Here is a 57,671-nt window from a genome sequence, read left to right on the forward strand (position 1 = left end):
GGGGCAATCCTCGTGAGGTGACCCCTGCAGGTTAGAAACTGTTACCCATGTGCCTGAACAAAACTGTCACCTATGTGGGTGAGTCGTACCGGGGCAAGACCTTTGCTCACTTTGGGTCGTTTGCCAAAGTGGGTCGCCCGAGGGGGCGAAACCCAATATATCCGCGCACGCCGAGGCGGCGCAGCACTACCCAAGCCAAAGCAACATTCCCAAATTAACGGAGCCAGGGCATACGCCGGCCCTGCCGACGAATCGCGGGCATGGCCCGCTCCTGCAGTCGGTGTAGCGCCGGCTTACCAATGGGCGGCGAGGAACTCCGCCACACGCCGGTAATACCCCTCCACCTCCGGCACCAGGTTGCCCATGCGCAGGAAGTCGTGGGTCATCCCGCAGCAGCGCTCCGCCTCCACTTCCACGCCCTGCTCCACCAGGGCATGGGCGTAGGCCAGGCCTTCGTCCAGCAAGGGATCGAACTGCGCCGCAAACAGCAACGCCGGCGCACTCCCCTGCAAGGCTGAACCCGCATGGACCGGCGAGCAGCGCCAATCACCGCGCTGCGCAACGTCAGGCACGTACTTCTGGTAGAACCAGTCCAGGCTGGCCGTTTCCAGCAGATAGCCCTCGGCGAACAGCTCCTGGGACTCGCTGCGCACACTGGCATCCGCCGCCGGATAGAACAGCAGCTGGGCGCTCGGCTGCCCGGCGCCCTCGCCCGCCAGCTCGGCGCAGAGCACGGTAGCCAGCGTGGCACCGGCACTGTCGCCGCCAACAGCAAGGCGGCATGGATTCAGGCCGAGGCTGACGGCGGATTCCTGCAACCAGCTCCAGGCGTCACGGGCGTCATGGGTCGCGGCCGGGAACGGCGCTTCCGGCGCCAACCGGTAACCCACCGAAATCACCGCGCAATCGCAGTGTTGGGCCAGCCACCGGCACAGCCCGTCATGGGAATCCAGGCTGCCGACCGTGTAGCCGCCGCCGTGGAAATACAGGATCGCCCCATCGCCAGAACCTACCGGCCGGTACAGGCGAACCGGTAGCTGCCGCCCCTCACGCGCCGGGATCATCAGCGCTTCCACCGGCATCGACGGCGCCCCAGCCTTGAGCGACGCCGAGGAAGCCTCGAAATCCTGCCGCGCCTGCTCCAGCGGCAGTTCGTGCAGCGCCGGGCGGCCGCTGCGGCGGCCGTCATCGACCATGTCCAGGAAGGCGGAAATCTCCGGATGCAGCATGTCGACCTCTTTCATCAATGCGTTCATACCGTGGCTTGCTCCTTGCGCGCGCCGCTTTCCACCTTGGCGCAGCAATGGCCGATCACCCCGTCCAGTTCCGTGCGCAGCTGGGCCATCAGCGCCTCGATACGCGACGGGCGGAATACGCGACGGCTGAACATGCAGCGCAGGGTCAGCTCGCCGTCGTAGACCTGGCCGACGATCTCCAGCCAGTTGTTCATCGGCGTGCTGGCGGCGTAGGTGTCGCCGGGCTTCTCCTGCAGCGGCACGAACAGCGCCTTGGCGTCGAAGCTCTGGTCGAACTGGCCGAGGTAGTTGAAGGTGACCCGCGGCTCGGCGCGGGCGGCGAGCTGGCGACGCAGCGCGCTGTCGCCCAGGTAGCGCAGGGCGCCGTAGCCGATGCCCTTGTCCGGGACCGCGCGCAGTTGCTGGCGGATCGCCGGGATGGCCTGGGCGTAGTCGCCCGGTCCCGGTGTCAGGCGCAGCGGGAACAGGCTGGTGAACCAGCCCAGGGTGCGGCTGTGGTCGACTTCGTCGAGGATGTCCTCGCGGCCGTGGCCTTCCAGGCCGATCAGCACCGATTCGCTGTCGCACCAGTTGCACAGGGTGCGGCCGAGGGCGGTCAACAGCAGGTCGTTGATCTGCGTGCGGTAGGCCTCCGGCGCCACCTTCAGCAGGCGCTGAGTCTGCTGACGGTCCAGGCGCAGGAACAGCTGCTCCAGGTGTGCCATGCGCTCGGCGCCGCGCGGGTTGTCGCGCTGCGGCTCGCCGAGGCCGGTGCTGTCGGTCTGCTCCAGCCAGTACGGCAGGTCGGCCTGGGCCAGTTGGCTGTCGGCGTAGTCGCGCAGGCCTTCGGCCCAGGCGCGGTAGGCACTGGTGCGCTCGAAGCGCGGCGCCGCCTCGCCAGAGACCTGCGCTGCGTAACGCTGCTGCAGCTCTTCCAGCAGGATTCGCCAGGACACGCCGTCCACGCCCAGGTGGTGGATTACCAGCAACAGACGCTGGGTACCATCAGCCATATCGGTGAGCACACCGCGCATCAGCCGGCCCTCGCCCAGGTCCAGGCTGCGCTGCGCCTGGTTGGCGATCAGAAGTGCCTCCTCGGCGTTGGCCGCCTGCCGCTGCCAGAGCAGCGCGCCGGTGATCTCGCTGGCCTCGCGATAGCGCTGGCGCCAGAGGCCGTCGGCCCCACGGGCGAACGACAGGCGCAGGCTGCCGTGCTCGGCCAGCAGGCCTTGCAGCGCCGCTTCCAGCGACTCGGCATCGAGACGCTGGCGGCACTCCAGCAGGACTGCCTGGTTGAAGTGGTTCGGCTCCTCCAGCTGCTGCTCGAACATCCATTGCTGGATCGGCACCAGGTCGAAGGATTCGCCGTCATCGGCCACTGCCACGGTCGCTGTCGGCGCCGCCTCGGCCACGCTTTCGGCACGCTCCAGCAGTCCGGCGATGGTCTGGTACTGCAGCAGGTCGCGCAGGCGGATTTCCACGCCTTCGCCCAGCGCCTGACGGGCGCGGGAAACGATCTGCAGGCTGAGGATGGAGTCGCCGCCCAGGTCGAAGAAGTTGTCGCGGATGCCGACGCGGTCTACCTGCAGGACGTCCTGCCAGATGGCCGCCAAGGCACGCTCGCGCTCGTTGCGCGGCGCCTCGTAGGCCTCGCCCTGCCAGGTTGGCTCGGGTAGCGCCTTGCGGTCGATCTTGCCGTTGGGCGACAGCGGGAAGCGCTCCAGCCGGAGTATCTGCGCCGGCACCATGTAGTCCGGCACCTGCTCGCGGAGGAAGTTGCGCAATGCATCGCCTTCCGCTTCACCGACCACGTAGCCGACCAGCTGCTTGCCGCTGATGCCGTCGCGGGCCACCACCAGCGCCTCGCTGACCTGCGGGTGATCCTGCAGGCGCGCTTCGATCTCGCCCAGTTCGATGCGGAAGCCGCGAATCTTCACCTGATGGTCGATGCGTCCGACGTAGTCGATCACGCCGTCGGCGCGGCCGCGTACCAGGTCGCCGCTGCGGTACAGGCGGCCGCCTTGCGCCTCGAACGGATCGGCGACAAAGCGCTCGGCCGTCAGCCCGGCGCGCTCGTGATAACCCCGCGCCAGGCCATCGCCGCCGATGTACAGCTCGCCGGCCACTCCCAGCGGCACCTGGCGCAGGTGCTCATCGAGGATGTACAGCTTGCGCGCGCCGACGCCCTTGCCGATGGGCGCATAGGCAGCATCGCAGGAGGTGGCGCGGTCGGCCTTCCACAGCAGCGGCGTGACCACGGTTTCCGTGGGGCCGTAGCCGTTGATCAGGTGCTCGGCACGCAGCGCGCGCTTGGCCAGTTCGAAGCTGGCGTTGGGCACCGCATCGCCACCGAAGCAATAGATACGCACGGGCGGCGGGTTGCCGTCGCGCAGGGCGTGCTCGGCCAGTTGTTGCAGGTACACCGGCGGGAAGGCCGCGACGCTCACCTGCTTGTCGTGCAGGACGCGGTAGGTCTGCTCGGGCGTCCACAGCTCATCGCCGCGCAGCACCAGGCTGCCGCCATGCACCAACGTGGTCAGCCAGCGCTCGTGGGCGCCGTCGAAGGCAAAGGACATGAAGTGCAGCTCACGGGTCGCCGCGTCCATCCGGTACAGCTCGCCGATGGCCGCACAGTGCATGGCCAGCGGGCCATGGCTGACCGCCACGCCCTTGGGCTTGCCGGTGGAGCCGGAGGTGTAGATCAGGTAGGCGAGGTTTTCCGGCTCCAGCGCCACCACCGGCAGGTCGCTGTCTTCGCCGGTGAGATCGAGACCGTCCAGCTCCAGGCAGGTCACGCCCGCCGGCAGCGGCAGGCGCTCGCGCAGGCGGCTGTCGGTGATCAGCAGCGCGATGCCGGCGTCGGCCATCTGGAATTCCAGGCGCTCGCGCGGATACTCGGCGTCCAGCGGCACATAGGCCCCGCCAGCCTTGAGCACTGCCAGCAGTGCCAGGGGAATACGCACGCTGCGCGGCAAGGCCACGCCGACCCGGACTTCCGGGCCGACACCCAGCGCCATCAGGCGATGGGCCAGGCGATTGGAATCGCGTTCCAGCGCCGCATAGTCGACTTCCTCGTCGCCGCAGAGCAACGCTACTTCGTTGCCGCGCAGCGAAGCCTGGCGGGCGATGGCCAGCTGCACCGGCTCGACCGTCGGCTGCGACTGCTGCGGGCCACGGCAGGCCGCCAGCGCCGCGCGGTCACTGGCGGACAGGCATTGCAGTTCGCCGACGCGCTTGCCGGCGCCGTGCAGCAGGCTCTCCAGCACCTGTTCCAGGTTGCCGCGCAGGCGTGCCACGGCAGGAGCGCTGAAGTGCGCACGCAGATACTGGTACTCGATCTCCAGGCGCTCGCCGACGCGCACGGCGAGGTCCATGGGAATGCTGGTCTCGTCCTTCGACTTCAGCTCGCCGAAGCGCGGACCCCGGGCGCTGCGCAGCACCTCGTCGACCGGGTAGTTCTCGAACACGATGATGCTGTCGAACAGCGCCTGCCCGGCCTGGCCGGCCCAGCGCTGGATGTCGTACAGCGGCGTGTGCTCGAACTCGCGCACATCCAGGTTGTAGGCCTGCAGCTCGCGCAGCCAGTCGCCGAGATCGGCTTGCTCGGCCGGCGCCTGGACGATGGGCAGCGTGTTGATGAACAGGCCGAGCAGGCTGTCGGCGCCCGCCAATTGCGCAGGACGCCCGGCCACGGTGGCGCCGAAGGCCACGCGCTGCTGCCCGGTGTAGCGTTGCAGCAGGAGAATCCACGCGGCCTGCACCAGGGTGTTCAGCGTGACCCGCTGGCTGCGGGCGAAGGCCTTCAGGCGCTCGGTGGCCGTGGCGTCGTAGCGGCTGTATTCCAGGCCGTGACCGCTGCCCTCGGCCGGGCGCGCCAGGCTGTCGGCGAGCACGGTGGGCTGGGCGAAACCCTCCAGCCGCGCGCTCCAGAAATCCTGGGCCTGCTGCTGGTCCTGCACCTGCAGCCAGTGGATGTAGTCGCGGTAGCGGCCCTGCTCGGCGATGCTCTCGCCGTTGTAGCGGCGCAGGGCCTCGGCAAACAACTGGGCGTTGCTCCAGCCGTCGAGCAGGATGTGATGATGGGTGTAGACCAGCTGGTGGCTGGCCTCGGCGCTGCGCACCAGTACCAGGCGCAGCAGCGGCGGGCGCTCCAGGTCGAAGCTGCGGCTGCGCTCGGCGGCGGCCAGTTCGTCCAGCGCCGCGTCCATGTCCTCGCGGCCACGCCAGTCGAGGACTTCCAGCGGCAGCTCGACCTGCTTGTGCACGGCCTGCACCGGCTGATCGAGGCCCTGCCAATGCACGCCGGCCCGCAGGTTGTCGTGGGCATCCAGCGCGGCCTGCCAGGCGCCGCGGAAGCGCTCCACGTCGAGGTCGTGAACTTCCACCCGCAGCTGGTTGACGTAGACACCGCCCTCGCTGCCGTCCACGCCGTGGAACAGCATGCCCTGCTGCATCGGCGACAGCGGATAGAGGTCTTCGATCTGCTCGGGATTCAGGCCGAGTGCGGCCAGCTGTGCGGCGTCCGGCGCCTCCATGGAGGCGACGGCAACCGGTGCATCGGTCGCTACGAAATCACCGGCCACGCGGGCCAGAGCGTGCAGCGTCTGGTGCTGGAACAGGTCCTTCGGGCTCAGTTGCAGGCCGGCGGCACGGGCGCGGCTGACCACCTGGATGGAGACGATGGAGTCGCCGCCCAGCTCGAAGAAGTTGTCGTCCAGCCCCACCCGCTCAAGGCCGAGCACGGCGCACCAGATGGCCGCGAGGGTCTGTTCGCGCTCGCTCTCGGGCGCGCGGTAGGTCTTCTGCAACAGGCTGAAGTCCGGCTCCGGCAGAGCCTTGCGGTCGAGCTTGCCGTTGGGCGTCAGCGGCATGCGCTCGAGCAGGACGATCTGCGCGGGGACCATGTAGTCCGGCAGCTCATCCAGCAAAGCAGCACGCAGGTCTGAATCGATCTGGCCGGTCACGTAGCCCACCAGTTGCTTCACCTGCCCCGCGTCGCGGGCGATCACCACCGCCTCGCGCACGCCAGGCTGGCCGAGCAGGCGCGACTCGATCTCGCCCAGTTCGATACGGAAGCCGCGGATCTTCACCTGGTGGTCGATGCGCCCGAGGTATTCCAGCACGCCGTCTGCACGCCAGCGCGCGAGGTCGCCGGTGCGGTACATGCGCGCGTCGCGCTCCGGGCTGAACGGGTCGGCGACGAAGCGCTCGCTGGTCAGCTCCGGACGCCCGTGATAGCCGCGCGCCAGGCCGTCACCGGCGATGTACAGCTCGCCCGCCACGCCAATCGGCGCGGGTTGCAGCTCGCCATCGAGGATGTACAACTGGGTATTGGCGATGGGCTTGCCGAGCAGCGCGCGGGCGCCCTTGGCGATCTTCCAGGCCGCCGACCAGATGGTGGTTTCGGTGGGGCCGTAGAGGTTCCACAGCGCTTCTGTTTGTGCGGTGAGCTTGTCCGCCAGCTCGGCAGACAACGCTTCGCCGCCGCAGAAGAAACGGCAGCCGGTCAGGCGCGGGAAGTCCTCGTGGCCGCTGAGCAGCGTCCAGGTGCTGGGAGTCGCCTGGATCACCGTCACGCCCTGCTCCAGCGCCACGCCGAGCAGGCGCGACGGGTCGCGGGCGACGTCGCGGTCAACCAGCACCACACGGCCGCCGACCAGCAGCGGCAGGTACAGCTCCAATGCGGAAATGTCGAAGGACAGCGAGGTCAGCGCGAGCACGCGGTCCTGCGCGCCAAGGCCCGGCTCGCGGGCCATGCTGAGCATGAAGTTGACCACCCCGCCATGGCGCACCGCGACGCCCTTGGGCTTGCCGGTGGAGCCGGAGGTGTAGATGACGTAGGCGAGATCATCCGGCTTGGCGAGGTTCGTCAGGTCACTGTCGGCGTAGCCATCCAGCTGGGCCCAGTCGCGGTCCAGGCAGAAGGCATGGGCGCCCGTCTGCGGCAACTCGCCGAGCAGGTGCTGCTGGGTCAGCAGCAGGCGCACGCCGCCGTCTTCGAGCATGTGCGCCAGGCGTTCGGCGGGAAATTCCGGGTCCAGCGGCACGTAGGCGCCACCCGCCTTGAGCACCGCCAGCAACGCTACCGGCAGCTCCACCGAGCGTTCCAGGGCGACGCCGACACGGCTGTCCGGGCCGACGTCCTGCGCGCGCAGCCAGTGCGCGAGGCGGTTGGCGCGGCTATTCAGTTCGGCGTAGCTGAAGCTGCGCTGGCCGTCGGTAAGCGCCACCTCAGCGGGCGAGCGCTGCACCTGCTGTTCGATCAGCTGGTGCAGGCAGGCTTCGCGCGGGTAGTCCATCGCGGTGGCGTTCCAGCCGTAGAGCAGTTGCTCGCGCTCGCTGCCATCGAGCAGCGGCAGGCGCGCCACCGGGCATTGCGGGTCGCGCACCACGGCCTGCAGCAGGTTGAGGAAGTGCCCGCCCAGGCGTTGGATGGTCGCCGCGTCGAACTGGTCGGTGGCGTACATGAACTGCCCGCGCACCTGGCCGTCGCGACTCTCCTCGGTGTTCAGGGTCAGGTCGAACTTGGCGATGCCGCTGTCCAGCTCCAGGCTTTCCAGCTGCAGGCCGCCGGGCAGCTCGCGAAGGGCGTCGCGGCGGCTCGGCTGATGGTTGCAGGCCACCTGGAACAGCGGGTTGTAGCTCAGGCTTCGCTCGGGTTGCAGTGCGTCCACCAGTTGTTCGAACGGCAGGTCCGGGTTGGCCTGGGCGCCCAGCACCGCCTCGCGGGTGCGGACGAGGAAAGCGTTGAAGGATTCGTCGCCATCGATGCGCGCCGACAGCACCTGGGTATTCACGAAGAAGCCGATCAGCCTTTCGCTCTCGGCGCAGCCACGGCCGGCGATGGGTACCCCCACACGCAGTTCGCGCTGGCCGCTGTAGCGCGACAGCAGCAACTGGTAGGCCGCAAGAATCAGCATGAACAGCGTGGCGCCCTGCCCCCGCGCCAGTTCGCGCAGGACGTCGCTGAGCGCGCGGGGCAGCTCGAAGTCCAGCGTCGCGCCGCGATAGCTCTGTACCAGCGGGCGCGGCCGGTCGCCCGGCAGGGTCAGCAGCAGGGACTCCTCGCCCAGCTGCTCCTTCCAGTAGGCCAGCTGTCGCTCGCCCTCACCGGCCGCCAGCCACAGGCGCTGCCAGCGGGCGATGTCGCTGTACTGGATCGGCAAGGCTTCCAGCGCGGCCTGGGTGCCTTGCACCTCGGCGCTGTACAAAGCGGCGAACTCATCGATCAGCACGCCGATGGACCAACCGTCGGCAATGATGTGGTGCAGGTTCACCAGCAGCAGCGCTTCGCCCGGCAGGCGCGCCAGGTGCAGGCGCAGCAGCGGGCCTTCGGCGAGATCGAAGGAGCGCTGGGCGCACTCGTTGAGCCATTGCCGCGCCTCGGCTTCGCCGCCGAAATCCTTCGCCTCCAGATGCGCCGGGGCCGGCGGCAGGATGCACTGCAGCACCTCGCCATCCGGCTCCTGTAGGGCGCATAACGCGCCAGCGTTATCCGCCACCGCACTCTGCCCAGCCTGCGGCGGATGACGCTGCGCGTCATTCGCCCTACCAGAGCGGTCCTCTGCAGTGCGGAACACCGTCCGCAGGCTTTCATGGCGCGCGATCAGCGCGGCGAAGGCCCGCTCCAGCGCGCCCTCGTCCAGCGCGCCGCGCAGGCGCACGGCGGCGGGAATGTTGTAGGCGGCGCTGTGCGGCTCCATCTGCCAGAGGAACCACAGGCGCGCCTGGGCCGCCGAGAGCGGCGCGTGCTCGCGCCCCTCGCGGAGGATCGGCAGGCGCGACAGGCTCACGCCTTTTTCGCGCAGCTGACGCAGGAAGATGATCTGCTTGTCCTCGGGCAGCGCGCCAAGGCGCTCCGCGACCTGTTTCAGCTGGGCGTCCATCGGGTGTGTCATTACAGATTCTCCAGCTCGCCGAGCAGTTCATCCATCAGGTCCAGTTCCTCTTCCGCGCTGGCGGAGCCTGCGCGCTGGGCTTCGATCCAGGCGGCCAGCGCTTCGATGTTGCTCAGCTCGAACAGGCGGTGCAGCGGCAGTTCCAGGCCCAGGCGCTGACGCAGGGTCAGGCCGACCTGGGTGAGCAGCAACGAATGGCCGCCCAGTTCGAAGAAGTCGTCGTGCAGGCCGACGCGGTCCACCTGCAGCACGTGCTGCCATATGCCGGCCAGCTCGACTTCCAGGTCGCTGCGCGGCGCCACGTACTCGCGCAGGCTGTCGCCCAGCTGCGGGTCCGGCAGGGCCTTGCGGTCCAGCTTGCCGTTGGGCGACAGCGGCATGGCGTCAAGGGCGATGATCCGCGACGGCACCATGTAGTCCGGCAGCTCGCCTTGCAGCGCCTGGCGCAGGGTTTCCGGTTCGACGCTGGCGACCACGTAGGCCAGCAGCACGCCGTCCCTGGCCACCACCACGGCTTCGCTGACCTGCGGGTGGGCCTGCAGGCGCGCCTCGATTTCGCCCAGTTCGATACGCAGGCCGCGAATCTTCACCTGGTGGTCGAGGCGGCCGAGGTATTCGATGGCGCCGTCTTCGCGCTGGCGCGCCAGGTCGCCGGTGCGGTAGAGGCGCTCACCACTGCCGAAGGGGTCAGCCACGAAGCGCTCGGCAGTCAGGCCGGGACGAGCGTGGTAACCGCGCGCCAGGCCGACTCCGCCGATGTACAACTCACCGGCCACGCCTTGCGGCACCGGCTCCAGGCGCTCGTCCAGCAGCATCAGGCGCAGGTTGTCGATGGGCCGGCCGATGGGCACGACCTGCCGCGCGTTGTCCTCGTCGCAGGCCCAGAAGCTGACGTCGATCGCCGCCTCGGTCGGGCCGTAGAGGTTGTGCAGCCTGGCACTGCTGCGCTGGCGGAACTGCTGTTGCAGCTCATAGGGCAGCGCCTCGCCGGAGCACATCACCTGCAGCAACGACGGGCAGCGCTCCAGCTCACCGGAGGCGACGAAGGCCTGCAGCATCGACGGCACGAAGTGCAGCGTGGTGACCTGCCCCGCCTCGATCACCTGGCGCAGTGCTGCCGGATCGCGGTGCGCGCCGGGCGCGGCAACCACCAGGGCGGCGCCGGTCAGCAGCGGCCAGAAGAATTCCCACACCGACACGTCGAAGCTGAACGGGGTCTTCTGCAGCACGCGGTCGGAGGCATCCAGCGCGTAGGCCTTCTGCATCCAGTTCAGGCGATTGACCAGTGCACGATGGCTGTTGCCGGCGCCCTTGGGCTTGCCGGTGGAGCCGGAGGTGTAGATCAGGTACGCCAGGTTCTGCGGGCTGCCGGCGATGGCCGGGTTCTGCTCGGAAGCCGTGACGATCTCGCTCCACTGGCTGTCCAGGCAGATCAGCTCAGCGTTGCTCGCGGGCAGGCGCTCCAGCAGATGCTGCTGGGTCAGCAGCAGGCTCACGCCGCTATCGCTCAGCATGTGCTGCAGGCGCTCCTGCGGGTAGTCCGGGTCCATGGGCACGTAGGCACCGCCGGCCTTGACGATGCCCAGCAGGGCCACCACCAGCTCCACCGAGCGCTCGGCGCAGACGCCGACCAGCACGTCCGGGCCGACGCCCTGGCCACGCAGCCAATGTGCGAGCTGGTTGGCGCGAGCGTTGAGCTGGGCGTAGCTCAGGCGCTCGTCGCCGAACTGGAGAGCCAGCGCGTCCGGGGTCGCGGCGACCTGGCGCTCGATCAGCTCCTGCAGTTGCACGTCGGCGGGGAACTTCGCCTCGGAGTCGTTGAAGCGTTGCAGCAGTTCGTTGCGCTCGGCATGGGCCAATTGGCTGACCCGGCCCAGCGGGCGCTCGGCATCCTCTACCAGGGCCAGCAGCAGGTGCTCGAAGTGCCCGCGCAGCTGTTCGATCTGGCTCGCGCTGAGGCGGTCGGCGCGGTAGGTGTAGCGCACGTCCAGCTGTTCGCCAGCGCTGGCCACCAGGGCCAGGGCGTAGTTGGTGCCGTCCACCGGGTGGTGGCCGAGGATGCGCAGCTCGTCCTCGCCGGACGACGCCAGCGCCGCCTCCATGGGGAAGTTCTCGAACACGATGATGCTGTCGAACAGCGCCTGGCCGCCGCGACCGGCCCAGCGCTGGATGTCGTACAGCGGCGTGTGCTCGAACTCGCGTACGTCGAGGTTGAAGGCCTGCAGCTCGCGCAGCCAGTCGCCGACGCGCTGGGCGTCATCCGGTGCCTGCACAATCGGCAGGGTGTTGATGAACAGGCCGAGGCTCTCCTCCGCCCCCGGCAGCGTGGCCGGGCGCCCCGCCACGGTGGCGCCGAAGGTCACGCTGCGCTGGCCGCAGTAGCGTTGCAGCAGCAGCGCCCAGGCACCCTGGACCAGGGTGTTGAGGGTGATGCGCTGGGCCTGGGCAAAGCGTTGCAGCGGTGCGCTGTCGAGGCGGCTGTGCAGCTCGCGCAGCGGTTCCTCGTGGAAGCCGGCGTTGCAAGCGGTGGCCAACAGGGTCGGCTCGTCGAAGCCCTTCAGGCGCTCGCGCCAGAAGCTCTCGCCGGCCGCGCCGTCCTGGGCGTGCAGCCAGCCGATGTAGTCGCCGTACTGCGCTGCCGGCGCCGGCAACGCCTCGCCACGGTAGAGGGCGAGCACTTCGCCGATCAGCCGCGCGCTGCTCCAGCCGTCCAGCAGCAGGTGGTGGCAGGTCCAGATCAGGTGGTAGCGACGCTCGCCCACGCGCACCAGGGCCAGGCGTTGCAGCGGTGGCTTAGCCAGGTCGAAGCAGAGGTTGCGTTGCGCGTCAGCGACGTTTTCAAGCTGTTGCTCACTCACCTGCTGGCCGCGCCAGTCGAAGGACTGCACCGGCAACTGCACGTCGCGCAGGACGAACTGCAGCGGCGCGGCGTCGGCGCTGGCGAGGAAGCCGGTGCGCAGGTTGGCGTGGCGGGCAATGACTGCACGCCACGCATCGAGGAAGCGCACTTCGTCGAGGCCATCCAGGTCGACGCGCAGCTGGTTGACGTAGAGCGAGGAGCCCGGCACGTCGAGGGCGTGGAACAGCATGCCCTGCTGCATCGGCGACAGCGGATAGAGGTCTTCCACCCCGGCCGGCAGCGGCAGTGCGTCGAGTTGTTGCTGGTCGAGACCGAGCAGCGGCAGGTCATTTGCGCCGAGCTTGTAGGGATGGCTCAGGCAGTATGCGACCAGCGCTTGCAACTCGGCGCGCAACAGCGCCTGCAGCTCATCGATGTCCGCGGCGTCGAACAGGGCGCTGCTGTAGGTGACTTCCAGGCTCAGCTCGCCGCCCAGTACGCGGCCGGCATAGACCAGTGCGTTACCCAGTGCAGCGTTCAGCGGCTGACTGCGGCCCACGCCTTCGAAGGCCGGCAGGAAGTCGGCGTCGGCGAAGGCCTGGTCGAGCTGACCGAGGTAGTTGAAGGTCACCTGCGGCGCCGGCAGGTCACGCAGGCTGGCGGCGTGCTGGCTGAGATAGCGCAGCTGGCCATAGCCGATGCCGGCGCGCGGCAGGTTGCGCAGGTGTTCGCGGGTGGCGCGCAGGTCCGCACCCGGCTCGCCGCCGGCTTGCAGGCGCACGGGGTAAAGCGCGGTGAACCAGCCCACGGAGCGGCTCAGGTCCAGCGCTGCTTCGCCGTCGAAGGCGTCGCGACCGTGGCCTTCCATCTCCACCAGTGCGGAGGTTTCGCCGGTCCAGGCGCACAGGGCACGGGCCAGCGCGGTCAGCAGCAGGTCGTTGATCTGCACGCGCTGCGCTTTCAATGCCGGGCCGAGCAGTTGCCGGGTGGTCTCGGCGTCGAGGCTGAAGCGCGCGTTGGCAGCGTCCTTCCAGGTGGCCGGGGCTTCGCTGCGAGCGCGGTTCAGGCGCGGTGCATCGCGCAGTTCGGCTTGCCAGTAGTCCAGCTCAGCGGCGGCGCCATTGGCAGCCGCCTGCTGGCGGGCGCTCCAGGCCTGATAGCTGTCGCTGCGCGGCAGTGCAGCGGGTGTGCGGCTGGCGCGCAGTTCGCGGCAGGCGTACTGCAGGTCTTCCAGCAGGATGCGCCACGACACCCCGTCCACCGCCAGGTGATGGATCACCAGCAGCAGGCGCTCGCTGCCATCTTCCAGGCCGACCTGCATGGCGCGCAGCAGCGGGCCGTTGGCGATATCCAGGCTGGCCTGGGCGTCGTCGCACAGGCGTTCCAGGGTTTGCGCGTCGGCGGCGCGGCGGCGCCAGAGCAGCGTCATATCCAGCGGGCCCTGCTCGGCGTAATGCTGGCGGCTGCCGTCGAAGCGCAGACGCAGCGCGTCGTGCTGGCCGACCAGCCAGTGCAGCGCGCGGGCGAGAACATCGCCGTCCAGCGCTTCACGCGGTTGCAGCAGCAATGCCTGGTTCCAGTGGTGACGCTGGGCGCTCGGCACGCGCTCGAAGAAGCGCGCCTGTACCGGCGACAGGGCCACCTCACCGCTGACCGCAGTCACCGGCGCGGGTGTTGCCTGGGCAGCCGGAGCGCGGCTTTCCAGCCACTGCGCCAGTTGGCGGACGCTCTGCCGCTCGAACAGCTGTTTGGGGCTGAGCTTGTAACCGAGTTTGCGGATGCGCGCGATGATCTGCAGGCTGAGGATGGAGTCGCCGCCCAGCTCGAAGAAGTTGTCTTCGGCGCCAACGCACTCGACTTTCAGCACCGCCTGCCAGATATCGGCGATACGCTGCTCCAGCTCGCTCAGCGGCGCGCTGTCCACGGCCTTGGCGACCGCCTCGGCGCGCGGCAGCGCCTTGCGGTCGACCTTGCCGTTGGCGTTCAGCGGCAGGCGCTCCAGCAGCATCAGCTGGGCCGGCAGCAGGTATTCCGGGACAGCGGCGGCCAGGGCTTCGCGCAGGCTTTCCACGCTCTGTCCCTCGGCCACGGCCCAGGCCAGCAGCTTCATCGGGCCGTCGTTGTCACGCTCGGCCAATGCCACGGCATCGCGCACGCCGGGCAGACTCTTGAGCGCTTGCGCCAGTTCACCCGGCTCGACGCGGTAGCCACGGATTTTCACCTGGTCATCCACGCGTCCGAGGAATTCCACGAGGCCGCGACGGCTCAGGCGCACACGGTCGCCACTGCGGTACAGGCGCTCGCCTTCGATCTCTACGAAGCGCTCGGCGGTCATCTCCGGCAGGCCGAGGTAACCCAGCGCCAGGCCGGCGCCGCCGAGATACAGCTCACCGGGCACGCCGGGCAACAGGTCTCGGCCGTTCTCGTCGAGCACGCGGATGGCGGTGTTGGCCAGCGGCGTACCGATGGGCAGGCTGCCTTGCGGCAGGTCATCCAGCAGCGACCATTCATAGGTCAGCACACCGACGGTGGATTCGCTGGGGCCGTAGTGGTTGACGATGCGCAGCTTGGGCGACAGCTCGCGGATCGGCTGCAGCAGCGCGCGGTCGCAGGCTTCACCACCCACCACCAGCAGACGACGTGGCAGCACGGCGGCGGCGTTGGGCGCGGCGGCCAGCAGGCCGGCGAGATGACTGGGGACGATCTTCAGCACGTCCACGTCCTGCATGAACGCAGCGAAGCGCTCGGCATCGGCCACGGCCTGGGCGTCCGCCAGGTGCAGGCGACCACCGCCGCACAGTGCGCCGAACAGCGTGGTGTGGCCGAGGTCGGCAGCCACCGAGGAGACCATCGCCAGGCCCAGGCCCCGGGCGCGGCCCTGGTCCAGCTGCAGGCGTTCGAGCACGGCCTGCACATAGTTGGCCAACGCCCCGTGGCTGACGCGCACGCCCTTGGGCTGGCCGGTGGAGCCGGAGGTGAAGATCACATAGGCGGCCTGCTGCGGGTCGATGCTCCGCGCAGGTGCGGCAGCGCTGCCCTGCTCCGGGCCACCGGCCTGGATCAGCGTGGCGGCACCGAAGGTTTCCAGCAGCGCCGCCTCGCTCACCAGCACGCGGCCGATGCCGTTGTCGGCGAGCAACTGGCGCAGCCGCTCGGCGGGTTGCGCCGGGTCCAGCGGCACGTAGGTGGCGCCGGCCTTGAGCACGCCCAGCAGCAGGAGCACCCACTGCGCACTGCGCTCCTGGCAGAGGGCGACGCACTCGCCCTGCTCCACGCCGCTGGCGATCAGCGCGTTGGCCAGGCGGTTGCTGCGCTGGTCCAACTCGGCATAGCTGTAGCGGATGCTGTCGTCCTGCACGGCGATGGCGTCTGGCTGCTCGGCCACCTGCGCGGCGAACAGGCCAAGCACATCCTGCTGCGGCCACTGGCGGGCTTCGCCACGACGGCGCGAGGCGACCGGGCGCGGCAATTCGCCGAGGGCGCGCTGCGGCTCGGCACACAGCTGGCGCAGCAGCGCTTCGAACTGGCCGGCGATGGCGGCGACGCTGTCCTCGTCGAACAGGTCGCGGGCATAGACGAAGCTGCCGCGCAGCTCATCGCCCGGCTGGCCGCTGGCGTCCAGCGCCTCGGCCATGTCCAGGGCGAGGTCGAAGCGCGCGCCGTACTGTTCTTCGCTGAACAATTCCAGCTTCAGCGCACCGGCATCGGGCAGGCGGCTGACATCGAAGCCGAAGTTGAACTTCACCTGCACCAGCGGGTTGTAGGCCAGGCTGCGCTCGGGCTGCAGGGCTTCCACCAGCTGTTCGAACGGCAGGTCCTGGTGCGCCTGGGCGCCCAGGGCCAGCGGCTTGAGGCGTGCCAGCAGCGCGGCGAAGGATTCGTCGTCGGCCAGCGCGCAGGGCATGACCTGGGTGTTGACGAAGAAGCCGATCAGCCCCTCGGTTTCCAGCTGCTGGCGGTTGGCGATGGGCACCGCGACGCGCAGGTCGCGCTGGCCGCTGTAGCGTTGCATCAGCACGGCGTAGGCGCCGAGCAGCAGCATGAACAGGGTGACGTCCTGTTCACGGGCCAGTTGCTTGAGTCGACTGCCGAGGCCGGCGTCCAGGCTGAAGCCGAGGCTGCCGCCACGGTAGCTCTGGACCGCCGGGCGCGGGCGGTCGGCGGCCAGTTCCAGCACGGGCGTCTCGACGCTCAGTTGCTCGGTCCACCAGGCCAGCTGACGCTGGCCCTCCTCGCCTGCCAGCAGCTCGCGCTGCCACTGGGCGTAGTCGGCGTACTGCACCGGCAATGCCGGCAGTTGCAGGTCCTCGCCCGCGGCGAAGGCGCCGTAGAGGCGGCTGAACTCGTCCACCAGCACGCGGATCGACCAGCCATCGGAGACGATGTGGTGCAGCGTCAGCAGCAGCACATGGTCGGCGTCGGCCAGCTTGAGCAGGGTCAGGCGCAGCAGCGGGCCGTTGCGCAGGTCGAACGGACGCTGTGCTTCCTCCTCGGCCAGATGGCGCGCGGCGCTTTCGGCCTCTTTTTCAGCGGACAGGTCGACCCGCGCGAGGTCCAGGGGCTGCGCCGGCTGGATGCGCTGGAAGGCCTGGCCGTCCACTTCATCGAAGGTGGTACGCAGGGTTTCGTGGCGCGCCACCAGGGCGTCGAAGGCACGGCGCAGCGCGGACTCGTCCAGCTGGCCGCGCAGGCGCAGCGCGCCCGGCACGTTGTAGGCGGCGCTGGCCGGTTCCATCTGCCAGAAGAACCACAGACGGCTCTGGGCGGCGGACAGCGGCAGGTCGCCGTCGCGGGCCACGGCGCGCAACGCCGGGCGCGCGCTGGGCGCAAGAACCGTCAGCCGTGCAGCGAATTCGTCCAGGCGGCTGGCTTCGAACAGGTCACGCAGCGGCACTTCGCAGCCCAGGTCGCGGCGCAGGCGGGAGACGACTTGCGTGGCCAGCAGCGAGTGGCCGCCCAGTTCGAAGAAGTCATCCTCGCGGCCCACGGCGGGTACGCCAAGCACTTCGGACCAGACGGCGGCGACGCGGCTCTCCAGGCCATCACGCGGCGCCTCGCTGGTACCGACAGGTTCCTGCGGTTCGGGCAGCGCCTTGCGGTCGATCTTGCCGTTGGCGTTGAGCGGCATCTGCTCCAGCACCAGGAGGCGCGAAGGCACCATGTACTCCGGCAGCTCCGAACGCAGCGCGGCCTTGAGGGCATCTTCCGACAGCGCTTCGCCGACGACATAGCCCAGCAGGCGCTTGCCGCGCTCGCTATCGCGGGCGATCACGGCTGCCTCGCGCACGCCGGGCAACGCGCGCAGGCGCGCTTCGATCTCGCCCGGCTCGATACGGAAGCCACGAATCTTGACTTGCTGGTCGACGCGGCCGAGGTAGTCCAGCGCGCCGTCTTCACGCCAGCGCACGCGGTCACCGCTGCGGTACAGGCGTAGGCCATCGGCATAAGGGTCGGCGACGAAGCGTTCGGCAGTCATGCCGGCGCGCTGGTGGTAACCACGGGCCAGGCCGTGGCCGCCGATGTACAGTTCCCCCGCCACGCCGCGCGGCAGCGGCTGCAGGCGGTCGTCGAGGATGTACAGGCTGCGCTCGCCAACCACTTCGCCGATGGGGGCGTAGGCCGCGCCGCAGGTGGTGCGGGCATCAGCCTTCCAGAGCATCGGGGTGACCACGGTTTCGGTCGGGCCGTAGCCGTTGATCAGGTGCTGCGGTTTCAGCGCCTGGTGGGCCAGGTGATAGGCCGCTTCCGGCACCGCATCGCCGCCGAAGCAGTAGATGCGCATGCTCGGCGCGTGACCGGTGATCAAGGCCTGTTCCGCCAGTTGCTGCAGGTAGGCCGGCGGGAAGGCGGCGACCGTCACGGCGTGGCGTCGCAGCTGTTCCAGGGTCTGCTCGGCAGTCCACAGCCCGTCATTGCGGATCAGCAGGCTGCCGCCGTGGGACAGCGCGGTGAGCCAGCGCTCGTGGGCGCCGTCGAAGGCGAAGGACATGAAGATCAGCTCGCGGTCGGCTTCGCTCATGGCGTAGCGCTGGCCGATGGCGCGGCAGTGTGCGGCGATCTCGCCGTGGGCCACGGCAACGCCCTTGGGCTGGCCGGTGGAGCCGGAGGTGTAGATCAGGTAGGCGAGATTCTGCGCCTGGATGCGCACCAGCGGGCGCACGGCCAGGGCGTTGCCGAGGTCGGCCTCTTCCAGCACCAGGCGCTCGACGCCTTCGGGCAGCGGCAGGCGCTCGGCCAGCTCGGCGTTGGTCAGCAGCAGGTCGACGCCGGCATCCTGCATCAGCCAGGCCAGGCGCTCCTTGGGGTAGTCGACGTCCAGCGGCAGGTACGCGCCGCCGGCTTTCATGACGGCCAGCAGGGCCAGCGGGATGTCCACGCCGCGCGGAAAGGCCACGGCAACCCGGCGCTCGGCGCCAATGCCGCGCTGGATCAGGCGTTGCGCCAGGCGGTTGGAACGATCCTCCAGGTCGGCGAAGTTCACCTCGCGCTGCTCGTCGATCAACGCGACCTTGGCCGGATGGCGGCGGGCCTGGGCGGCGATGGTTTCGCTCAGCGCCTCGAAGGCCGGCACATCACCGGCCACGGCAATGCTCCAGTCGCCGGCGGGCAGCCAGTCGCGGGCGTCCAGCACGGCGTCGGCATTGAGCTGCGGCAAGGCGCGCAGCAGGTCGAGGAAGTGCCCGACCAGGCGCTGCATGCCGGCAGCGGCGTAACGCTCGCGGGCATAGCAGAAGCTGAGGCGCAGGGACTGTTCGCCTTCGCGCACGCGCAGCACCAGGTCGAAGGGAGTTTCCAGGTCGAGCTGCTCCAGCGCTTCCACGCTGACGCCGGGCAGGCCGTTGCCGGCGCGCGGCTGCCACTGGTGATCGAAGGCGACCTGGCACAGCGGGTGGCGGCCGTGGCCGCGTTCGGGTTGCAGCGCCTCTACCAACTGTTCGAACGGCAGGCCCTGGTGCGCCTGGGCCTGCAGCAGGTCATCGCGCAGCTGGCGGAGCACGCCGCGCAGGCTGGCGCCTTCGGGCAGCTCGCTGCGCAGCACCAGCAGGTTGACGAAGAAGCCGACCAGTCGCTCGCTATCGAGCTGCTCGCGGCCGGCCTGGGTCAGGCCGATACGCAGGTCGTGCTGGCCGCTGTAGCGCTGCAACAGCAGGTTGTAGGCACTGAGCAGGAGCATCGGCAAGGTCACGCCGTGGGCCTGGGCGAGACTGCGCAGCTTGCCGGTCAGTTCAGCGTCCACTTCGCGTTCGATGAGCTCGGCGCTCTGGCCTTTTTCGCCGGTCGTGAATGGCAGCTCCAGCGGCGAATGCTGGTTGCCCAGGCGCTCGCTCCACCAGTCCAGCAGGCGGGCGCCCTCGCCCGCTTCCAGCCTGTTCTGCTGGGCGGCGGCAAGGTCGAGGTACTGGCGCGGTAGTGCCGGCAGCACAGGCTCGCGTTGTTCGACGATGGCGCGGTAGCACTCGGCGAACTCGTCCAGCAGCAGGTTCAGCGACCAGCCGTCGGCGATGATGTGGTGCACGCAGAGCAGCAGCGCCTGGCGGCCGCCGCCGAGGTTTTGCAGACGCAGGCGCAGCAGCGGGCCGCTGGCGAGGTCGAAGGGCTGCGCGGCGAAGGCCTCGGCGTCCTCGCGGGCGGCGATGTCGCGGCGGGCGTTGCCCAGGGAGCTGAAGTCGCTTTCGCTGAGTTCCACTTGAGTGACGTCGGACAGGCGCAGCGATACCTCGCCATCGGCCTGTTCGAGGAAGCGGCTGCGCAGGGTTTCATGGCGGCCCAGCAGCACGGCGAACGCCTGCTCCACCGCCGGGCGGCGCAGTTCGCCGCGCAGGTTCATGCGCCCGGCGATGTGGTAGACGGCGCTTTCCGGCTCCAGCTTCCAGAGGAACCACAGGCGGCGCTGGGCCGGCGACAGCGGCAGCAGGCCGTCACGCGGGACCTGCGGCACGCTTTCGACTGCAGCAGTCGGCAAGGCTGCCAGGGCGGCGGCGAAGGCGCCCAGCTCCGGCGCCTCGAACAGCAGGCGCAATTCCACGGCGCGGCCAAGACGTTCGCGCAGGCGCGCCATCAGCTGGGTGGCCTTGATCGAGTTGCCGCCGAGGGCGAAGAAGTTGTCGTCGCGGCGGATCGCCGGCAGCTCCAGCACTTCGCTCCACAGTGCGGCGATGGCTTGCTCCTCGGCCGAGAGTGGCGCAACCGGCTTGGCGCTGGCGCCGTCGCTGATCGGCTCGCCAGCGCGCTGGATGGCGTAGGCCTGCAGGCTGCCGTCGAGCAGCTGGGTTCGGCAGGCCGAGCGTTGCAGCTTGCCGCTGGAGGTCTTGGGCAGTGCGCCCGGCTCCAGCAGTGCCACCACCAGCGGCGATTCCTGGAAGGTTTCCGCCACGGCGGCGGAGATAGCCCTGGCCAGTGCCTCGGCGGAGATCAGCTTGCGCACGCTGCGCCCGACTTCGGCGGCAATGCCGATGCCTTCGCGGCCCTGGTGCTCGATGGCAAAGGCGGAGACGCGGCCCTTGCGCACCAGATCCACCTCTTCCTCGACGCAGCGTTCCAGGTCCTGCGGGTAGAGGTTCTGGCCGCGGACGATGAGCATGTCCTTGAGGCGGCCGGTGACGAAGAGTTCGTCGTTGTGCAGGAAGCCCAGGTCGCCGGTGCGCAGCCAGGTCCGGCCGTCCTTCTCGACGAAGGTGCGCGCGCTGGCTTCCGGGTTGCGCCAGTAGCCGAGGGCGACGCTGGGGCCGCTGCTCCAGATCTCGCCGACGCGGTCCGGGCCGAGGCTTTCGCCGCTCACCGGATCGACCAGCTGGATTTCATGGTCGGGCTGGGCGCGGCCGCAATTGATCAGCGAGGAGCCACGGCCCGGACGGGCAATGTTCTCGCCCAGGGCGTCGAGGTCCACTTCCAGCTGGCCGATGCCGTCACCGCGCACGCCGCCGGTGACGAATAGGGTCGCTTCGGCGAGGCCGTAGCAGGCGTAGAAGGACGAGGCGTCGAACTGCGCCGGGGCGAACCAGGCGGCAAAGCGCTCCAGGGTATCCGGGCGGATCGGCTCGGAGCCGGAGAAGGCCACGCGCCATTTGCTCAGGTCGAGGCCTTCCATGGCAGCCTCGTTGACCCGCTCGCAGCACAGGCGGTAGGCGAAGTCCGGCCCGCCGCTGACGGTGCCGCCGAAGCGGGCGATGGCTTCCAGCCAGCGGCGCGGGCGCTCGAGGAAGTAGCGCGGCGACATCAGCACGCATTCGATGCCGCTGTAGATCGGTTGCAGCAGGCCGCCGATCAGGCCCATGTCGTGGAACAGCGGCAGCCAGCTGACGATCACGTCGTCGTCACCGATGCCGAAGCCGTGGCGGATCAGGCGCTCGTTGGCCACCAGGTTGCCGTGGCTGACCTGCACGCCCTTGGGCGTCGAGGTGGAGCCGGAGGTGTACTGCAGGAAGGCGATGTCGTCGTCGGCCAGCTCGGGCATCTGCCACTCGACGGCCAGCGCCGGGTCAGTCTGGTCCACCGCCAGCAGCAGCGGGCTGTCACCGTCCTCGCGCTCACAGGCCGGGCGCAGGGCTTCGATCAGCGTGGAGTCGGTGAGCACCAGGCTCGGTTCGGCATCGTCGAGGATGGAGCGCAGGCGCGCCAGGTGCTGCGGGCGCACCGACTCCGGCGGATAGGCCGGCACGGCGATGATCCCCGAGTAGAGGCAGGCGAAGAACGCGGTGACGTACTCCGGGCCGCTGGGCAGCAGCAACACGGCGCGGTCGCCGTGCTGGCCGTGGCGCAGCATCCAGGCGGCCATGGCGCGGGCGCGCTCGTCCAGTTCGCGGAAGCTGATGGGCTGTTCGACATTCTCGGCGATGAATCGCAGGGCAGTCTTGCGCGGCATTTCGCAGGCGCGTTGCAGCAGGGCCTCGACCAGGTTTCCTGCGGCTTCGTAACGGTCGTTCATGACATCACCTGTTCTGTCGGCGGGCGCGTGGGGCCCGCCGGAGGGAAATTCGTGGGGAGTACCGGGGCATGGCCGTCGCAGGCGCTTCCCGGGTACTCCGAGCTGTTCCCTCTCTCTTCAGGGAGAGGGTTAGGGAGAGGGTGTTCCCGGCCGCTCCGGCGCTGGGTGTTGCCCTCTCCCCCCGCCCTCTCCCTGAAGGGAGAGGGGGCTATCCGTGCCGGCCTCAGGCGTCAGCGCCATGCCCTTGCGCCATCGCCACCACCACCTTGCGCGGCCCGCTGAACGGCGAGCGCGCGTGGGCAGCGAGCATGTTGTCGAGCATCAGGACGTCGCCGCTGTACCAGGGGAAGCTCACCTTGGCCTCCTCCAGCACGCCGCGGACTTCGTCGAGCACCGAGGGCTCGATGGGGCTGCCGTTGCCGTAGTAGACGTTGCGCGGCAGGTCTTCCTCGTCGACGATTTCCAGCAGGCTTTCGCGCACTTCCGGCGGCAGGTTGGAGACGTGGAACAGGTGCGCCTGGTTGAACCAGACCCAGTCGCGGGTGACCGGGTGCTGCGCCACGGCCTGGCAGACCTGGCGGGTGCGCAGCTCGCCGTCTTCCTTCCATTCCCAGCCAATGTTGTGAGCCTTGCAGTAGGCCTCGACCACGGCCGGATCGTCGCTGTTGAACACCTGCTCCCAGGCCACATCGAGGCCGTTGCCGAAGTTGCGGGTGTACATCAGCCCGCGTTCGCTGAAGCGCCGGCGGATGCCTTCGTCGACCCGACGGTAGATCTCGCGGCTGTCGGCAATCGGCGTCTCGCCGCCGCTCTGCGCGGCCTGCACGCAGTAGAACCAGATCTTCATCGGCCACTCGCGGGTGTAGGCCTGCTCGTTGTGCAGCGGGATGTGCTGGTGCGGCGGGTATTCGGTGGAGGTGTAGACGCCGCTGGTGACGTTACTGCGCGGGGTGGAGCCGAACTCGTAGTTGAGCAGCGGATGGCCGAAGCCGGCGGCGAACTCGCGGAAGCGCTCCGGCGCACCGACCTGGAAGCCACGGAAGAGGATGCCGGCGCACACCGGCAGGCGTTCATCCACCAGAGGGCGCAGCTCGGCCAGGGCGTCGAGCAGGTCGATGCCGTCGCCGCGGGCCTGCACCAGCAGCGGCAGACCACCGCGCGCTTCGGCCAGGGGAGCAATGTCGAACAGAGTGGAGCTGGGCATCTGGGTCTCCGCTTGAATCGATCAGGCCAGCGCTGCGCTGGTCGACTGGCCGGGCCGGCGCAGGTGGCCGAGCAGCAGCTCGAGCAGGCGCGCTTCGCCGGCATTGAGGAAGAAGTGGCCGCCGTCGAGCATCTCCAGGGAGAAGCCGGCGCTGGTCTCGTCCTGCCACGCGGACAGGGACTCCACCGAAAGCCGGTCGGCCTTGCCGCCGAACACGTGGATCGGGCAGGCCAGCGGCGCGCGGCGGTGGTAGTCGTAGAGGCCGCAGAGGAGGAAGTCGGCGCGCATCACCGGCAGGGTCAGGCGCAGCATTTCCTCGTCGGCGAACACGGCTTCGGAGGTGCCGCGGAGGCGGCGCATGCGGTCGATCAACTGGGCATCGCTCTGCTCCTCCGCCAGCTCGCGATGGCTGTCGCGCCGCGCCGGCGCGGAGGCTGCCGAGGCGAACAGCGCCTGCGGCATCGGCAGGCCGCGCTCACGCAGGGCGTGGGCCAGCTCGAAGGCCAGCAGGCCGCCGAGGCTGTGGCCGAAGAGGGCGTAGGGCAGGTCCAGGCGCGCAGCGATTTCATCGGCCAGCTGGCTGGCCAGGGCGCGCAGGTCGGTCTGCAGGCTTTCGGCGAAGCGCCGGCCACGGCCGGGCAGCTCCACCGGGCAGACTTCGATCCAGCCCGGCAGCTGGCGCTTCCAGCACGCGTAGAGCATGGCGCTGGCGCCGGAGTAAGGCAGGCAGAACAGACGCAGCATGGGTTACTGCCCCTCGGCCATCTTCTGCCGCAGGCTGAGCGGGCGCATGTCCGTCCAGTTGGCTTCGACGAAGGCCAGGCACTCGACCTTGCTCCCCTGCTTGCCCGCTTCACGCCAGCCGGCCGGGACTTCCTTGTACTGCGGCCACAGCGAGTACTGCTCTTCACCGTTGACCAGCACCTTGTAAACCGCGTCTTCGCGATCGAACGCCATCGCCCTTCTCCTTCCGCTGTATGGGATGCCGGCCACCGGCCATTACCGATGTTTTCCAGCTCTGCCATGAAGACGAGGGAGACGATGAAATAGTTAGTGTTCTCGGATGCGATTAATTCTCATAAGATATGCGCCGGCGAAATTTCCTGGCTTGCCCTTCACCAATGTGCGGAGAGATCTGACGAATGGATGCGAATGAAAAATCTTCACACTTGTGTGGGAACCCTGTCGCAGAGCGATAGTCCGAGTCTCTCGAATAAATTGATAATAATTATCATTTGATCTAGATTGGCCGCCTCAACCCATGTGGACGTCCCCGCCTCCGCCGCCGCATAGGAAACCTTGCATGTCCAAGCCAATGCCCGCCGAGTCGCGCCCTGCTCTCCACGAGCTGTTCGCTACCCACCGGCAGACCTTCATCAATGCGGCCGCACGCATCCTCGGCTGCCGCAGCCATGCCGAAGACGTGGTCCATGATGCCTATATCAAGCTCAATGCGAGCGACCTCACTCCCGGCATCCAGTCGCAGAGCGGCTATCTGATGCGCGTGGTGCGCAACCTGGCCATCGACCTCTATCGCCGCCAGGCGCTGGAGAAGCGCTACTCGGGTAGCGAGGAAGAAGGCATGCACATCGCGACGCCGTCCGCGTCACCGGAGATCGAGCACGAGGACCGGCAGACCCTGGAGGCTATTTCCAGCGCATTGCAGAGCCTGCCCGAGCGCACCCGCTACGCTTTCGAGATGTACCGCCTGCACGGCCGCACGCAGAAGGAGATCGCCGAGGAACTGGGCGTGTCCCCGACCCTGGTGAACTTCATGGTGCGCGACGCGCTGATCCACTGCCGCAAGACCCTGAAGGGGCTGGAAGACGGCAAGCCGTGAGAGCCTGTCCATAATCTGCCTGCGCTGGTCCGGGCGGCGTTGGAATCCGATAAAAAAATGCTCATTTAGAGCAGCTAAACTCCGCTTTTTTTACCTGATTCCGCCTAGCCCGGACTGCGCTCGGCGAGATTCTGAACAGGCTCCGCGTCTCAGCCTTCCGCCAGGGCGCGGAAGGTCGAGCGATACTGCTCCGGCGTGGTGCCCGACAGCCGCCGGAACATCGCGATGAACGCCGAAGGGCTGCTGTAGCCCAGGTTGAAGGCGATCTGCTGCACCCCTTCCCCCGATGCCAGTGCCTCGATGGCGGCAAGAAACCGCAGGCGCTGGCGCCATTCGCCAAAAGACATCCCCAGTTCCCGCTGACAGGCCCGCGCCAGGGTGCGCTCGGTGCTGTGCACGCGCTCGGCCCATTGCGCGAGGGTGCGGTTGTCGCCGGGCTCGGCCTGCAGCGCGGCCAGCACTTCGCCGAGCGCGCCGCCACTGGCGTACGGCAGGTAGTCGTCGTGGGGCTGCGCGGCCTGCAGCTGGTCGATCACCACTTCGGCCAGGCGCTGGTCGGCGGCGCTCTGCGGGATGTTCACCCGCCGCGCGGCGAAGTCGGAGAGGATCGCCTTGAGAATGTCGCTGATGGCCAGGGTGCAGGGGTTCTGCGGCAGCTTGCGCGCCACTTCGGCGGACACGTAGAGCGAGCGGTAGATGATCGCCTGGCGGTTGTAGCAACTGTGCTCGCGCCCCGGCGGCACCCACACGGCGTACTGCGGCGGCGAGAGGAAGCGCTGGCCGTCCACTTCCAGCTCCATTACCCCGTGGGACGCGTAGTTGAGCTGGCCCCAGGCATGGCGATGGCTGGGCGAATGGGTGCCGGCGTCGAACTCGTCGTAGCGGAAGTACAGCTCGGCGGGCAACTGGTCGATGTCGGGCAGCGGGAGCGGCAGGATGCGGGTCATGTCCGAAAGCCGGGGTGGATTGTCCGGTTTTCATTATACGTCTGGTTTCGGACGGGGTGAAAATGGGTGCCACCTGTGGAGCACCCTCTCCCCAGCCCTGGCTGCGCGCCCCGCTCCGAAGGGAGAGGGAGCCGTTCGGCGGCCAGCGCAATAGCGGAGTCAGCCGGCTAACACTGGATTTTCCGGCAACTCCAGACAGTCCCCTCTCCCTTCAGGGAGAGGGTTAGGGAGAGGGAAAAGCTCCAACTCCAAAGCCTCACCGGAATTCGAAAGCCCCATGAACTACCTGTTCCCCCTGCTGGCCGTGGTCATCTGGTCCGGCAATACCGTCGTCAACAAGCTCGCCGTGGGGCAGATCGCACCGGCGGAGATCGGCTTCTACCGCTGGCTGCTGGCCGGCGCGCTGCTGACGCCCTTCCTGCTGCGCGCGACCCTCGCCCACTGGCCGGTGATCCGCGCCAACCTGGGCAGGATCATCACCCTCGGCCTGCTCGGCATGGCTGTCTACCAATGCCTGGCCTACTACGCCGCCGCGCTCACCTCGGCGACCAACATGGGCATCATCCTCTCGCTGATGCCGCTGATGTCCCTCGGCCTGGCGTCGGTGCTGCTGCGCCACAAGCTGAGCGTCGCTGCCGTGCTGGGTGCACTGGTCTCGCTGGGCGGCGTGCTGCTGGTGATTACCCAGGGCAACCCGCAGCAACTGATCAGCCACGGCGTGAACCTGGGCGACGGCATGATGATCGTCGCCACCCTTGCCTATGGCATTTACGGCGTGCTGCTGAAGAAGTGGAACCTGCCCCTGCCGCCGCTGCTGATGCTGTACCTGCAGGTGCTGGTGGCGATCGTTGCGTTGGCGCCGCTGTACCTCGCCTCGCCGCACCATGGCCTGAACGCCGCCAACCTGCCGCTGGTGCTGTATGCGGGACTGCTGGCATCCATCGTCGGCGCGCTGGCATGGATGCAGGGCGTGCAGCGCATGGGGCCGAGCCGCATGTCGCTGTTCTTCAACCTGCTGCCGGTGCTGACCGCCGCCATCGCCGCCGTGGTGCTGGGCGAGCAGCTGACCAGCTACCACCTGGTGGGCGGCGCGCTGACCCTGGCCGGGGTGCTGCTCGCCGAGCTGTGGCGGCCGCGGGAGAAGCCGGCCGCCGCCGTCAGCGCGCGCTGACTCATTCGCACCTGCAGGAGCGGGCCATGCCCGCGATCGCGCCCATGGGGCGCTCCTACAGGTTTGTGCCGGTGCCAAACTCCTGCATCAGTGTTTCCACCAGCTGCGCCGCCGGCATCTCCCGCGACAGCGGCGCGCCCTGCCCGGCCCATTGCACGGCGAAGTCGGTGTTGCCCTTGGCGGTCGCTGCAGCGGTGAGCGCCTTGGCGGCGTCGTAGGTGATCGGGTAGTCCGGCAGCGCCGGCGCTCTTGCGCTGCCGACGTCGGTGAACAGCCGGTTGACCATGCCCCGCGCGGCACGGCCGGAAATCGCTGCCGTCACCTCGGTGCGCTCGCCACGCTCGCCTCGCAGCGCCGCCTTGAACGCGGCGTTGGCCGAGGACTCGTCAGCGGAGATGAACGCCGTGCCCATCTGCACCGCCTGCGCGCCCAGTTCGAACACTGCGCGCATGCCCTGCCCGTCCATGATCCCGCCCGCCGCGATGACCGGCAGGCCGGTGCCCTGCACCAGCGTGCGAACCAGCGCAAAGGTGCCGATGCGCGCATCCGTCTCAGGCTCGAACACGCCGCGGTGGCCGCCAGCCTCATAGCCTTGCGCGACGATGGCGTCGATGCCCGCCGCCTCGATGGCGCGGCCTTCCGCCAGGCAAGTGGCGGTGGCCAGCAGGCGGATGCCGGCGGCCTTCAGACGGTCGATCCACTCCTGCGGCGGCAGGCCGAAGTGGAAGCTGACCACGGCCGGGCGCGCTTGAATGAGGAACTCCAGCATCTCGGGGTCAGCCAGGAAGCTGCGGTAGATCTCGGTGATCTGCGCTGGCGGCTGCGCCTCGAACTCGGCGAACAGCGGGCGCAGATGCTCCAGCCACGCGGCCTCGCGGGCCGGGTCCGCCACCGCCGGGCGGTGGCAGAACAGGTTGAGGTTGAGCGGCTTGTCGGTCAACGCGCGGGTCTGCTCCAGCAGCGCGCGAGCCTGGGCCGCATTGCTCGCCCCCAGGCCGATGGAACCCAGGCCGCCGGCATTGGACACCGCCGCGGCCAGCGCCGGGGTGGACACGCCGACCATGGGCGCCTGGATGATGGGGTGCTGGATGCCGAGCAGTTCGGTGATGGGCATGACGGGGTCCTCGGGGGCGGGCCGGCGATAGGGCCGACTGGCTGATTGGCACTTGACCAACAATCTCACAAAGAGAATATTAACGGCAACTTGTTCTCTAATGAAGATCAATCATGGATCTCTCCAGCCTGGAAATCTTCCGTTGCGTGGCCGAGGAACAGAGCGTCACCCGTGCTGCCGCTCGCCTGCAACGCGTCCAATCGAACGTCACCACGCGCATTCGCCAGCTCGAGGAAGACCTCGGCGCGGCGCTGTTCCTGCGTGACGGCAAGCGCATGACGCTGACCGACCAGGGCCGCGAATTCCTCCGTTACGCCGAGCAATTGCTGGCCCTGGCCAGCGAGGCGCGACAGTCGCTGCACCCGAACAGCGCCACCGGCAGCCTGCGCCTGGGCAGCATGGAAGCCGCCGCGGCCAGCCGTCTGCCGGAAATCCTCGCGCGCTTTCACCGCGCTTATCCCGAAGTGGAGCTGCACGTCAGCACGGGGCATAGCCAGAAGCTGATCAATGAGGTGCTGGAGCGCCGGCTGGACTGCGCATTGATCTCCCACCCGGACATCCTCCACGCCGGGCCCGGCTTCGAATCGCTGCTGGAGCGCGGCCTTCGCGCCGAGCCGGTATTCCGCGAAGAACTGCTGCTGGTGCTGCCTGGCAACCATCCGCCGGTGCGCAAGCCCGAGGACGTGCAGATCCGCACCCTGGTCGGCTTTACCCGCGGCTGCACCTACCGCCAGTTGGCGGAGAACTGGCTGAAGGGCGAGCCGCTGGCGGTGCAGGAAGTCGGCTCGTACCACGGCATCCTCGCCTGCGTGAACGCAGGCTCCTGCATTGGCGTGCTGCCGCGCTCGGTGCTGGAACTGCAGCGGGACAGGCCCGATCTGCAGGTGGTGCCGCTGATGGAAGTGGACACCCTGCTGATCTGGCGCGACGGCTACGCCACCGGCGCCTTCCAGCGCTGGCGGGAAACCCTGGAGGCACGCCCATGAGCCACACTCGTCGCCTGCCCGCCGCGCTATCGGCGGCGCTGATCCTCGCCGTGGGCATGGGCTTCGGCCGCTTCGCCTTCACTGGGCTCTACCCGCTGATGGTGCGGGACGGCGTGCTCAGCGTCACCGGCGGTTCCCTGGCGGCCTCGGCCAACTACGCCGGATACCTGCTGGGCGCGCTGCTGCTGGCGCGCAGCCACGAACGGCATGCCGCGCGTATCTGCTTGATGGCGCTGATCGGCACGCTGGCCACCCTTGCCGCCATGGCGATTCCGGCGCCGGTCTGGTTCGCCATCGGCGTGCGCCTGCTGGCCGGGGTGCTCAGCGCCATGGCCCTGGTCAGTGCCGCGCAATGGCTGTTGCAGAGCATGGGCGAAAGCCACGGCGCGCCGACGATGTTCGCTGGCGTGGGGATCGGCATTCTGGTCTCGGCGGAACTGATCGCTGCCGGCAACGCCTTCGGCCTGGGCAGCGCGGCGATCTGGTGTGTGCTGGCACTGGCCGGGCTGGTGCTGTCGCTGCTGGCTGCGCCTGGGCTGGGTCGCGCGGCCCCGACCACGCAGCCGCAAGCTGCGAACGGCGCGGGGCCGGCGCCGGAGCTGTCCGCGCCGATCATTCTGCTGGTCTACGGGCTGGCCGGCTTCGGCTACATCATCACCGCCACCTACCTGCCGTTGCTGATGAAGAGTGGCCTGGGCGCCATCGACCCATTGCAGGTCTGGGCCGCCTTCGGCCTCGGCGCTGCGCCATCGTGCTTCCTCTGGCACCGCCTGCACCTGAGACTGGGCGGCCGGCGGGCACTGTCGCTGAACCTGCTGGTGCAGGCGGTGGGCGTGATGCTGCCGGCACTGGGCGACTCCGCCTTCCTTTATCTGGGCAGCGCGGTGCTGGTGGGCGGCAGCTTCATGGGCACCGTGACCATCGCCATGCCGGCAGCTCGCGCAGTGGCCGCGCAGGTGCGCTTCAACATGCTCGCGGCGATGACTGCGCTGTACGGCGTCGGCCAGATCGTCGGTCCGCTGGCCGCCAGCGCCCTGCGCGGGCTGACCGGGAGCTTCATCCCGGCCCTGGGAGCGGCGGCCAGCGCGTTGCTGATTGGGGCGCTGTGCTGCCTCCCTCTGCGCCGAACTCGCACCTACATTGAAAACTCCGTGTGAGCACCAGCGCCCTCTCCCCCCGCCCTGGCGGCGCGCCCCGCTCCGAAGGGAGAGGGAGCCGTACGGTGCTCGGTGACAAGTCAGGATCAGCCGGCAAGCTCGGTACTATCTGAATGCTGCGGACAGTCCCCTCTCCCTTCAGGGAGAGGGTTAGGGAGAGGGCAATCCGGAGCGTTGAAGTCTCAAGCGCGGGATTGCTTCCTAAAGAGCATCACGCCGGCGGCTGCTGACGGAAAGACACGCCCAATCGATTCCACACGTTGATCGCGCCGATGGCCACGGTGAGGTCCACCAGTTCGCGTTCGCTGAACTGCTCGCGGGCCTGCTGGAATACCTCCAGCGGCACTTTCGATTCGGACAGCAGCGTCACCGACTCGCACCAGGCCAGTGCCGCCCGTTCGCGCTCGGTGAAGAAAGGCGACTCGCGCCACACGCTGACGGCAAACAGGCGCCGCTCGGTCTCGCCGTTGCGGCGCGCTTCCATCGCATGCATGTCGGCGCAGAAGGCGCAGTTGTTCACCTGCGACACGCGCAGGCGCACCAGTTCCAGCAGCGCTTTCTCGAGGGACAACTCGAAGATCGCGGCTTCCAGCGCCAGTACCGCCTTCAGCGCTTCCGGCGAGGCGGTGTAGTAATCCAGACGCGGCTCCATGACGGTACTCCAGGAATTGACCGGGCCATTGTGCGCCGAGCCGTGCCGGCCACAGGTGACCAATCCACGGAATTTCGACCGCGCAACTTCACCGCGCCCCACGCCGGCGCTACGCTTGCGCCACTGCCCAGAAGCTGCGGAGTTCGCCCTTGGAGCTGCACCTGATCATCCACGGCCAGAAGGATCTCGCCGGGCAACTCTATCGCCAGCTGCGCGAAGCCATCGACTCCGGCCGTCTCGCCGCCGGTACCCGCCTGCCACCCAGCCGCCTACTGGCCGAACAGCTGGGCATCTCGCGCAAGACCATCTCCGACACCTACGCCCAGCTCACCTACGAAGGCGTGCTGGTGGGCAAGATCGGCAGCGGCACCTTCGTCAACACCCACCTGCCGCGTCATGACCGGCGCCAGGAAAGCGTGCGCTTCGCCAGCCAGGAAAACATCGAGCGCTGGGCCAACCTCGACACACGCCTGCGCCACCCCGGCGCAGGCACAGCCAAGGCCGACTTCATCGGCGGCGCCACCACCCAACTGCAGTTCCCCCAGGAGGAATGGCGCCGCTGCGTGAACCATGCCATGCGCCAGATGACCGGCCTGCGCGGGCACTACAGCGCTCCCGAAGGCATCGCCCCGTTGCGCGACGGCATCGCCCGGCACATCTCCTATGCCCGTGGAGTGAACTGCCAGCTGGACGACGTGATGGTCTGCAACGGCGCGCAGCAGGCGCTGGACCTGCTCGCCCGCGTCATGCTCCGCCCCGGTGACAGGGTCGCCATGGAAGACCCCGGCTACACCCCGGCGCGGCTGATCTTCCAGACCCTCGGCGCCGAGGTGGCCAGCGTGCCGGTGGACGCCGAGGGCATCCGCGTGGACCTGATCCCCGACGGTACGCGAATGATCTACACCACGCCCTCGCACCAGTTCCCGCTGGGCATGCCGATGAGCCCGGCACGCCGCGAGGCGCTGCTGGCGCGGGCGCTGGAACTGGGCGCGCTGGTGATCGAGGACGACTACGACAGCGAATTCCGCTACGAAGGCCGGCCCACCGATGCATTGCAGAGCCTCGACCGCCACGGTGTGGTGGCCTACATCGGCACCTTCTCCAAGGTGCTGCTGCCGGAGTTGCGCCTGGGTTACCTGATCCCGCCGCCCGGCCTGTTCCCGGCGCTGCAGCGGGCGCGGCAGATTTCCGACTGGCACAGTTCGACGCTGCCGCAGTGGGCGCTGGCCAAGTTCATCAGCGAGGGCTACCTGCTCAAGCACATCCGCCGCTGTCACGGCATCTATGCCGGGCGCCGCGAGCGCATCCTCGCGCGGCTGGCGGGCGACCTGTCGCCCTGGCTGGAGGCGGTGCCTTCGGTGGCCGGCTTCCACCTCACCGCCTTGCTGCGCCAGCCGGTCAACGTGGCGCTGCTCTGCGAGCTGGCGCGCAAGGTCGAGGTCGGCCTCTACGGACTGGCGCCCTTCCACCACCAGGTGCCGGTGCGCGACGGCCTGCTGCTGGGCTTCGGCGCCATCGACACGCTGGACATCGACCCGGCGCTGGACAAGGTTCGCGACCTGTTGCAGCAGCTGGCCTGAGCCTCGTCCCCCCTGTAGGAGCGGGCCATGCCCGCGATCCGTGAGCAGGGCTCACGGTGTCGATGCGTACCGGGATGCGCGGACTACGTCCGCGGTTCGCGGGCATGGCCCGCTCCTACACGTTTGTCCCCCTGCCAAACCTTACCCCTGGCGCGCCAGCGCCCCATGGATAGCACCCACCGCAGGATTGGCCCGGCGGTTTTCCCGGGAATTGGCGGTTCAGCCGGGGGCGCTGCGCCCGTAACCTTTCAGCATCGGTTTTGAAAGCCGGTTCCGGCCTTTACCGGACACTGGTGCCAGCGCCCAATGGCCACTCAGCACAAAGGAGCCTCGCCATGTCCCCGTCCGCCATCGCCATCGTTCGCGTCCAGGCATTCCCCGGCCAGGCTGCCGCGCTGGGCGAGCATCTCACTCGATTGGTCACCCAGGTCCGCCAGCAACCCGGCTGTCAGGGCAGCGAGTTGCAGGAATTGGCCGCCGACCGCTGGCAGGTGCTCACCCGCTGGGCCAGCCAGGCCGAGCTGGAGGCGCACCTGGCCGGCCCGACAGCGCAACAATGGCTCGCCCAGCTCAGCTGCGGCGACCTGGCGCTGGGGCTGGAGTTCGAAAGCCGCAGCGCCGAGTGACTCAGAACGCCGTCCGCACCAACCCGCCGTCCACCCGCAGCGCTGCGCCATTGGTGGCCGAAGACAGCTCCGAACAGACATAGATCACCAGGTTGGCAATCTCTTCCGGTCGCGCGAAACGCTGGAGCAGCGACCCCGGCCGCGCGGTACGGAAGAACTCCGCCTCGAATTCCTCGAACGGCTGCCCGCCGGAGAGCTTGTCGACGAAGTCGCCCACCCCCTCGGAGGCGGTCGGCCCCGGCAGCACCGAGTTCACCGTCACCCCGGTGCCCGCGCAGCTTTCCGCCAGCCCGCGGGAGAGGCCGAGCTGAGCGGTCTTGGTGACGCCGTAGTGGATCATTTCCAGGGGAATCTGGATGGCGCTCTCGCTGCTGATGAACACCACCCGCCCCCAGTTCTTCTGCTTCATGCCCGGCAGGTACGCGCGCGACAGGCGCACGCCGGACAGCAGGTTGACGTCGAGGAACCGTACCCACTCCTCGTCCGGGATCTCCTCGAAGGGCTTGGGATCGAAGATGCCGAGGTTGTTCACCAGCACATCCACTGCTGGGTAGCGTTTCACCAGCGCGGCGATTTGCTGTGGATCGGAGAGATCACCGGCGAAACCCTCCACCTTGGCGTCGGCCTGCCCGTCGCGAATGCGCGCCAGGGCATCGTCCACCGAGGCCTGGCTGCGGCCATTGAGGATCACCCTCGCCCCTTCGCGGGCCAGGCCCTGGGCGATGGCGAAACCGATGCCCTTGGTGGAGCCGCTGACCAGGGCGAGCTTGTCTGACAGGTGCAGGTTCATGGATGCGTCTCCGGCGATGACACGGTGGTGGGTCCCGACGCGACGGTGCGGGACCGTGGACCGATGAGCATAGATGAATCGCCGGAACCGGCTGCCTCAGTTCCCGGCCGGGTCTTCGGGCTTGGCCGGTGCCGCGTGCCACTGCTCCCGGGGTACCCACTTGGGTTCCTGCGGGTCGCCCAGATAGTGCGGCGACATGATCTGCACGCCGTACTCGTTGAACACGTCCTGGATGTTGGCGTGCAGCATGCTCAGCAACTGGGCGCGCGGGCGGGGCTCGCTGGGAATCGCCTGGGCCACCAGGCGGTACTCGGGATAGAAGTCCGACAGCGCGGTCTGGAACACCTGCGGCACGGGGGTCTGCAGGATGCCATCGGTGCGCCGCGCGGCCTCGATGAGCATCGCCTCCACCTGCCGCCAGGGCGTGTCGTAGCCGATGGTGACCACGGTATCCACCACGTAGCCGGGCCCCTGCACGATGCGCGAGTAGTTCTTGGTCACGGAGCCGGTGATCATCGAGTTGGGCAGCGTCAGTACTTCGCCCAGGCCGGTGCGGATGGTGGTGTTGAACATGCCGACCTCGGTCACCGTGCCCTCGTGGTCGCCGATGCGCACGAACTCGCCGGCACGCAGGGTGCGCGAATAGGTGAGGATCAGGCCGGACGCCGCCTGGCCGATGACACTGGATGCGCCGAGGGAGATCATCAGGCCCACCAGCACCGACAGCCCCTTGAACGCTTCGGTGCCGGAACCGGGCAGGTACGGGTAGGCCATGACAATGGCGAACAGCCAGATCGCCAGCGAGGTCAGCCGGGTGGTCGGCTGCAGGGTCTCGGAGGTCAGCCAGCGCAGGTTTCCCGGCCGCGCCAGGCGCTGCAGCAGGCTGCGGCTGAAGCCGCTGAAGGCCCGCGCGATGAGCAGGATGCACAGCGCCACGACCAGCCCCGGCAACGCGTCGAGGATACCGTTGACCAGATAATGGGCGAGGTTCAGCAGATGGACGTTGAGGCTCTCGCCCCAGGGCCGCGTGTAGGGGAACTGCGACAGCACGAAGCTCAGCCACTGGTAGCTCAGCAGCGCCACCAACAGCCAGTAGACCACCCAGATCAGGCGCCCCAGCAGGTAGTAGAGGTACTGGGTATCGAACACCGGAGTGCGGCCCAGGCGCAGCAGATGGGTGTGGCGCTGCATCAAGCCCGGCAGGATGCCCAGCGACTTGCGCCGCAGGTAGCCGACCCCGCGCAGCAGCAGCGCGTAGAGCACGGTGGCCAGCGCGGCGAAGCCGGCGGCCCTGAGCAGGAAGTGCAGGTTGCGCGCCTCGCCGTTCTCGGCCACCACCAGACGCAGGTTGGCGGCGGCTTTTTCCGCCGCCTCGCGCACCGAGGTGCCGGGCTGGTCGACGTCCTGCGGCGAGACGATGAAGGCGCGGCTGTAACCCAGCAGCACCAGGTAGCTGTTCTGGATCGGGTCGATGCTGACCTTGAGCGAATCACCGCCCTGCAGCGCATCCTCGATGGCCGCATTGGCCCGGCGCGCGCGCATGGTCGGCGACTCGCCCAGCAGCGTGCCGCGGAAGACCATGACGCTGCGGTTCTCGATCTTCAGCTCGACCGGCAATTCCTCGTTGGCGTGGGCCGCCGGGTCGGCGGCGGGGTCCACAGCGCCAGCGGCGAAAGACCAGGTCATCAGTAACACCAGCATCAGGCCTCGATAGAGCCCAACGACCGCATTCTTCATTCCCTTCCCCCAGTGCGCCTGAGCCCTGCAACCACGGTAATTTCGGACTGTTCGCTCAAGCGTAGCCAAAGTCCGACTGGCCGCCGGTCTGTCAGATTTATCCCGTGCATTCTGCAATGGGGTTCTCGTTCCTCCCGCACACGAATTTCCTGACACTTCCCCGCGCTTCATTGGAAAGCCGCGCGGGTAAAGGCTTGCAGCCATCATCCTGTAAGAATTCCGATACTTTCCGACTACACGGCGTATCGCGTTTTGTCGTTTATGTCCCTGTTCTTCTGGCGAAAATTCCAATCCCGACTAGCGTCAATTCCGTAAGCAGATATGCGTAGGACTGCTTTTCTCTGGGGAAATACCAGCCGGAATTAGGGAAATGCAGGCCAAATATCGCTCGAAGCTCTTTCAGCCAGTCGCCCACGCCCTCGCGCTCGAACAACGCATCCTGTTCGACGGCGCCGCCGCCGCGGCCGTCGATCAGCAGCACCACGATAGCACCGCCGCCGAGGCCAAGGACACCGCCAAGCCGGCCACCGCTGTCGAGGCACGCGCCCAGGCAGCGGCGCCCGCACAGGCGGCGCCGCGCAACCTGGTGGTGATCGATGCCCGACTGGAGAATCGCGACCAGCTCGCCGCCAACCTGCCGGTGGGCACCACCGCGCTGGTGGTGGATGCCGGGCAGGACGCCATCGCGGCCATCAGCAACGCGCTGACGCAACTGGGCAAGGTCGACTCGATCCAGATCTTCTCCCACGGCGCCACCGGCCAGTTCACCCTGGGCAACCAGACCTTCACCAGCCAGAGCGTCGACCAGCTCGGCGAACGCCTGAGCGCCTGGCGCGGCGAGTTGAACGCCGGTGCGGATATCCAGCTGTACGGCTGCGACACGGGCTCGGGCGCCGCCGGACAGGCGCTGGTCAATGAACTGGCACGCTGGACCGGCGCGGACGTCGGCGCCTCCAGCAACGCCACCGGATCCACCAGCGCCGGCGGCGACTGGAACCTGGAAGTGCGCGCGGGCGACGTGGACAAGTCCATCGCCCTGAGCGCCGACACCCTGGTGAGCTTCCAGGGCCTGCTGGCCGATGCCAGCCCCACGGTGGCCCTGGGCAGCGGCGGCTCGACGGTGCGCCTGGGCGATACCTTCACCTTCGACGTCATCTTCAGCAACCCGTCCACCCAGGTCGGCTACGCGCCCTATATCGACCTGTTCATGCCGGCCACCGGCCGCGACGGCAATGACGGCGCCACCTTCGTTTCCGCCACCTACCTGGGCCAGGCGGTGAACCAGTACGTACTCACCTTCGACGTCAACGGCAACGCCACTCACCCGCTGGCCAAGGACGCCAATGGCAATGCCCTGGTGATCAATGCCGCCAGCGTCGGCATGAAGCCCGGCGACCAGATGGTCGTGCTGCAACTGCCCTACGCCAGCGTCACCAGCGGTCAGCCGGCCATCGACATCCAGATCACCGCGCAACTGAGCAACCTGGCCGACACCAGCTATTCCGACGGTGCGCCCAACCTCACCATCAATGCCCGTGGCGGTTTCGAGTACGGCAATGATTCGCTGAACAACCCGGCACAGGACCCGACCCTGGTGGAGGCCGCGCTGCACAGCTTCGTGGTCACCCCGACCCTGCTCTCGGTGACCCAGACGGTGAACATGCCCGAGGGCGAGACGGTCACCGGCCCGAACTTCACCCGCACCGAAACGGTGACTGTGACCCCGGCTACCGGCCAGACCCTGAACAACGTGACCGTTACCCAGACGGTGCCCGACCAGGTCCACGTCAGCTCCATCACCCCGGGCGCCGGCGGCACCCTGGCATCGATCACCCTGCACGATGGCACCGTGCTGACCAACCCGACGCTGATCGCCGCGGCGCTGAACAACCCCAACGCCTTCGTCGCCAGCTACACCATCCACTACGACACCCTGACCGGCCCCAGCACCACCCAGGTCGGTTTCTACGTGCCGGAGATCGACGCGGCCGGGCGGCCGGTGCTCGACCCTGCCACGGGCAACCCGCGCACCATCACCTTCGGCACCGCCACGGTGAGCGGCGACTGGAACCCGCTGGACCCGCGCGACCGCCCCACCGACCCGGACGGTTACCCCTTCACCGTGACCGGCGACGGCGCGGGCATCACCTTCGTCGCCAAATCGATCACCCTGCTCAAGACGGTGAACCTGCAGACCGACGTCGGTACCCCCGGCATCACCCCAGGCGATACCCTGCGCTACACCATGGAGGTGGACATCTCCGACTTCTACGCCTTCGGCAAGAACATCCTCGGCCAGGGCACCTTTACCGTCACCGACCAGCTCAGCGACGGCCAGACCTTCTCCGCCGCCAATGCACCGAGCATCGTCATCCAGCAACACGGCGCATCGCAGGTCATCCCGGTGATCTACACCGCCACGGTGAATGCCGACGGCAGCACCACGCTGGTCTTCGACATCGGCGCGTCCATCGCTGCAGCCGTCCAGGGGCCCGGCCTCTATGCGCTGTTCGGCGACCTCTGGGATGACGATGTGCAGGAAGGCGCCACGCGGATGTCGATCGTCTACGACGCGACCATCGACACCACCTACACCTCCGACCACCCGCCCCATGACCAGCTCAACGAAGGCGACAGCGTCAGCAACAACGCGGTGGTGGATGCCACCGTGCTGCGCGACGCTGTGAACATCGGCGGCGAGCAGACCGACGGCTCCGGCACCACCAGCACCATCGACACCTCCAACATCGATATCACCCTGACCCAGGTGAACGGCGGCAATCCGCCGGCCAACGGCGAGCTGCGTCCCGGCGACGTGGTGACCTTCACCATCACCTACGACCTGCTGGTGGCGGACTACGAGAACTTCAAGCTCACCGCCTACCTGCCGCTGCCGCTGCTCAACGCGACGGGCATCAACTGGAGCATCGGCAACGGTGTCGGCCAGTGGAGCTTCGGCCCCGGCAACAGCATCCTCGACGTGCCCGACAGCGTGACCACCGGGGCGGGCAACTCGATCATCTTCGACTTCGGCAACTATGTGTCCGGCGGCCTCAACGGCGGCACGGTGCAGGTGCGCTTCACCATGGTGGTCGGCGACCAGCCCTACGCCGACCAGCGCGAACTCGACGTGCTGGCGCAGTCCAGCCAGACCACCACCATCGACAAGACGCCGCTGATCTCCTCGGATGTCGCGGTCATCGAATCGGTTGCCGAACCGGTGCTGGACATCAAGCACGGCGTGGTTTCCACCACCAACGGCACGGTCACCGGCACCACCGGCACCTGGGCCCAGCCGGGCACCACCGGCACGCCCTTCAGCGGCAGCGTGACCAGCCTGGCGGCGGTGGATGGCAACGTCAGCGGCATCGACGGCGCCGACACCCTGCGCCTGGCTACCGCCATCAAGAACAGCGGCGGTGGCAATGCCTTTGACGTCGCCACCAGCATCACCCTGCCGGCGGGCCTGGCCTTCGTCGGCGGCAGCCTGGCGGGAGCCAACCTGCAGATCTACCGCGGCGACGGCGCTCTGCTGCAGTCCGGCGTGGACTACACGGTCAGCGGCAACAGCATCACCTTCATCGACCGCAACGGCCAGGGAGCTCTCCTTGCCGGCCGCGCCGGTGCCCCTGACGGCAACGATGCCGCCGGGCGCAATGTGGTGGTGATCACCTACGACGTCACCGTGAGCAACGCCATCCTCGCCTCCAGCACCCTGCAAAGCAGCTCGGCGCTGACCAACTACGCCAGCGTCGAGGGCGGCCAGGATTTCACTCCGGTAGACATCGTCGAGGTCGCCAACCAGCAGGTGGCCGCGCCGACCATCAGCAAGACCTACAAGGACGGCAGCCTCAGCAGCGACGACTCCAGCGCCACCCACACCAGCGGCAGCAACCTGGCGATCGGCGAGACGATGACCTACGACATCGTCATCACCCTGCCCGAAGGCTCTACCGCCAACCTGCGCCTGGATGACCTGATCCCGCCGGGCCTGCGCCTGGACCTCTCGGCCTTCGGCGGTGCGGGCTACCAGATCATCTACAACGCCGTGAACAACGGCAGCGATCCGTTCAGTGGCGCGCTCGCGCAGAATTTCTCCGGCACCATCACGGTCGCAAGCTTCAGCGCCGACGGCAGCGATGGCGGCGACGTGCGCCTGGTGTTCAGCGCTGCCAACCCGGCGGCGGACAACAACACCGGCAACAATGCCTTCGTCATCCGCCTGGTGCTGGTGGCCAACAACATCGGCTCCAACCAGCAGGGCGTCACCCTGAACAACGGCGCGCAGCTCACCTACAGCGACCCCGACGGCGATACGCCCAACGGCACAGTGGCAGTGGATCGCAGCCTCGCCAGCAGCCAGCAGCCCGGCGTGACCATCGTCGAGCCGACCCTGTCGGTCACCCAGAAGCTCACCACCGACCCGTTGTTCGGCGGCTTCGGCGAGAACGCCCCGATCACCTGGGACATCACCATCAGCAACAGCAGCGGTACCGACGCCTTCGACCTGAGCTTCCTCGACAATCTGCCCGTGCAGATCAGCGGGATGACCATCACCAACATCAGCGGTGCCGCCGCTGGCAGTTTCGTCATCGTCAATGGCGTGCTGCAGACCAGCGGCAAGGTGGACCTGGCCAACGGCGGCAGCATCGTCATCAGTCTTTCCGGGGTGGTCAACGACCAGGTCGGCACGGTGCCGGTGATGACCAACAAGGCCAGCGTGCAGTGGACCAGCCTGGACGGTATCGACAGCGGCGAGCGCAACGGCACCGATGGCATCCTCGCAAGCGGCGTGCTCAACGACTACAGCATCGACAACACCCTGCTGATCCCGGTCTCCAACCAGATCCAGATTTCCCGTGTCGGCGGCATGCAGGACACGCCGCCGCCCACCAACGCCAGCGGCGTGGTCGACACCTCGGCGCCGGTCGAACAGGTGGCGGTCGGCGAAGTGATCCGCTACCGCGTTGCCGTGCAGATCGCCTCCAGTGCCACTGGCAACACCAACTACCAGATCGTCATCGACCTCGCTCCGGGTCTGGAATTTCTCGCCGCCGACCTCAACAAGATCCTCATCGCCTTCGTTTCCAGCACCCAGGGCGGGCTCAACAGCAGCAACCCGCTGCTCGATGCCAACAGCGTGGCCGGCCTCTGGGTACAGGGCAACCAGCTCAGCGACATCGCCCGCCCGATCGACCCCAACGTGCCCGTCGACCCGTCCAACCCCGGCAGCTGGCCCGGCCCGACGGTGGTGCTGGACCCTTCCCTCTTCAGCATCGCTCCGACCAGCAGCCCGACCGGTGGCCAGCGGGTCACCATCAACCTCGGCACCCTGACCAATACCGAGCAGTTGCCCGCCGATACCGATATCGAGGGCGTGGTCATCGACTTCAACGTCCGCGTCCGCAACATCCTCTCCAACCAGGCCGGCAGCCAGCTGGGCATGCAGGTCAGCGAATACGTCGACAACAACAGCAACCCGCGCGGGCAGAGCGGGACCGTCTACGAGACCGTGGTCGAACCGGGCTTCAGCGACCCCAGCAAGTCGGTAATCGACCTATCGCTGAATCCCGGTAACAGCACCGACGCCACCCTGGAGGTGAGCTTCCAGCAGAACGGCAACGTGCCCGCTTATGACGTCCACCTGCAGGACAAGCTGCCCAACGGCAGCAATTACCAGTTCGTCAGCGTGACCATCAGCGCTGCCAACGGCACCAGCGCCACCTACACCGCGGCCGACTTCGCACCCGGCGGCGCCGCGACCCTGGCCGGCCTGACCCTGAACATCGATGCGAACCCCGCCAACGGCATCGGCCTGGATATCGCCAGGCTGAACGTCGGCGACAAGGTCAGCTTCCGCTACAGCGTCACCGTGCCCGACAGCCCCATCGCCAACAACGCCGCCAGCTCCGCGGTGCTGACCTGGACCAGCCTGCCGCAGAGCTTCACCAGCTGGGGCGGCTCGGCGGTGGGCAGCGCCAGCAGCGCGACCGGCGAGCGTACCGGGGACGACGGCCCCGGCGCCGACAACAGCGTACTGAACAACTACGTGAAGAGCGTCGGCATCGCCTTCGGCATGGTCCGTGGCACCCTGTGGAACGACACGGCGTCGGCCACCGGCAGCGCCACGCCCGATGGCCCCGGCCTTGCCGGGCAGACCGTGACGCTGACCTGGGCCGGCGCCAACGGCATCTTCGGCGACGCCGATGACGAGGTGTTGGGCAGCACCACCACCGATGCCAACGGCGAGTACGTGTTCGGCATCCTCCCGGCGGGTGCCGGCAACCTCTACCGCATCGAAGCGCTGGCCAACATCAGCGACGTCAACGGCACCAGCGGCAATCAGCTACGGGTACGCATCGACAGCGACGGCAGCGCCAACGGCAACGCCCGCGTCGAACTGAGCCTGGACGCCAGCAGCAGCTCGCCGCAGGGCGAGGCCGACTTTGGCTACGTGCACATCAACGAAGCGCCGATCAACACCGTTTCCGACCAGAGCGGCGCGGAAGACACCGTGCTGCACATCGGCGGCCTGGCGGTCAGCGACGTCGACGCCGGCAATGGCCAGCTGACCATCACTCTTTCGGTGCTCCACGGCGTTCTCTGGATCAGCGCCACAGCACCGGCCGCCGACGCCACGCCACCGACTGGCGCCAGCACCCAGCTGGTGCTGACCGGGACCCTCGCCCAGCTCAACGTGCTGCTCAGCCAGCTCTATTACAAGGGCAACCAGGACTTCAACACCTTCCGCGATCCCGAAACCCTGACCATGGTCACCAACGACCAGGGCAACTTCGGCGACTCACCCGGTACCGGCGACGGCATCCCCGGGCAGAACCCCACGGACGCCCTGAGCGATACCGATGAGATGAATATCGTCATCGCTCCGGTCAACGACGCCCCCATCGCCCACCCGGACATCGGCATCGCCGTCGAGGCCGGCGGCCTTAACAACGCCGACCCCGGGGTGAACCCGACGGGCAACGTGCTGGACAACGACAGCGACGTGGACATCGACACCAACAACGATGTGATCCGGGTTGTACGCCTGGAGAACGCCGACGGCGGTTTCGTCCTGGTGCCTGCCGTCGGCGTCGTCAGTCTGGCCGGCCGCTACGGCACGCTGTACATCACTGCCACCGGTGGTTACCAGTACGAAGTCGACAACAACAACACAGAGGTGCAGGCGTTGCGCAGCGCCGGCGATGTGCTGCGCGAGTCGTTCGGCTACTTCATCGAGGACATCGCCGGACTGGGCAGCTCGACGTCCCTGACCATCGACATCCACGGTGCCAACGATACCCCCGTCGCGCAGAACGACACCGGCGCCGCCATCGAGGCCGGCGGCACCAACAACGGCACTCCCGGCAGCGATGCCACCGGCAACGTCCTGGACAACGACAGTGACGTGGACGCAATAGTCTACGGCGAGACCAAGGCCGTCAGCCTGGTGCGCTTCGACGGCACCGGCGGTGGCGCCATCCTGCCGGTCGCCCCCGGCTCACCGACCACTGTTGCGGGCCTCTACGGAAGCCTGACGATCAACTCCGACGGCACCTATCGCTACGTGGTGGACAACAACAATCCCGTGGTCCAGGCGCGGTCCCCCAGCGACCCTCTCCTCTCCGAGCAGTTCACCTACCAGGTGACCGACAAGGGCGGCCTGAGCGCCATCGCCACCCTCACCATCACCATCCAGGGCGCCAACGACGCGCCGGTGGCAGTGGACGACCACGGCAGCGCCACGGCCGGCGCCAGCGACGGCAGCCCGGCACCGGTCAACGCCAGCGGCAACGTGATCACCGGTAACGCCGGGGTGGGCACCGACACCGATGTCGACACTGTCGACCGGCCCAACGCTGACAAGCTCAAGGTCGACGGCGTGCGCTCCGGCCTGGAAAGCGCCGGCGGCACGCTGACCGGCGTCACCAGCGGCATCACCACGAACATCACCGGCACGGTCGCCCGGCTGGCCAACGGCACCCTCATCAGCGGCAACTTCGGCCAGCTCAGCCTGGGCGACGACGGCACCTACACCTTCGTCGTCAACAGCGCCGATCCGGCCATCCAGGCACTCACGGCAAACCAGAGCCTGGACGTGATCTTCACCTACCGCATCCACGACACCGGCGGGCTGACCGACCAGGCGCAGCTGGTGATCACCGTGACCGGGGTCAACGACCCGCCGGTGGTCAACCCGGTCAGCGTCGATGCCATCGAGGCCGGCGGTCTGCTCAACAATGTGCCGGGGCTGGACCCCAGCGGCAGCATCCGCTCCTCCTACAGCGACCCGGACGGCGACCCGGTGACCATCTCCGGCTACGTCAACTTCAACGGCACCGCCGGTACCCTCGGCCAGAGCCTGGCCGGTCGCTACGGCAGCCTGGTACTCGACGCCCAGGGCAACTACCGCTACGTGGTGGACAACAACAATGCGCTGGTACAGGCGTTGCGCACCAACCAGCAGACCCTCAGCGACGTATTCCAGTACACCGTCACCGATGGCAACGGCAAGTTCGTCACTGCCTCTTTCAGCGTGGTCATCCATGGCCGTAACGACACCCCGATCGCCGTCGACGACACCGGCGACGCCATCGAGGCGGGCGGCACCAACAACGCCACGCCGGGTGCGCCGGCCACCGGCAACGTGATGACCAACGACGTCGACGTCGACGGCAACATCTACGGTGAGTCCCGCACCCTGGACGCCCTGCGCACCGGGACGAGGAGCGACAACGGGGTGTTCCTCAGCCTGGTCAACGGTACCCGTACCCTGGCCGGCAGCTATGGCAGCCTGACCCTCAACGCCGACGGCACCTACACCTACGTGGTCAACGACAGCCTGGCCGCCGTGCAGGCGCTCAAGACCGGTGACAGCCTGACGGAAGTCTTCACCTACCGCATGCACGACACCGATGGCGCCAACTCCATCGCCCAGCTGACCATCACCATCGCGGGCCGTTACGACGCCCCGGTGGCCAATGACGACATCAACTACGCGGTGGCCAACCTCGACGGAAGCGGCGGGCGCAATCCCACCGGCAACGTCATTACCGGCATCGGCCTGCTTGGCGGCGTATTCGGCGCCGACACCGATGTCGATGCCGGCGACCACATGCGTGTCACCACCATCGCGGTCGGCCCGGAAGGTGCGCAGGTAAGCACCGTGACGGTGACACCCGGCAGCCCGCAGACCATCGCCGGCGCGTTCGGCACCCTGGTGATCAATGCCGACGGCAGCTACCAGTACTTCGTCGACAATACCAACGCAGACATCATCGCCCTCGGCCCGCTGGCGTTCGCCCTGGAATCCTTCACCTACCAGGTCACCGACGATGGCGGCCTGCACGACCAGGCCACGCTGATCATCCTGGTCCGCGGCCAGAACCAGCCACCGGACACCGCGCCGGACTTCGGCACGGCGGTCGAAGACGGCGGCCTGCACAACAACGTGCCGGGCAGCAATCCATCCGGCAACGTGCTGGCCAACGACACCGACCCGGACACCATCACCACCATCCCGCAGGACGTGATGCACGTGGCCTCCTACTGGGCCGGCGACGGCCCGCCGCCGGCCAATGCCGCGGCCCCCGGTCAGAGCCTGCGTGGCCAGTACGGAACCCTGACGATCAACGACGACGGCAGCTGGAGCTACGAACTGGACAACTCCCTGGCGGAAGTGGAAGCCCTGCGCGCCAGCGGCCAGACCCTGCAGGACAAGTTCACCTACCTGGGCGCGGACATCTGGGGCGGCGCCACTCCCGGCCTGCTGACCATCACCATCGACGGGCGCAACGACACGCCGATCGCCAGCGACGACAACGCGCTGGCCGTGGAAGCCGGCGGCGTCAACAACGGCACACCCGGCGTCGACCCGCGCGGCAACGTGCTGGACAACGACACCGATGTCGACGGCGTGCAGTACGGCGAAACCAAGACAGTCGTCTACTTCACCAACCAGAACGGTGCCACGACCAACGCCGGCAACGTGCTGCAGGGCCTCTACGGCAAACTGACGATCAACGCCGACGGTAGCTACGAGTACCGCGTCGACAACGACAACCCCACCGTGCAGGCCATGCGCAGCGCCAACGAAAAGCTGCAGGAAGTCTTCACCTACCGCATGCGCGACACCGCCGGCGCCTCCTCGGACGCACGCCTGACCGTGGTCATCGACGGCGCCAACGACAACCCGGTGGCCCGCGACGACAGCAACAGCGCCACCGACCAGACGCCGGCCCCGCAGGCCAGCGGCAACGTCCTGCCCAACGACAGCGACGTGGATGGCGGCGACTCGCTGAGCGTCACCGGCATCCGCACCGGGCAGGAAACCGACAGCGGCACCCGCGGAGTGGTAGGTCAGCCGATTGCCGGGCGCTACGGCACGCTCGTCCTCAACGCCGACGGCAGCTACACCTACAGCATCGACCTGAGCAATCGCGAAGTACTCGCCGCGGCAGGCCTGGGGCAGGTCCTCAAGGACTATTTCACTTACACCATCAGCGACCTGGCCGGCGCCACCGACGATGCCGTGCTGACCATCACTCTGGACATTGCCACGCCGTACATCCCGCCGGGCCCGCACTTCGACCGCTTCGGCGACGACGGCCGGCCGTATCAGCGGATCCCCGACGTGAGCCCGGCGATCTTCGTGCAGCCGGTGGTGGAGCGCATCGACGAGCGCCTGTCGCTTTCCAACTGGGGTGCCGACGGCAGCAACATCCGCTTCTTCGCCACCGCGGAAACCGACAGTCCCTCCCTGGGGGCCCAGCTGGGTGAAGTCAGGGGCCAGTTCGTCGCCCGCGCCGTGGCCGAGAGTCGCCGCGCCGCGGCCCTGGACCAGGCCTGGGTAGAAGGTCGACACGGCGTCATCAGCCTCACCGCCGACGGCCTGCTGCCTGACCCGTCGGTGTGGGCGCCGTTCCCCGCCGACATGCTCGGCAAGACCGAAAAAGCACAGACCGCGCCGGGCTTCCGCGCCCAGTTGCGGGATGCCGCCCAGCGCCGGAGCGGCCAATGAGGAACCTGCGACTTTCTAGGATCGATCAAGGACAGACTATGCCTGCCTACGCCCTGAAATGCCTGAGCGCCACCATCACCGTCAGCATTCTCCTCAGCGCCTGTTCGGCGTTCGAGCCCAAGCCCTACACTGAGGAGGAAATGCGCCAGCGGGTGATCGACGACCAGGCGCGGATGTACAAGGAGCAGGAGCCGGTCAACGGGCCGATCACCTTCTACGAGGCCTCGGCGCGCGCGCTGAAGTACAACCTCGACTACCGCCTGAAGCTGCTGGAAAGCGCGCTGGCCTCCGACCTGCGCGATGTCACCAGCCACGAGATGCTGCCGCGGGTGGTCGCCTCCGCCGGCTACGCCGGGCGCAACAACGACTCCGGCGGCACCTCCATCGGCATCGAGGACCGCCAGGTCAGCCTGCGTCCGTCCACCTCGGAAGAGCGCTATCGCCAGCTCTACAGCCTCGGGTTGTCCTGGAGCCTGCTGGACTTCGGCGTGGCCTACTTCCGCACCCAGCAGAAGAACGACCAGATGCTGATGGCCGAAGAGCGCCGCGAGAAGGTCGCGCAGAACGTCCTGCAGGACGTGCGCAACGCCTACTGGCGCGCCCTGGGCGCCCAGCGCCTGCTGCCGGAAGTGGACGGCCTGCTGATGCGCACCCACCGCGCCCTGACCTCCGCCCGCGAGGCCGAAGGCAAGGGCCTGCTGCCGCGCCAGGACATCCTCGCCTACCAGCGCGCCCTGCTCGACTCGGTGTACATGCTCACCGTGCGCCGCCAGGACCTCGAGTTCGCCCGCGCCGAACTGGCCGCGCTGATGTCGTTGCCGCCGAACACCAAAATGGTCCTGGCCGACATCGGCGAGCAGCCGCTGCCGCTGGTGACCAACAACGTCGAGCAGCTCGAGCGCCTGTCCCTGGAGCGCCGCCCGGAAATCATGGAGGAGTGGTACCGCAAACGCGTCGACATGAACGACCTGAAGATCGCCAAGGCCCAGCTGTGGCCCAACGTGAGCTTCAACTACGGCTACGAGTACGACTCCAACAAGTACCTGTACAACAACGACTGGAACCAGACCGGCATCAACGTTTCGATGAACCTGTTGCGCCTGGCCCAGTACCCGGACATCAAGGCCGCCGAAGCCAGCCAGGAAAAGACCGACGACATGCGCCGTACCGCGCTGTCCATGGCGATCCTCACCCAGGTCCGCGTCGGCCTGCTGCGCTACCAGCTGGCCAGGCAGGAAGTGGAGTTCGCCGACGAGAGCCTGCGCGTCGACCAGAGCCTGCTCAGCTACGCCCAGTCCGCCCGTGGCGCCGCCCTGGGCAGCGAGCTGGAGCTGATCCGCGCCGAGGGCCGCTTCCTGCTCTCGCGCTACCAGCGCGAGGCCGCCTACTCCGACGCCCAGGCCGCCTGGGGCCGGCTGTACAACTCGGTGGGCTTCGAGGTGATGCCCAAGGAGATCGAGAACCACGACGTGAAGACCCTGGCGCGGGAAATCCAGCGCACCCTGGAGCAGCAGACCAGCACCAACCTGCTGGCCAGCAGCGGCACCACGACCGTACAACCGACCGCAGGGCAAGCCTCCGCAGGGCAGAAGGAAACCGCCAATGCCGCGCAGTAAGCCGTACCTGCTCCTCCCGCTGTGCCTGATGCTGCTCCAGCCGGCGCAGGCCGATGATGCCACCAGCGGCCTGCCACCACTGCCCGACAACCAGGACCCCGGCGCCATCCGCGTGCTGCTGGTGTCCAACCTGGAAACCACCCTCTCCGCGCAGATGAACGGCACCCTCGGTGCGCTCAAGGCGAGCCTGGGCGACAAGGTCGCCAAGGATGCCGAACTCGCCCAGCTCAACTGCGTGGAGGTGAATGCCCGCGCCAAGGTCGCCGCCGCCGAACTGAACATGGCCCGCTCCAATCTTGCCGCCAAGCAGAACCTGCGCAAGCTCGACGCGGTGGGCGACCTGGAAGTCGCCATGGCCAACACCGAAGTGCAGAAGGCCGATGGCGCCCTCACCCTGGCCCGCGCCCAGGCTGGCTACTGCCTGGTCGATGCGCCCTTCTCCGGGCGCATCGCCAAGGTCTACGTCAAGCCGTACCAGACGGTGACGGCCGGTACCCCGCTGTTCGACCTGGTCAGCGACGGCGCGCTGAAGGTCCGTCTCAACGTGCCCTCCTCCATGCTGCCCAGCCTGCGCCCGGACATGCCGCTGGAAGTGGACATCCACGAAACCGGCAAGCACTACCCGGCCAAGGTCAGCGTGATCAACGCGCGGGTCGATGCCGTGGCGCAGACCGTGGAACTGGAGGCGAAGCTGGACGCCAGCTACCCCGAACTGATCGCCGGCATGAGCGGGGTCGCGCGCTTCCCCGAAAGCCATGAGTGAGCTGCTGCCGCCCCCCCAGCTGCTGCTGAGCCTGGCCAATGTGCGCGACAAGGCACTGACGGCCGAGTCCCTCGGCGCCCTGGCCTTCAGCATCGCCAATGACCTGTTCCCGCTGCTGCGCTTCCACCAGGCGCTGGTGTTCGCCTGCCACGACACGCGCAACGAGCTGCTCGCGGTGTCCGGCCTGGCCAAGCCCACCGAGGACTCGCCCTATCTGGTCTGGCTGGAGCGCGCCAGCCGCTGGGTCGCCACGCAACTGCCCGACGCCACGCCGACCTGGCTGGCCCGCGAAGCCATCGAACCGCCCGCCGACATCGCCGAAGGCTGGAGCGAGTGGTGGCCCGCCGGCCTCTGGTGCGTGCCACTGCACGACCGCGCCGGCAAGCGCCTGGGGCTGGTGCTGTTCCTGCTCGACGAGCCGCCGGCGCGCAACCTGCAACCGCTGCTTCAAGGTGTCTGGCAGACCTGGGCCCACGCCTGGGCGTCGTTCGGGCCGCGCACCCGCCTGCGCTTCTGGCGGCCGAGCAAACGCCAGCTGCTGGTCGGGGTGATCGCCCTGGCGGCGCTGCTGCTCATCCCCGTCCGGCAAACCGCCCTGGCGCCGGCTGAAGTCGTCTCGCGCAACGCCCAGGTGATCAGCTCGCCCATCGACGGGGTGATCGTGAAAATGCTGGTGCGGCCCAACCAGAACGTCGAGCTCGGCACGCCCCTCTTCGAGCTGGACGAAACCACCCTGCGCAGCCGCGCCGACGTGCTGGCCAAGGAAGTCGCCGTGGCCGACGCCGAACTCATGGCCGCCAGCCAGCGCGCCTTCGACAACCCGCAGAGCAAGAGCGAACTCAGCGTGCTCGACGGCCGCGCCCGCCAGCGCCGCGCGGAACTGGCCGCCGTGCAGGCGCAACTGGCGCGCACCCGTGTGCTCGCCCCGCGCGCTGGCGTAGCCGTGTACAGCGACCCCAACGACTGGCTGGGCAAACCGGTGGTGACTGGCGAGCGCATCCTGCAGATCGCCGACCCGAAGGCGCCGGGCATGCGCATCCAGCTGCCGGTGGCCGACGCCATCGCCCTGGAGCCGGGGGCAAAAGTGGCGCTGTTCCTCACCGCCTACCCGCTCGACCCGCTGCATGGGGAAATCCTCGATACCAGCTACCAGGCCAAGCCCAGCGACGAAGGCGTGGCCTCCTACCGCCTGCTGGCCAGCGTCGAGACCCCCCCGCCCCATGCACGCCTGGGCCTGCATGGCACCGCCAAGCTCTACGGCGAACGCGTCGTCCTGGGTTACTACCTGCTGCGCCGGCCACTGGCCTCCGTGCGCGCCTGGACCGGCTGGTAACGGCGATGGACATTGCCGCCGAAGACCTGCCCACCCCGCCGCTGCGCGACGACCTGCGCCTGGACGAAGCTGCGCCCGGCCCGGACGGCGAGCCGGTGTGGGTGATCCAGGACAGCGTGCTCAACCGCTTCTACCGCATCGGCTGGCTGGAGTTCGAATGCCTGCTGCGCTGGGAGCAGACGCCGCGGCAGATCAGCGAGCAGATCGCCGAGCAGACCGCGCTCAAGCCCGACGCCGAGCAGGTGCTGGGCTTGCGCCAGTTCCTCGAACACCACCAGTTGCTCCGTCCCGGCCCCGAAGCCCTGGCGCGGCTGGCCGCGCGCAGCGAAGGCAAGCAATGGATGACCTGGAACTGGTGGCTGCACCACTACCTGTTCTTCCGCATCCCTCTGCTACGCCCGCAGCGCTTCCTGCGCGCCATCGCCGGCAGCCTCGACTGGCTGTTCAACCGCTACGTGGCGATCCTGGTGCTGCTGCTCAGCCTGGCCGGCATCGTGCTGGTGGCGCACCAGTGGGACACCTTCACCCACGACGTGGTGGAGTCCTTCTCCTTCGAGGGCCTGCTCAGCTTCGCCGCCGCTCTGGTGGTGGCCAAGACGCTGCACGAGCTGGGGCATGCGCTGGTGGCCACACGGCTGGGCCTGAAGGTCGCGCACATGGGCATCGCCTTCGTGGTGATGTGGCCGATGCTCTATACCGACACCGGCGAGAGCTGGAAGCTGCGCAGCAACCGCCAGCGCCTGGCCATCGCCAGCGCCGGAATCATCACCGAGCTGGGCCTGGCCGGGCTCTCCACCCTGGGCTGGGCGCTGGCCGACCCCGGCCCGCTGCGCAATGCCCTGCTGTACCTGGCGACCACCAGCTGGGCGCTGTCGCTGGCGCTGAACGCCAGCCCCTTCATGCGCTTCGACGGCTACTTCATCTTCTCCGACCTGCTGGACTTCCCCAACCTGCACGAACGCGCCGGCGCCCTGGCGCGCACCACGCTGCGGCGCAACCTGCTGGGGCTGGACGAGCCCTGGCCGGAGCACTTCCCCACCGGCAAGCGCCGAGCGCTGGTGGCCTTCGCCTTCGGCACCTGGGTCTACCGCCTGCTGCTGTTCCTCGGCATCGCCGTGGCGGTCTACTACTTCTTCTTCAAACTGCTGGGGATCTTCCTGTTCGCCGTGGAAATCAGCTGGTTCATCGTTCAGCCCGTGTGGCGCGAACTCAAGGTCTGGTGGCAGCGCCGTGCGGAAGTGAAGCCGCGGCGCAAGCTGGTGTTCCTCGCGCTGCTCGGCGCCATCGTCCTGCTGCTCGCCATTCCCTGGCGCACCCAGGTGCATGCCATGGGCCTCGCGCACGCGGCGCAGCAGCTGCACGTCTACGCGCCCTTCCCTGCGCTGCTGCGCGACCTGCGCCCGGGCGGTGAAGTCGGCAAGGGTGAAACCCTGGCGGTGATGGAAGAGCCCGACATTGCCGCCAAGGTGGCTGGCAGCGAGGCGAGTATCCGTGGTTACCAGGGGCGGCTGGCGGGCATGCTGGCCGACCCGTCCGGGCTGACCGAGGAAGCCGTCACCCGCCAGCGCCTGGGCGTGGAGTACCAGCAGGCCCGCGCCGCGCGCAACGAGATGGCCCGCCTCAACCTGCAGGCGCCGTTCGCCGGGCGCTGGCTGGACGTCAACCCGGACTGGAAGCCCGGCCAGTGGATCAACACCCGCGAGCCTATCGGCGTTCTGGTGGACCCGCAGCACTGGCTGGTGGACGCCTACGTCAAGCAGGACGAAGTGCAGCGCCTCACCGACGGCGGCCATGTGCGCTTCTACCCCGAAGGCGTGCCACGTCCTATCGAGGGCCAGGTGGTGCTGATCGGCACCACGCGCATCAGCCAGCTGGAACAGCCGATGCTCGCCTCGCGCTACGGCGGCCCGCTGAACGTCAACCCGCAGGGCGAGGCGCTGGTGCCCAACCCGGCGCTGTTCCACGTACTGGTGAAGCTGGACGCGCCACCACCGGGCCTGCACGAGACCCGTGGGCACCTGCAGATCGAAGGCGCCCGGCGCAGTTGGCTGGGCGAAGGTTTCACCCGGCTGTTGGCTGTCGCCCTGCGCGAGAGCGGCTTCTAGCACTGCAGGTTGATGCTCCGTGCTTGCGCCCCCGCGCAGGGTTCACTCCTTCGCCATTCCGAAACAATGCCGGGCCTGCGGGAACTGGCGCTCGCGCACCTCGCTGGCGAATCGCTCGGCCGCGGCGACTATCAGTTCGTCCACCCGCACGTACTGCTGCGCGAAGCGCGGAATCTGCTCGCCGGACAGCCCCAGCATGTCCTCGGTCACCAGCACCTGCCCGGCGCAGGCAGGTGAAGCACCGATGCCGATCACCGGAATCTCCAGCCGCTCACAGACCTGCCGCGCCACGGGCTCCAGCACGCCTTCGAGCACCACGCTGAAGGCCCCGGCGGCAGCGATGGCAGCCGCGTCGCGCAGCACCCGCGCCACACCGGCTTCCTCCTTGCCCTGAACCTTGAAGCCGCCGAGGGCATTGACCTTCTGCGGCATCAGGCCGATATGCGCCATCACCGGGATACCGCGCTCGACGAGGAAGGCGATGGTCCCGGCCATCTCCGCGCCCCCTTCCAGCTTCACCGCCTGGACGCCGCTCTCGGCAAGGACGCGCGCGGCGGCGAGGAATGCCTGCTGCGGCGAGGCCTGGTAACTGGCGAAGGGCATGTCCACCACCACGCACGCCCGCTGCGAGCCACGGACCACGGCAGCGCCATGGGCAATCATCATGTCCAGGCTGACGGCCAGGGTGTGCGGCATGCCGTAGAGCACCATGCCCAGCGAATCCCCCACCAGCAGCACATCGACATGCGGGTCGAGCAACCGCGCCATGGGTGCCGAGCAGGCAGTCAGCACGACCAGGCTGCCGGGCTCGCGGCGTTGGCGGATGTCCAGGATCGACAGGCGTTGTTGCGGACGATGGCTGCTCATGGTGCTCTCCACGGATGGCTGATATTGGCCGGGGAAGACGCTACCATCGGCCTTTCATGACCCACTTCCGACAGTGAGACAAGCTATGCCGTCAGCGGGACAGGATGCTCTGGCGCTTCCCGGCTTCACCGCGCTGCCGCGCCCGGTGTGGCTGCGCGCCTTCGACATGCCCGCCGGCCACGAGGTGGAACCGCATTCCCATCCCTGGGGCCAGCTGATGTACGCCGCCAGCGGCGTGCTGGAGGCAACGACCGAGCAGTACGCCTGCGTGATCCCGCCGCGCCGGGCCATGTGGCTGCCGGCCGGGGTGCGCCACAGCGCCCGCGCGCGGACGCTGGTGGTGCATCGCAGCTTCTACCTGGCGCCGGAGCTGGCCGTCGGCCTGGGGCCGTGCCGTGTGCTGGACGTCTCGCCGCTGCTGGACAACCTCATCCAGCGTGCCAGCGAGTTCTCCCGCGACTACCCCGACGAGGGCCCGGAAGCGCGGCTCATGCAGGTGCTGGTGGATGAACTGCACAGTGCGCCGGACTCCGGCCTGGCCCTGCCGCTGCCGCGTGACGCACGGCTGCGACGCGTCACCGATCACCTGCAGGAGCACCCCGGCGAGCGCCTGGGCATCGAGGACTGGGCGCAGCGCGTCGGCGCCTCGCGGCGCACCCTGGCGCGATTGTTCCGCGACGAGACCGGGCTGTCGTTCCGCGAATGGCGCGAGCGGGTGCGCCTGCTGGCGGCGCTGCCGCGGCTGGAGCGCGGCGAGTCGGTGACGCTGATTGCCGGCGAGCTGGGCTACGAGTCCACCTCGGCGTTCATCGAGCTGTTCCAGCGCCAGCTGCACACCTCGCCCGGCGCTCTGGCGCGGCAGATGCGGGCTGGCGGGTAGCCGCACCTGACAACAGACAGAGCGCTGGAACCAGCCTGCAGGAGCTGGCCATGCCTGCGACAGAGCGAGCGCCGACCTATCGCGGACGCAGTCCGCGGGCACACTCTTCCCGGCATTCGGTCGGAAGGATCGAGGCCGCCACTGGCGCGGACTGTGTCCGCGGTCGCGGGCGTGGCCCGCTCCTACAGGGAGCGACATCAACATGAGGATTTCTTGTGATGATCACGAGAACGTTGAGTTTGTCTCATGAACGCCATGCCGGGAGAATTTCCCCATCGTTGATTCAATGGAGAGATTCACATGGCGCTGGCACACAACCTCGGCTTTCCCCGCATCGGCCGCGACCGAGAGCTGAAGAAAGCCCAGGAAGCCTTCTGGAAGGGCGAACTGGACGAAGCCGGTCTGCGCGCCGTTGGCCGCGAACTGCGTGCCGCCCACTGGCAGGTGCAGAAGAACGCCGGCATCGAGCTGCTGCCGGTGGGCGACTTCGCCTGGTACGACCAGGTGCTGACCCATTCGCTGACCTTCGGCGTGATCCCCGAGCGTTTCCGCGCTCACGGCGACGTGAAGCCGAGCCTGCAGACCCTGTTCGCCATGGCGCGAGGCGTGAGTGCCGGCTGCTGCGGTGCCCACGCCCAGGAGATGACCAAGTGGTTCGACACCAACTACCACTACCTCGTCCCCGAATTCAGCGCTGACCAGCAGTTCGAACTGAGCTGGGAGCAGCTGTTCGAGGAAGTGGAGGAAGCCCACGCCCTCGGCCATCAGGTGAAACCGGTGGTAATCGGCCCGCTGACCTACCTCTGGCTGGGCAAGGCCAAGGGCGGCGACTTCGACAAGCTCGACCTCGTCGAGCGCCTGCTGCCGCTCTACGGCCAGATCTTCCGCCGCCTCGCCGCGCAAGGTGTGGAGTGGGTGCAGATCGACGAACCGATCCTCGCCCTGGACCTGCCGCAGGACTGGAAGAACGCCTTCGAGCGCACCTACAACCTGCTGCAGAGCGAGCCGCTGAAGAAGCTGGTGGCCACCTATTTCGGCGGCCTGGACGACAACCTGGGCCTGGCCACCGGCCTGCCGGTGGACGGCCTGCACCTCGACCTGGTGCGCGCGCCGGAACAGTTCCCGAGCATCCTCGACCGCCTGCCGGCCTACAAGATTCTTTCCCTCGGCGTGGTCAACGGCCGCAACGTCTGGCGCTGCGACCTGGAGAAGAGCCTGGAAGTGCTGCGCTACGCCCATGACCGCGTGGGCGAGCGCCTGTGGGTCGCGCCGTCCTGCTCGCTGCTGCACAGCCCGGTGGACCTGGAGCGCGAAGACCAGCTGGATGCCGAGCTGAAGAGCTGGCTGGCCTTCGCCGTGCAGAAGTGCGCCGAAGTCGCCCTGCTCGCCCGCGCCGTCAATGACCCGGAAGCGCCGGAAGTCATCGCCGCGCTGGAACAGAGCCGCACCGTGCAGACCAGCCGCGCCGCCTCGCCGCGCATCCACAAACCGGAGGTGAAAGCCCGCCTCGCAGCGGTGAAAGCCGCCGACAGCCAGCGCCAGTCGCCCTTTGCCGAGCGCATCGTCAAGCAGCGCGCCGGCCTGAACCTGCCGGACTTCCCCACCACCACCATCGGCTCCTTCCCGCAGACCTCGGCCATCCGCCTGGCCCGCCAGGCGTTCAAACAGGGCAAGCTCAACACCGCCGACTACACCGAGGCCATGCACAGCGAGATTCGCCACGCCGTGGAAATCCAGGAAAACCTCGGGCTGGACGTGCTGGTCCACGGCGAAGCCGAGCGCAACGACATGGTCGAGTACTTCGCCGAACAGCTCGACGGCTACCTCTTCACCCGCTTCGGCTGGGTACAGAGCTACGGCTCGCGCTGCGTGAAGCCGGCGGTGATCTTTGGCGACCTGAGCCGTCCGAAGGCGATGACCGTGGAATGGATCAAGTACGCGCAAAGCCTCACCAGCAAGGTGATGAAGGGCATGCTGACCGGCCCGGTGACCATGCTGATGTGGTCCTTCCCGCGCGAGGACGTCTCCCGCGAAACCCAGGCGCGCCAGCTGGCCCTGGCGATCCGCGACGAAGTGGTGGACCTGGAGAGCGCCGGTATCCGCATCGTGCAGATCGACGAAGCGGCCTTCCGCGAGGGCCTGCCGCTGCGCCGCGCCGACTGGGGCCGCTACCTCGGCTGGGCCACCGAAGCCTTCCGCCTGTGCGCCTCCGGCGTGCGCGACGAAACGCAGATCCACACCCACATGTGCTACAGCGAGTTCAATGACGTGATCGAATCCATCGCCGCCATGGACGCCGATGTCATCACCATCGAGACTTCGCGCTCGGACATGGAGCTGCTGGAAGCCTTCGAGCAGTTCGAGTACCCCAACGAGATCGGCCCGGGCGTCTATGACATCCACTCGCCGCGGGTGCCGGGCAAGGACGAGATGGTCAAGCTGCTGCGCAAGGCGGCGCAGCGCATTCCCGCCGAGCGCCTGTGGGTCAACCCGGATTGCGGCCTGAAGACCCGCGCCTGGCCGGAAACGGAAGCGGCGCTGGTGAACATGGTCGCGGCCGCCCGCGAGCTGCGCAAGGACCTGGCGCTGCTGGGCTGACCAACCTGGCGCCCTTCCCACCGTCTGACCCGCGCAGTCTTGTAGGGCGGATAACCCGTGCCGGGTTATGCGCCCTACGTTGCCGCAGGTTCATCTCGTGCCGCGTCGATCCGGCAGATGAGCGCAGCGCCCGACCGGCGTAATCTTGGAGCCCTTCCCACCCAGGCACGCAGGACCAGACATGAAGCAACTGCTCATCATCGGCATCGGCGCGGGCGACCCCGAGTACCTCACCGTGCAGGCGATCAACGCGATGAACCGCGCGGACGTGTTCTTCCTGCTGGACAAGGGCGCGAGCAAGGACAAGCTGATCCAGCTGCGCCGGGACATCCTCGAACGCCACGTCACCCGCAACGATTACCGCATCGTTGAAGCCGACAGCCCCGAACGCGTGCGCGAAGGCGATTATGCCGGGCAGGTGCGCGACCTCAATCGGGCCAAGCAGCAGGTGTTCGAGCGCCTGATCGACGAGGAACTGCAGGATGGCCAGTGCGGCGCCTTCCTCGTCTGGGGCGACCCGTCGCTGTACGACAGCACGCTGCGCATCCTCGATGCTGTCCTGCGCGAGGGCCGGGTGAGCTTCGACTACCAGATGATCCCCGGCATCACCAGCGTACAGGCGCTGGCCGCGCGCCACCGGGTGCCGCTGAACGCCATTGGCCAGTCGGTGCAGATCACCACTGGCCGCCGCCTGGCCGAGGGCTTTCCGGCCAACGCCGAGAGCGTCGTGGTGATGCTCGACGCCGAGGATACCTACCGTCAGCTGGACGACCCGGAACTGGAAATCT

The 57,671-nt window shown here is 68.2% G+C and carries 26 protein-coding genes (1 of these 26 running past the window's edge); 14 read left to right on the forward strand and 12 right to left on the reverse strand.

Annotated elements, in window-relative coordinates; translation table 11 throughout:
- Positions 1–293: 293 nt before the first annotated feature.
- The 6 genes from J2T47_RS19550 to J2T47_RS19575 form a co-directional block, all read right to left on the reverse strand.
- The gene (locus J2T47_RS19550) at positions 294–1,256 is read right to left on the reverse strand and encodes an alpha/beta hydrolase (protein ID WP_253450413.1); all 963 of its coding nucleotides are present in this window, start codon (positions 1,254–1,256) and stop codon (positions 294–296) included.
- Entirely contained in the window at positions 1,253–9,133 is a 7,881-nt protein-coding gene (locus tag J2T47_RS19555; RefSeq protein WP_253450416.1) for a non-ribosomal peptide synthetase, read from the reverse strand. The genes J2T47_RS19550 and J2T47_RS19555 overlap by 4 nt, the downstream gene beginning before the upstream one ends.
- Entirely contained in the window at positions 9,133–21,897 is a 12,765-nt protein-coding gene (locus J2T47_RS19560) for a non-ribosomal peptide synthase/polyketide synthase (RefSeq protein ID WP_253450419.1), read from the reverse strand. Before J2T47_RS19560 ends, J2T47_RS19555 begins: the two co-directional genes overlap by 1 nt.
- Before the next feature lie 223 nt (positions 21,898–22,120).
- Positions 22,121–23,101 (reverse strand): TauD/TfdA family dioxygenase, encoded by a 981-nt coding sequence (locus J2T47_RS19565; protein WP_253450422.1) that lies wholly within the window; start codon positions 23,099–23,101, stop codon positions 22,121–22,123.
- 21 nt (positions 23,102–23,122) lie between these two features.
- Positions 23,123–23,845, reverse strand: a complete 723-nt coding sequence (locus tag J2T47_RS19570) for a thioesterase II family protein (RefSeq protein ID WP_253450425.1) — start codon at positions 23,843–23,845, stop codon at positions 23,123–23,125.
- Between the two features lie 3 nt (positions 23,846–23,848).
- A complete protein-coding gene (locus tag J2T47_RS19575; RefSeq protein ID WP_253450429.1) occupies positions 23,849–24,058 on the reverse strand; it encodes an MbtH family protein in 210 nt (69 codons plus the stop codon).
- Between the two features lie 346 nt (positions 24,059–24,404).
- Here J2T47_RS19575 and J2T47_RS19580 point away from each other — a divergent pair, with 346 nt between their 5' ends.
- Positions 24,405–24,941: an RNA polymerase factor sigma-70 gene (locus tag J2T47_RS19580; RefSeq protein WP_253450432.1), complete on the forward strand. Its 537-nt coding sequence runs from the start codon at positions 24,405–24,407 to the stop codon at positions 24,939–24,941.
- 149 nt (positions 24,942–25,090) lie between these two features.
- On the opposite strand, the gene J2T47_RS19585 is transcribed toward J2T47_RS19580, so the two are convergent.
- A complete protein-coding gene (locus J2T47_RS19585) occupies positions 25,091–25,888 on the reverse strand; it encodes an AraC family transcriptional regulator (protein ID WP_253450435.1) in 798 nt (265 codons plus the stop codon).
- Between the two features lie 277 nt (positions 25,889–26,165).
- Here J2T47_RS19585 and J2T47_RS19590 point away from each other — a divergent pair, with 277 nt between their 5' ends.
- Complete coding sequence (locus J2T47_RS19590) at positions 26,166–27,059, forward strand: DMT family transporter (protein WP_253450438.1); 894 nt, start codon at positions 26,166–26,168, stop codon at positions 27,057–27,059.
- A gap of 55 nt (positions 27,060–27,114) precedes the next feature.
- Here the strand turns inward: J2T47_RS19590 and J2T47_RS19595 are convergent, their stop codons facing one another.
- A complete protein-coding gene (locus J2T47_RS19595; RefSeq protein ID WP_253450441.1) occupies positions 27,115–28,173 on the reverse strand; it encodes an NAD(P)H-dependent flavin oxidoreductase in 1,059 nt (352 codons plus the stop codon).
- A 113-nt stretch (positions 28,174–28,286) separates the two neighbouring features.
- On the opposite strand from J2T47_RS19595, the gene J2T47_RS19600 reads away from it, so the two are divergent.
- Together J2T47_RS19600 and J2T47_RS19605 are read left to right on the forward strand one after the other, a co-directional pair.
- A complete protein-coding gene (locus tag J2T47_RS19600) occupies positions 28,287–29,159 on the forward strand; it encodes a LysR substrate-binding domain-containing protein (protein WP_253450444.1) in 873 nt (290 codons plus the stop codon).
- A complete protein-coding gene (locus tag J2T47_RS19605) occupies positions 29,156–30,316 on the forward strand; it encodes a YbfB/YjiJ family MFS transporter (RefSeq protein WP_253450447.1) in 1,161 nt (386 codons plus the stop codon). The genes J2T47_RS19600 and J2T47_RS19605 overlap by 4 nt, the downstream gene beginning before the upstream one ends.
- 211 nt (positions 30,317–30,527) lie before the next feature.
- Here J2T47_RS19605 and J2T47_RS19610 read toward each other — a convergent pair whose 3' ends face one another.
- Positions 30,528–30,968, reverse strand: coding sequence for a carboxymuconolactone decarboxylase family protein (locus J2T47_RS19610; RefSeq protein ID WP_253450450.1), 441 nt, complete (start codon positions 30,966–30,968; stop codon positions 30,528–30,530).
- A 149-nt stretch (positions 30,969–31,117) separates the two neighbouring features.
- Here J2T47_RS19610 and J2T47_RS19615 point away from each other — a divergent pair, with 149 nt between their 5' ends.
- The gene (locus J2T47_RS19615) at positions 31,118–32,548 is read left to right on the forward strand and encodes a PLP-dependent aminotransferase family protein (protein WP_253450453.1); all 1,431 of its coding nucleotides are present in this window, start codon (positions 31,118–31,120) and stop codon (positions 32,546–32,548) included.
- 335 nt (positions 32,549–32,883) lie between these two features.
- Positions 32,884–33,174, forward strand: a complete 291-nt coding sequence (locus J2T47_RS19620) for a putative quinol monooxygenase (protein WP_253450456.1) — start codon at positions 32,884–32,886, stop codon at positions 33,172–33,174.
- A 1-nt stretch (position 33,175) separates the two neighbouring features.
- On the opposite strand, the gene J2T47_RS19625 is transcribed toward J2T47_RS19620, so the two are convergent.
- Complete coding sequence (locus J2T47_RS19625) at positions 33,176–33,964, reverse strand: SDR family NAD(P)-dependent oxidoreductase (protein ID WP_253450459.1); 789 nt, start codon at positions 33,962–33,964, stop codon at positions 33,176–33,178.
- 96 nt (positions 33,965–34,060) lie between these two features.
- Positions 34,061–35,650, reverse strand: a complete 1,590-nt coding sequence (locus tag J2T47_RS19630) for a mechanosensitive ion channel family protein (RefSeq protein WP_253450462.1) — start codon at positions 35,648–35,650, stop codon at positions 34,061–34,063.
- Between the two features lie 421 nt (positions 35,651–36,071).
- On the opposite strand from J2T47_RS19630, the gene J2T47_RS19635 reads away from it, so the two are divergent.
- The 5 genes from J2T47_RS19635 to J2T47_RS19655 are packed head-to-tail and all read left to right on the forward strand — an operon-like array spanning position 36,072 to position 52,538.
- Positions 36,072–46,721 carry a VCBS domain-containing protein gene (locus tag J2T47_RS19635; protein ID WP_253450465.1) on the forward strand — a complete coding sequence of 3,550 codons (10,650 nt, stop codon included), beginning with the start codon at positions 36,072–36,074 and terminating at the stop codon, positions 46,719–46,721.
- A gap of 38 nt (positions 46,722–46,759) precedes the next feature.
- A complete protein-coding gene (locus J2T47_RS19640; protein ID WP_253450467.1) occupies positions 46,760–48,337 on the forward strand; it encodes a TolC family protein in 1,578 nt (525 codons plus the stop codon).
- Entirely contained in the window at positions 48,324–49,100 is a 777-nt protein-coding gene (locus tag J2T47_RS19645) for an efflux RND transporter periplasmic adaptor subunit (protein WP_253450469.1), read from the forward strand. The genes J2T47_RS19640 and J2T47_RS19645 overlap by 14 nt, the downstream gene beginning before the upstream one ends.
- Positions 49,093–50,433 (forward strand): efflux RND transporter periplasmic adaptor subunit, encoded by a 1,341-nt coding sequence (locus tag J2T47_RS19650; RefSeq protein WP_253450472.1) that lies wholly within the window; start codon positions 49,093–49,095, stop codon positions 50,431–50,433. Before J2T47_RS19645 ends, J2T47_RS19650 begins: the two co-directional genes overlap by 8 nt.
- 5 nt (positions 50,434–50,438) lie before the next feature.
- Positions 50,439–52,538 (forward strand): HlyD family efflux transporter periplasmic adaptor subunit, encoded by a 2,100-nt coding sequence (locus tag J2T47_RS19655; protein WP_253450474.1) that lies wholly within the window; start codon positions 50,439–50,441, stop codon positions 52,536–52,538.
- Between the two features lie 42 nt (positions 52,539–52,580).
- Here the strand turns inward: J2T47_RS19655 and panB are convergent, their stop codons facing one another.
- Positions 52,581–53,405: a 3-methyl-2-oxobutanoate hydroxymethyltransferase gene (panB, locus tag J2T47_RS19660; protein WP_253450476.1), complete on the reverse strand. Its 825-nt coding sequence runs from the start codon at positions 53,403–53,405 to the stop codon at positions 52,581–52,583.
- 85 nt (positions 53,406–53,490) lie between these two features.
- Between panB and J2T47_RS19665 the strand changes: the two genes are divergently transcribed.
- The 3 genes from J2T47_RS19665 to cobF all read left to right on the forward strand — a co-directional run.
- Positions 53,491–54,285 (forward strand): AraC family transcriptional regulator, encoded by a 795-nt coding sequence (locus tag J2T47_RS19665; protein ID WP_253450479.1) that lies wholly within the window; start codon positions 53,491–53,493, stop codon positions 54,283–54,285.
- A gap of 300 nt (positions 54,286–54,585) precedes the next feature.
- Positions 54,586–56,883 carry a 5-methyltetrahydropteroyltriglutamate--homocysteine S-methyltransferase gene (metE, locus tag J2T47_RS19670; RefSeq protein WP_253450482.1) on the forward strand — a complete coding sequence of 766 codons (2,298 nt, stop codon included), beginning with the start codon at positions 54,586–54,588 and terminating at the stop codon, positions 56,881–56,883.
- A gap of 181 nt (positions 56,884–57,064) precedes the next feature.
- A protein-coding gene (gene cobF, locus J2T47_RS19675; RefSeq protein WP_253450485.1) for a precorrin-6A synthase (deacetylating) crosses the window boundary here: on the forward strand, positions 57,065–57,671 show its 5' portion. The gene runs 158 nt beyond the window's last position; 607 of the gene's 765 nt are visible here — the first part of the coding sequence; the start codon lies at positions 57,065–57,067; its stop codon lies beyond the right edge, outside the window.

Origin of the sequence: Pseudomonas nitroreducens, from assembly GCF_024170165.1 — a bacterium.
Lineage (GTDB): Bacteria > Pseudomonadota > Gammaproteobacteria > Pseudomonadales > Pseudomonadaceae > Pseudomonas > Pseudomonas nitroreducens_C.

Excerpts from the sequence above, each read along its gene's own strand:
- J2T47_RS19635 (WP_253450465.1), top strand. The coding sequence starts at position 36,072 with ATGCAGGCCAAATATCGCTCGAAGCTCTTTCAGCCAGTCGCCCACGCC.
- J2T47_RS19665 (WP_253450479.1), top strand. The coding sequence starts at position 53,491 with ATGCCGTCAGCGGGACAGGATGCTCTGGCGCTTCCCGGCTTCACCGCG.
- panB (WP_253450476.1), bottom strand. The coding sequence starts at position 53,405 with ATGAGCAGCCATCGTCCGCAACAACGCCTGTCGATCCTGGACATCCGC.
- J2T47_RS19580 (WP_253450432.1), top strand. The coding sequence starts at position 24,405 with ATGTCCAAGCCAATGCCCGCCGAGTCGCGCCCTGCTCTCCACGAGCTG.
- J2T47_RS19625 (WP_253450459.1), bottom strand. The coding sequence starts at position 33,964 with ATGAACCTGCACCTGTCAGACAAGCTCGCCCTGGTCAGCGGCTCCACC.
- J2T47_RS19640 (WP_253450467.1), top strand. The coding sequence starts at position 46,760 with ATGCCTGCCTACGCCCTGAAATGCCTGAGCGCCACCATCACCGTCAGC.
- J2T47_RS19645 (WP_253450469.1), top strand. The coding sequence starts at position 48,324 with ATGCCGCGCAGTAAGCCGTACCTGCTCCTCCCGCTGTGCCTGATGCTG.
- J2T47_RS19560 (WP_253450419.1), bottom strand. The coding sequence starts at position 21,897 with ATGAACGACCGTTACGAAGCCGCAGGAAACCTGGTCGAGGCCCTGCTG.
- J2T47_RS19620 (WP_253450456.1), top strand. The coding sequence starts at position 32,884 with ATGTCCCCGTCCGCCATCGCCATCGTTCGCGTCCAGGCATTCCCCGGC.
- J2T47_RS19610 (WP_253450450.1), bottom strand. The coding sequence starts at position 30,968 with ATGGAGCCGCGTCTGGATTACTACACCGCCTCGCCGGAAGCGCTGAAG.
- J2T47_RS19605 (WP_253450447.1), top strand. The coding sequence starts at position 29,156 with ATGAGCCACACTCGTCGCCTGCCCGCCGCGCTATCGGCGGCGCTGATC.
- J2T47_RS19565 (WP_253450422.1), bottom strand. The coding sequence starts at position 23,101 with ATGCCCAGCTCCACTCTGTTCGACATTGCTCCCCTGGCCGAAGCGCGC.
- metE (WP_253450482.1), top strand. The coding sequence starts at position 54,586 with ATGGCGCTGGCACACAACCTCGGCTTTCCCCGCATCGGCCGCGACCGA.
- J2T47_RS19585 (WP_253450435.1), bottom strand. The coding sequence starts at position 25,888 with ATGACCCGCATCCTGCCGCTCCCGCTGCCCGACATCGACCAGTTGCCC.
- J2T47_RS19575 (WP_253450429.1), bottom strand. The coding sequence starts at position 24,058 with ATGGCGTTCGATCGCGAAGACGCGGTTTACAAGGTGCTGGTCAACGGT.
- J2T47_RS19650 (WP_253450472.1), top strand. The coding sequence starts at position 49,093 with ATGAGTGAGCTGCTGCCGCCCCCCCAGCTGCTGCTGAGCCTGGCCAAT.
- J2T47_RS19590 (WP_253450438.1), top strand. The coding sequence starts at position 26,166 with ATGAACTACCTGTTCCCCCTGCTGGCCGTGGTCATCTGGTCCGGCAAT.
- J2T47_RS19555 (WP_253450416.1), bottom strand. The coding sequence starts at position 9,133 with ATGACACACCCGATGGACGCCCAGCTGAAACAGGTCGCGGAGCGCCTT.
- J2T47_RS19570 (WP_253450425.1), bottom strand. The coding sequence starts at position 23,845 with ATGCTGCGTCTGTTCTGCCTGCCTTACTCCGGCGCCAGCGCCATGCTC.
- J2T47_RS19655 (WP_253450474.1), top strand. The coding sequence starts at position 50,439 with ATGGACATTGCCGCCGAAGACCTGCCCACCCCGCCGCTGCGCGACGAC.
- J2T47_RS19595 (WP_253450441.1), bottom strand. The coding sequence starts at position 28,173 with ATGCCCATCACCGAACTGCTCGGCATCCAGCACCCCATCATCCAGGCG.
- J2T47_RS19600 (WP_253450444.1), top strand. The coding sequence starts at position 28,287 with ATGGATCTCTCCAGCCTGGAAATCTTCCGTTGCGTGGCCGAGGAACAG.
- J2T47_RS19550 (WP_253450413.1), bottom strand. The coding sequence starts at position 1,256 with ATGAACGCATTGATGAAAGAGGTCGACATGCTGCATCCGGAGATTTCC.
- J2T47_RS19630 (WP_253450462.1), bottom strand. The coding sequence starts at position 35,650 with ATGACCTGGTCTTTCGCCGCTGGCGCTGTGGACCCCGCCGCCGACCCG.